We start from the raw sequence: 57671 nt of genomic DNA on the forward strand, positions 1-57671 counted from the left end.
GGTCAGGGGCATCAACTTCGAACTGCCGATCCAGCGTGTTATCCGCGACAACCGATGGCTTGCCACCATATCGCCCAGGTCGACGTTTGTATCCGATCTGCGCTGCAATGCCTGCCAAGCTGGCCAAACGTGCCACACGGTTCTCTGAACAGGTCTCGCCAGCATCGCGCAGGTCGTCCGCCAATTTGCGATATCCATAGACCTTACCGCTATCGGCCCGTGCCTGCTGGATCAGCACCGTCTGACGTGCATCCTCAAGGGCACGCTGGCTTAACGGTTCTTTAAGCCATGCATAGAACCCGCTGAAATGAACCATCAGCACGCGGCACATGGACCGCACAGAAAACTCTGCGCGGTGAGCCTCGATAAACGCGTACCTCACTGAGATTCTCGCGCGAAGTACGCGGTCGCCTTTTTTAGAATGGTACGTTCCTCGGTCACTCGCGCCAGTTCGCGCTTCAGCCTTTTTTTATCTCAGCAGCCTGTTCTGCAACTTCAGATCGGACACGGGGCGACTTCGCAAATTGTGCCTTCCAAGTGTACAGCGATTTGGTGCTGATCCCTAGGCGCTCAGCAACTTCGCTGACCGCATATCCACGCTCAACAACCTGTGCCACAGCGTCCTGTTTGAACTCGTCCGTAAACCGTATTCCCTTGTTCATATCCGTCTCTCCTTGGTTCCAAAATTACCAGGCAAACCGTCTACAAATCTAGGGGCACCTCAAACCGCGTACATGATGAGGGTATAATTAAACTTATTGAATGAGCGCTGCTTCCGGCCCGTTGCTGCCATTCATTGACTGGCCAAGGTGCTGCGGTCGCAGCCCGCTTTGCTGTCATTCGCTGCAGGCGCGAACTCCGGGCTTCCAGGAACTCACGAAACGCAGGACAATTTTCCCATTTAGTTCTGCGCCATCGATGACCGCAATGTATCGTGACAATAAAACTGAGTAGCTTGCAGGCGCTGCTCAAACGGCGATGCGGAGCTTCACGTGAACAACAATCTGACACTCAGTTTTTTCCTAAAGGTCGTAGGTTTTTTCTTTTCTGATCGGACCTTTGATTGCCCTAATTGCGGGGAACGCACTTGCAGATTGGCCACGGGTTCTCTTGAGCGGCGTTAGCGGCGCGATGATTGGCACAGGCTGCCTCTTGCTTGAGGCGCTTGTGCTGTCGAACCGATCCATACGCTGGCTTCGAAAGATACCCCTGATCACTGTCGTTGCTTTGCGTGCGGTTTCCTACAGCATCATTATCGTTGGCGGGCTGGTTTTGCCTTCGCTGATATTCTTGGGGACAAAACAATGGCTTGATCCTGATTTTTCCTTCGGATTTTGGGTGTCGATTGCCGTCGCAACGGGGTTGTCCATGTCAGGAGAGCTCTTCCAGTTGCTAGGTAAGGAGGCGGCGTTGGCAATGTTCACTGGGCGCTATCGCAGGCCCCGCATTGAACAACGCATTGTCATGTTCGCTGATTTGACCGGCTCTACGGCACTTGCAGAGGAATTGGGGGATTTGAGGTTTCATGAGCTGCTGGGCGGCGTTGCCTACGATTTGGAAAGCCCAATAGTTACAAATGGCGGAGAGACGCACCGATACATCGGGGATGCCATCATCATCACCTGGTCAATGGACAAGGCAAAGAACTTCGAGCGCTGCCTTATGTGTGCCGAGGCGATGGTGGAGGCGCTCGAAAGCAAAGCGAACCAGTATGCCACAAAATTCGGCAAGCCAATGCGCATAAGAATTGCGATTCACTGTGGCCCCGTTGCCGCAGGTGAGATTGGCGCATGGAAGAAAGAAATATCACTGCTTGGTGACACTATGAACACCACCGCACGAATTGAAGGTGCCGCAAGGCAATTCGGATCAGACATTGTGGTTTCGGATATGATCCGGAGCCGGTTGCCGGAAGCCTGGCGATCAAAGCTGGTTGGCCTTCCAGACTTCGCAGCACATGGAAAACAGGACGCGCTCAAGCTTTGGGCTCTTTAAAAAGGTTGCCATTGTATTGCCAAACATCTGGGAGGTTCCGCCCACGACGCTGCGCACTCCGGCCCAAAGCTGCCATCGGTCGACCCAATGAACTGATGCACATGCGCTCCGCATTGCAGGCCTTTTCAAGCAGTCAATAGACAGCCGAAAATGGCATCTTTGGGCTATTGATAAGATCGTCGGTTAACTATTGGCACGCAGCGAACCCTGGTCGTGCCGACCATCTGCTGCGGTGCAGTCCGTAAAGCGGGGCGCATGTGGCCTTGGGTCACGCGTCGCGACGACTACCTTAAAGCCATACGCCTTTGATCCCTATGGCCGTCGGGGAGGGGTTACGCTTTTTCTTGACTCAAATGACCTTTTTGACTGAGGCTTCGTCACATGCCATGTGGTATTTTCCAATTGGAATTTTTTGCGACTTCTTTTTTGACCGAGTAATTTGATGTTTGTCCCATGAACCTGCCCGCGTTTTGTCTATGCCTGCCCCGACGATCTCTACCGATACTTTGGGTTTCTGATATGTGTGGCGGAAGCCTTCCGATAGTGACCCATTGTTAAATGCGTCGCGCCCGGTTTGCTTGTCCTAAAGATAGGTTCTTCCATGCCTAGAAATCAAAAACTTGTCGCTGCCGACGCGGCTGAAATTTCTGCTTCTGAGCTGGCCCTCAAAGAGCAGGAAATGCGGCAAGACTTTATGTCTGACAATAACCTCGACGATTTCGAAAAGAAGACACTGGACCGCGTGCTGAAAAAAATCGATCAGGTGAAAGCCAAGATCCGTCAACTGCGCGATGAGGTTGCGGCCAGCAAGGCCATTTGGGAGGCGCGCGCAGGTGATCTGACTCTGATGGAAAGTCAGTTGGCTGAATTGCAGTCATTTGGCGTTCCCGAAGCCGCAGCAATCGAAGGCGAATTTGCTCTCATCCGCGAAGCCATCCAGGACGAACGTTGGACCGATGCGACGGCGGCGCTGGACCAGCTGATGGTGGGGATGGAGCCGGTTTATGGCAATTACATTGAGCAGAAGGCCGCCATGGACCGCTATCTGCTCGCACGGGCTGATTTTGACACCCGCCTTGCCGCGGCGCGCAGCACCGAACCGAAGACTGAGACCGTTGTAAGTGGCTTGGCCGATATCGACGCGTCCATCAGCGCGATTGATGCCGCCGCCGACGAGCGCGCTTATGTCGATGCCGAAATCCTCCTTGCCGGGGCAAACACGCGTCTTGAGCAGGTCGAGTCAGAGTTGATCGACTTCCAGAAAAAAGTAGCTGATTTAGAGGCCGGGCTCGGCGCGATCAGCGGCAAGCTGGACGATCTTTCGGTTTGTGAATTCACCTCGTTGGCAGAGGCGCAAAGCGAGATCTTGAACCTCCAAACCGAAATCGAGGCCGCCGTTGCGGTGCATGACTACGTTACTGCGCTCGCGCTGCTCGCGACGCTTACACCTTTGGTCGAAGACACGCATCGGCGTCTCGAAGAGCTGCAGATCAAACACGCCGATTTCCACGCAACCTACGATCCTCTCAAGGTCCGCGCGGAGCTGCTCAATTCTTCTGAATCACCGGCCACAGTTGAACCGACGCGGCGCATGCTTGCCACTCTGGACCAGATTGACGCCGCCGTCGCGGTCGAGGACTTTGATACCGCAATCTCGCTGTGCCCAGCCCTCGAAGAGGCGATCGTCGAAATCGAGGCTCTGCAGGACGACAGAGCGCTTCGCGAGGCGCGTGCCGCCGAGATCATGAAGCAACACTCCAAGCAGTTGCGCGAGATTGCACGCCTGCTCTCGCTGCCCGGCAATACCTCCAAGGGCGAGGAACTGCAGCGGCGGCTCGAATTCCAATCAGAAGAGATCGAACGTCTGTGCGCCGAGCTTAAGCCAACCGACGCGACGCTTGTTTTTGCCCAGATTATCGGCACCATCGCTGCCCTTCAGGCAGAAGAGGCCGCTATGGTCGCCGCAGACATACTGCGCACGGAGGCCGAAAGCGCATATGCCGCGCTCAAGCCCAAGATCGACAAGGCCAAATTGTTCTATCCCATCGACGAAGAGTTCAAGGCGATGGTTGAAGAATTCCGTGAGGAAGACGAAGCCGTCACATCTCTGATCCACCAGAACCATTTCGGGAATGCTCTGGTCGCGGTCGACTCCCTTGAGCGATCCATCGACCGGCTGCTTGGACGTCAGGCTGACTTCGATGCCCGCGTTGCCGTGCGCGAAACTTTCGTGGTCGACTGGGAAAAATACGAGGCCGTGCGCAGTCAGGTCTTCGCGATGAGGATAACGCTGCCAGACGTGCGAACGCTTTATGATACATTTGGTACCGCCGACAATGTGGTGCTAGAGGCCAAAGAAGCATTTGACTATCCGGCCGCGGGCGCAGCCATACCTGCGGCCACGAAAGCCGCCGAGACGGTACTCAAACGCAAGAAGGACTGCGACGTTCACGCAGCTAAATACGACGAGGCCATGACGCGGTTCAAAACCGCCGAAGCGCTCTTCAAGCCAATGAACGCAATCCGCGACGTTCATACCGAAGCATTGTGGAACAAACTCGTCGAAGGCGGCAATAAGAAGACTGCGTTCTGGGAAGTCGTGCGCGACAAGCCCGACATGACCAAAGCGCTCAAGATCGTGGGCGAGTTTGAAAAGGTCGTCAAAGAGCTCGGGCCCATCATCGAAGCAGAAAAAGTTGCCGTGGCCGAACGTGACCGGCTCCTGGCGTTGAAAAAAGCGGCCCAGGCGAAGTTTGACGCAGCCGATGCCGTCAAGCCCAATACCGAAGAGATACTGACAATTTTCAAGGTTTATCGGACCGCACAAGCCGAGTTCTTCGGCTCTCTGAATGGGGCCGAGCCTGATACTGAAGCCAAACTCAACGCCTACATCGCTGCAGCCGAAGCCGTGACCAACGCAGCCGCGGCCCACGCAGGCCACGATGCCGAAGCCAACGCCGCCTGCGACACGCGAGAGACAGCCGTTAAACCCAAGTTTGACGCCGCCAAAACCGATGGTGAGACCTATCCGACGGAGTTGGGGGACATGCTCTGGTCACTCGAAGACGCGTGGAAATACTATCAGAAACTGTACGGCGAACAGCGGTACCTCGAAGCCCGCGATCGTCTCGACCATGTCGAAAAAGCAGCCGAAGAACTACAAAAAGGCGTCGTTGCCGCCAAGGCCCTTGTTGATCAGCGCGAGGTCGAACTGACAGGCAAGTATACCGCGGCCTTCATCGCGCGCCTCACTACTGTGACCGGGTACGTCGACAGTTCCAAGGAAATGAAGGAAAAGCGCACGTCCGCTATGGATCTGCGCACCAGTCTCGAAACGGCCCAAAGCGACCGTCGTTTCAAGGAAGCGTTGGAGCACTTCGCGGCACTTGACCCACACGTCACCGATCTCGAAACGCTTAAGGCGGCTGAAGGTCCCTTGCTAGCCGATCGCACGTGGGTCGAGGCGCAGGTGACTGCAAAACAACCTCAGATCAATACCGCGCGCGCAATTGAAGGTGTCGACCGCGCCACGCAAGCCAAGGTCGATGCCTTTCAAGACGCGCGAAAGGGCTTTCGAACGCCGTACAATGACGCGGATTTCACCGCTGCGCGCGCGGCGTGGCCGCGGTTTGACAAGGCGATTGATGAACTCAACGCAATGCAGGGCGCATATGACACGCTTCGGGCCAAAAAAGACGCCGCTGATGCTGCATGGGCACCGCTCCAGCCAAACTACGACATCGCCGTTGAAATGCGCGGCTTAACTGAAGAACTCGAAAAACTTGTCAAGGATTTCGACACCGCAAACACGCTCTATAACAAGGCCTATAACCGGCACGATTGGGATCAGGTCTTGATCGAAACGCCACCGCTTGAGAGCGCCATCAACGCGCTTGTCGCCAAAAAGGCCGATCATGACGCCGCCGACGCCGCCGCTACAGAAACCGCTGATGCCGCCCTCGTTGAGTTGCAGACAATGTTCGAAGCCGACCTCAAAGCCAAGACCACAGAGGAAAAACTCGAACTGCTCGAAAAGCTTCGCAGCCAAAAACAGGAACTCACGGCGGAGCAGAAGGCCATGCAGCGCAAGGTCTACATGTCGATGGACCTCGATGCTGAATTCGTCCACCAGGACGACGAACGCCGTGCAGAGTTGAACGAGGCGATCAAGAACGACCCCGAACTTCAGGCCGCCCGTGCCGATTGGGCCAGCACTCATCCCGACACGGCAATCTCACCGGATGAAAAGATCAGGCTGTTGATGAAAACGGTGAAAAAGGAATGCGAAATCTACGGCATGCCTGTCCCCGAGATTAAGACCTTTTCCGATCCCAATGGAGACGCAGGTTTTCACAATCCAAGCGATAACACCGTCAATATCAACATTCACGAAGAAGTAGGTTTCGATGACTTCTTCGAAACCGTTGACACCATGACCCATGAAGTTGCGCATCACTACCAAGCCACGTTGGTCAAAAAGCTCGAAGAGGGCCTTTTGACCCCGGACGATCCCGAATTCAAACAGGCTTTGATGTTTGCTGCAAATAGTGGGCCTTACGATTTTATTGACCCCGAAGACGACCATGAAGGGTACAAGAAACAACCGCTTGAGGATCACGCCTGGAAAACTGGCGGTGGGGTTCAGGATGCTCTGAGAGAAGTGCCTACCTTCTAACTTGCGGTATGTTCGGGAAAGGACAGAACACAGATGGCCAAAACTGACATTGAAATAATCTATCACCTCCGTGATGGTCGCCGTGAACCGCTCGGTACTGGCACCATTGACGAGACAGGGCATATCGATATCACGTCACCGCGCGAAGGTCAGGAAAACTATGTCAAAAAGCAAATGGATGAGCTGAACGGGCGCGACTACGTCGTGCTCAAACTCCCCCCCTCTCCGGGTGGATCAAGCCGAGGTGTAACCAAACAGAAGGTGTATCGCACGAACCCCAACTTCCTTCCGGCATTGAAGGACTACGGTCGGCGTGTGTTTTCCATGGAGTTTATTTTTCACGATTTCATACTCGCGCCGCATCTGGCGATACCGGACGAGGAAACGTCGGTGCCGGATCGAACCGGGCAGCGCCCTCCCATCGGCGACAGCTAGGGTTATGACCTTTCAATTCTACACCATTGATCGCAGACTTTTACAGGTGATGTCGGCAAACCGGTGCGCGCTATGGACTTCGTTGCCAGAACCCGGACTTTGGCAAGGTGATAGGGCAAACCGCCTTCCCTACATATTGGTTGCACCTGCGGCAGGAGGGGTGTTCAGTCGTGAGGTTGGCATGCCCCCATCAGGTGGTCCGGTTTGATTGTTAGTGCATCGTGGGCCACTGGTCCATTGGGACGACGCTTTTTGGTACAGGCGGGCGATAGCCCAGAGCGCTGTGCGGCCTGACCGTGTTGTAGTGTAGCCTCCAAAAAAGTTTGGGTCTATTAACTCCCATGAACTTGCACATTAATAAGTTAGCCCGTTTCCGCTCAAAGGGGCTCCAAAATGAACGTTTCGATCTCGCTAGGGCATGAACGTCCGCTATCGAAATACCTTGAAGGTGCATTAGCATCCGCAGCGAAGTTCCGTTTTCCGCCGCTTCTGCCGAAATCAGTGCGTGCTTCCATCGCAAAGGCATATAGTTTGCCCACGTCTAAGCTATCTTTCTGGGTATGTGTTTACGTGACGAGAAATACACTATGACGCACCGATTAACCCGGCTTGATTTTGGCACTGACACGGGACCGCGACTCGGAGCTTCTGAGTAGGCGTTGAGCACTTCAGAAACATACCCTTAGTTATGTCTGGGCGGGCTACTGTCTAGAGAAACGGTCGGTGGTTAGAGGCCTGTGAATGATACAAGACAGGAAAGCCTACTGACACGTCTATTGTCCGTAAGCGCAGCCACGATTTGCTAGACAAGCAAGGAGCCCCGAGAGGGTGGCGTGACGTCTAGTATGGGAAATTTTAACACTACCAAGGTCAGGCGCGGCCTTTCGGGACGCCTAAGTATTCGATTTATATGGATACTGGTGCTGCTGGAGAGAATCGAACTCTCGACCTCTCCCTTACCAAGGGAGTGCTCTACCTCTGAGCTACAGCAGCGCCGAATGCCGCGCTGATTAGCGGCAAAGCGAATTCACTGCAAGCGCAATCTGGACGCTGATCAAGCCCTGCGCTAGACAAAGGTCATGGCACAAGGCAAGACGCCCCCGACACAGAAAACAGAAGCGCAGCTGCGCGAGGACCGTTTGAAGGCGGCGCTCAAGTCGAACATGGCGCGGCGCAAGGCTCAAAGCCGGGTCCGAAGCGCGCAGGTAGACGATAAAAACAAGGGGCAGAACAGCTCCGACGAGGAAAGCAGATAACATGGATTCCATTCTGGTCAGAGGCGGCAAGGAGCTTGCCGGACAAATCCCGATTGCAGGGGCCAAGAACGCCTGTCTGACATTGATGCCCGCCACATTGTTAAGCGAAGAACCTTTGACGCTGACCAATGCGCCGCGGCTAAGCGACATTCGCACCATGACAGAACTCTTGCGTTCGCTGGGGGCCGAAGTGTCCTCATTGCAGGACGGCAAGGTACTGACCATGTCCAGTCACGGCACCATCAACACCCATGCGGATTACGACATTGTGCGTAAGATGCGCGCCTCCAACCTCGTGCTTGGCCCGCTTCTGGCGCGGGAAGGCTATGCCGAAGTGTCGCTGCCCGGCGGATGTGCTATTGGCGCACGGCCGATGGACATCCATACCGACGGTCTGGCGCTGATGGGGGCCGAGATTGAGCTCAAGGACGGCTACCTGCACGCCCGCGCTCAAGGCGGAAAGCTGAAGGGCGCGGTGATCGACTTCCCCTTCGCCTCTGTGGGCGCGACCGAGAATATCATGATGGCGGCGACCCTAGCTCGCGGCACCACAGTCATCAACAACGCCGCGCGCGAACCGGAAATTGTTGATCTGGCCGACTGCCTCAGGGCGATGGGGGCCCAGATCGAAGGCGATGGCAGCCCTTCGATCACCATTCAGGGCGTTGATGCCCTACACGGTGCCACCCACCGGGTCGTGACAGACCGGATCGAGCTGGGCACCTATATGCTCGCTCCTGCGGTCTGCGGCGGCGAGGTGGAGCTGTTGGGTGGGCGGATTAACCTGCTTGCGGCCTTTTGCGAGAAACTCGATGCGGCCGGGGTTTCCGTGACCGAAACGGCGAAAGGTCTGAAAGTTGCACGCAAGAACGGGCGCATTCAGGCTGTGGATGTCACGACTGAACCTTTCCCCGGTTTCCCGACGGACTTGCAGGCGCAGATGATGGCGCTGCTTTGCACCGCTGTCGGGACGTCCGTACTGCATGAAAAGATCTTCGAGAACCGCTTTATGCATGCGCCCGAACTCATTAGGATGGGAGCGGATATCGACGTGCAGGGCGGAACCGCTACCGTCACAGGTGTGGAGAAACTCAAAGGTGCGCCGGTGATGGCAACGGACCTGCGGGCCTCCGTTTCGCTGATCCTCGCGGGGCTTGCTGCCGAAGGGGAAACCAAGGTTGCCCGCGTGTATCACCTTGATCGTGGCTATGAACATGTGGTCGCCAAATTCCGCGGCGTGGGTGCAGATATCGAACGGATCAAGGAAGAATGACACAGGATGCACGTTTTGAGGATGGCCGCGAAGCGCCGTTGAACCTTGGTGCGATGGATGCCGATGACCTGCAGGTGATCTCGTCACTGGTGCAGGATGCGGTTTTCCCGGCGTCCGAGATGCGCTGGGACCGCGGCGCACAACGGTTTGCCCTGCTGATCAACCGCGTTCGCTGGGAGGACGCAGGCAAGACGCGTCATGCGCCCGAGCGTGTGCAGTCGCTTCTGATGTTCCAGACGGTTCAGGGTGTTGCTAGTCAGGATGTGCCGAAAGGCGACGCCGATACGATCCTGTCGCTATTGACGCTCAGCTTTGAGGAAACCGATGCGCCATCCGGGCATATCACGCTCATGCTCGCGGGGGACGGCGCTGTACGATTGGCTGTCGAGGCAATTGACGTGACGCTGAAAGATGTGACCAGACCCTATGTGGCCCCGTCGAAAAAGTTGCCGAGGCATGACGTTTGAAATTCGTCGCCTGTCCCGCGATGATGCCGCGCTGTGGCGGACGCTCAGGCTTGAGGCGCTCGAACTGCATCCGGAAAACTTTCTGACGACCTATGATGAGGAAGCTCAGCGCACCGATAACGAACGCGCCGCAATGCTGGACGCACGTATGGTGTTCGGGGTTTTTGCCGCAGGAGATCCTCTTGGCACAGCTGCACTCGATCCGGAACCGGTACCGGTCGAGGCCCATCGCGCCAGTCTGAATGCATTTTATGTCCGCAAGGTCGCGCGGGGACGTGGGGCGGCACAGGCTCTACTGGGTCACGTCATTGCTACTGCACGTGCTGAGAGCATTGTCCAACTGGAACTGTGTGTCGCACAAGAGAACGCGCCCGCCATCGCGTTTTACCGGCGGAATTATTTTAAACAATGGGGGTGTCTGCCCCGCGCGGTCAAGCTACCTGACCGCCTCCAGACCGACCTCTATTTCTACCGTCCGTTGGATGATCCTGCGATTCCCTGAGCCTTGCGCGCGATACCGACAATCAAAGCAGCCTCGGCTATATCCTGTCGAACGGCTCTGGCGGATCCTAGGGACGAGCCCCTCTTGCCCTTTGACAAACAGCTCAGGATGGGCTCGACGCTGAAACCACATGATCACCATCAATCCCGCCCATGGAGTGGAAAAGACCGCTGGTGTTGTTCACCCCAAACTTCCGCAGCAACTTCGCGCGATAGACCTCGACCGTGCGGTGGGAAATCTCCAGTTGCAGTGCTATTTCCTTGCTGGTCAGCCCGTCGCTCAAGTAACTCAAGATCTCGCGCTCGCGCCGGGTCAGGGGAGAATACGGCCGCTCCGCGCTAAGATCGGCAAAGCTCCAGATGGCGCGCGCAAGGGGATCGTGAGGCGTGAAGGAATGGCCCCGCACCCGGCACCAGAAAAGGGTGCCGTCTTTACGCGCCATGATGCGTTCATCCCAATACCGGTTTGTTTCGCGCAGTTGCTTTACGCCCCTATCGCGGATGTTCACAAATTCCTCGTCCGAAGGGTAAAGCACGGCAAAAAGTTGCTGGCGCAAGTCGTCTTGTTGATAGCCGAACATGCTCGCAAAAGCGGCATTGCAGTCCCGGATTACCCGGTTCTCGGTTACCACCAACCCGACCGGTGCAAAGGCGAAGGCAAGCTCGGCAAACTGCCCGTTCTCAAAGGCGTCGTCGATACGTATTTCCACGCTCTTGCCCCGCTTAATTAAGTTCCCGATGCTAAGAATACACGTAATCGACCGGCACAGCCCGCGCAACAGTGGGCACTGCCGATTTGGGAGGATACCATGATTATAGTAAAGCGGTTCGCCGCAGCCATTGCCACATCCGTCGTCCTTGCTGGCGCGGCATGGGCACAGGACCCTATCAAAATTGCGCTTGTGCACGGCCTGTCAGGTTCAAGTTTTGAAGCATTCTCGAAGCAGGCACAGACCGGTTTTGAACTGGGACTGGAATACGCGACCAAAGGCACCAACGAAATCAAAGGCCGCCCGATTGAGGTCATCATCAAGGACACGCAGTTCAAACCCGATGTTGCGCGTGCCGTTCTGGCCGAGGCCTATGGCGACGACGAAGTGCTTCTTGCCGTGGGGGCCACATCTTCTGGTGTGACCAAGGGCATGTTGCCGATCGCCGAGGAATACGAAAAGATCCTGATCGTTGAACCTGCCGTTGCCGACAGCCTGACCGGCCCCGACAGCAACCGGTATGTCTTCAAAACATCGCGAAACTCATCGATGGACATGCAAGCGCAAGCATTGGCGCTTCAGCCAGATGAAAACCTGTTCGTCGCCACGCTGGCCGAGGACTACGCGTTTGGTCGAGACGGCATCATCGCCTTCAAAGCTGCTCTTGAAGGCTCTGGTGCAACTGTTGTGACAGAAGAGTACGTGCCACAAGGCACCGCCGATTTCACAGCTGCAACCGAGCGTATGTTCAATGCGCTGAAGGACCACGAAGGCCGCAAAGTCATTCTGGTCTATGTGGCCGGTGGTGGTGATGCACCCGGCAAAATTCAGGCGCTGGACCCGGATCGGTATGGCATCGAAATTTCGATGGGCGGTCACATTCTGCCAGTTCTGCCGACATACAAGCGGTTCCCCGGCATGGAAGGCGCTGTCTATTACTACTACGAAGCTTACGACAACCCGGTGAACAACTGGCTGGTAGAAACCCATCAGGAGCGTTTTGATGGCCCGCCGGACTTCTTCACCGCGGGTGGCATGTCCGCAGCGCTCGCAGTCGTCAAAGCGCTGGAAACAGCTGAAAGTTACGAGACCGAAGATCTGATCGCCGCAATGGAAGGCATGTCATGGGACACACCAAAGGGTGAAATGACATTCCGCCCCGAAGATCATCAGGCCTTGCAGTCCATGGTTCACTTCAAGATCCGTGTTGAGGATGACGTCGATTGGGCGATCCCCGATCTGGTGCGCATCATCGAAGCGGACGAGATGGACATCCCGGTCGGTCGCGACAACAGCAAGTAATGACTGGTCCGGCCCGTTGCCACGCACGGGCCGGATACCCCTCATGTCTCAGGCGATTTTCATGCTCCAGCCTTCTCTTACGACCACTGATCTGACGATCCGCTTTGGTGGGCACGTCGCAGTGAACAAAGTTTCCTGCAATTTTCATCCGGGTGAAACCACGGTCATCGTTGGGCCAAACGGCGCAGGTAAAACGACGTATTTCAATCTGATTTCCGGCCAGCTCGCGGCAAGCGCAGGCAGCATCCACAAGGGTGACCTCGACCTTACAAGGATGTCCCCGTCGACCCGTGCAAAGAACGGGATAGGCCGCGCCTTCCAGCTCACCAACCTGTTTCCACAGTTGACTGTGCTAGAGAACATCCGCCTTGCTGTGCAGGCGCGCTCGGGTGCCGGTTGGGGTCTTTTCCGCCCGGTCGATAGCCTGACCGCCCTGAAGACAGGCGCCCAGAAATATCTGGAAGCCGCACAACTGACTGACAAGGGGTCAATGACCGCCGCAGCATTGCCGCACGGCGACCAGCGCAAGCTGGAAGTCGCCCTGCTTATGGCGATGGAGCCGGATATTTACATGTTTGATGAACCGACTGCTGGCATGTCGCTCGATCAGGCCCCTGCCGTTCTTGAACTGATTGCGCAGATCAAATCCGACCCCACAAAGACTGTGCTGCTGGTGGAGCACAAGATGGATGTGGTGCGGGCTCTGGCCGACCGGATCATCGTTTTGCACAACGGCGAACTCCTCGCCGACGGTGCCCCAGACGAAGTTATGTCCAGCCAGATCGTGCGGGACGTGTATCTGGGTGCCGCAACGGAGGAAACCGCATGACGCTCCTTTCCGTGCGCAACATGAAAACCGATATCGGACAGTATGCTGTCCTAAACGGGGTCAGCTTCGATGTACCCGAAGGCGGCGTGTTCGTGTTGTTGGGTCGCAATGGCGCCGGCAAAACGACAACGTTGCGCTCAATTATGGGACTATGGCAGCCTTCGCCTGGTTCGGTCCATTTTCAGGGGCAGGATATCTCAGGGCTCGCAACGGCTGACATTGCGCGTTTGGGAATTGCTTTCGTGCCCGAAAATATGGGCATCTTCGGCGGGCTAACCGTTGAAGAGAACCTCATTCTGGCTACAGCGAAGGGCAAGTTTGACCAAACCCGCCTGCGCAGGATATTCGACCTTTTTCCCGCACTTGAACAGTTTTGGTCCAAACAGGCATGGAGCCTGTCAGGCGGTCAGAAACAAATGCTGTCAGTCGCCCGCGCCATTATCGAACCGCGCGCACTGATCTTGATTGACGAGCCGACGAAAGGTCTGGCCCCCTCCATCGTCGCGGCGATGGGCGAAGCATTTCGCGAAATCGCGCAAAACGCCACGATCTTGCTGGTTGAACAGAACTTCAACTTCGCGCGCAACCTGAGCCGCGACATGGCCGTGATCGACGACGGTCGCGTGGTGCATAGCGGGACGATGGCGGATTTTGCCGCCGACACCGACCTACAGGGCCAACTGTTGGGATTATCTGCATGAGGGGCTTCATGGACAAACTTTCCGACACTCTAGGCCGCTTTGGTGGAGTCTATTTGCTGCCCGTGGCGCTTGGGGCGATCGCCTTTGTGCTGATCGGCGCGCCTTCTTCATGGGTGACGCTGACTGTTGCTGGCCTCGCAATGGGCATGATGCTGTTTCTGATGGCCTCCGGGTTGTCGCTTGTTTTCGGCCTGATGGACGTGCTTAACTTTGGCCATTCTGCTTTCGTGAGCTTTGGCGCGTTTGTTGCCGCATCCGTGCTGGCGGGCCTGAGCGGCTGGCTGGACAGCAGTTCTGCGTTACTGGCTTCGGCTGCTCTCGCGCTGGCGCTTCTGGCGGCCATTGCTTTCGGGCTCGCGGTTGGACTGTTCTTTGAAACCGTGATCATCCGACCGGTATACCAAGATCACCTGCGCCAGATCCTGATCACCATGGGTGCATTGATCGTCTCGGAACAGGTCATCCTTGCCGTCTGGGGCGGCACCCCGATCACGGTGCACCGTCCCAGCTTTCTGGAAGGCGCATGGATCATCGGCGATGTCAGTATCGAGATCTACCGCCTGTTCGCATTCACCCTTGGGGCCTGCGTGTTCGTCGGCCTGATGATCCTGCTCAACCGCACCCGCATCGGGCTCTTGATCCGCGCAGGTGTCGAAAACCGCGAGATGGTCGAGGCATTGGGTTTCAAGATTAACCGCTTGTTCATCGGCGTATTCATGTTGGGCAGCGCCCTGGCTGCGCTCGGCGGTGCGATGTGGGCAGGATATGAAACGCTCATCACACCTGCGCTGGGTGGCGAGATGATGATCGTGGTGTTCATCGTCGTGATCATCGGCGGCTTGGGTTCGATCGAGGGCACTTTGCTGGGCGCAATCATCGTCGGCCTAACCGCCAACTATGTGGGCTATCTGACGCCAAAGCTCGCGCTGGCATCGAACATGATCCTGATGATGGCAATTCTGATGTGGCGGCCCAGCGGCCTGAAACCTGCGGTGAAGTGAGACAGATATGAAGCAAACATTCGGGACCATCGCCGTAAAAACAACCATGCTGATCATCGCGGCATTGCTGTTGTTCGCCCCTTTTCTGTTCCAGGACATCCGCGCTCTGGAAGTGGCGGCACGGATCTGCATCTTTATCGTTCTGGTCGCCAGCTACGACTTGCTGATCGGCTATACCGGCATCGTCAGCTTTGCTCATACAATGTTCTTCGGCTTTGGTGCTTACGGTGCGGCAATCGCGCTGAAACAGATGGGGCCGGGTTGGGACGCCTTGGCGCTGGGCACAGTCGCAGGCGTTTTGGTGTCGCTGGTCGTCGCCGCCGCGATCGGGCTGATAAGCTTGCGGGTAAAGGCAATTTTCTTTGCAATGATCACCTTGGCTACAGCTTCGGTGGCACTGGTGCTTGCCTCCCAGCTAAGCCAGCTGACGGGGGGCGAGGATGGCATCACATACCGCACGCCCGATATATTCAAAACCGCGACCAAGCTGATGGTGGATGATGACGGCAAGGTTGTGCGCTGGTTCGGTGTAAAGCTGAACGGCAAACTCGCCGCCTACTACTTTGTTTTCGCAACCTCACTGACCCTGTTTCTGGTCCTGCTACGGATCACTGTGTCGCCGTTAGGAACCGTGCTTAAAGCAATTCGCGAAAACGAGATGCGTGCAGAGGCGATGGGCTACCGTGTGGTGGCCTACCGGACATTTGTATTCTGCCTCGCGGCTGTGGTGGCCTCGCTGGCAGGGTCTGTCTATGCCGTCTGGCTGAAATACACCGGGCCGGACACAGCACTCTCTTTCAACATTATGATCGACATCTTGCTGATGGTGGTCATTGGCGGCATGGGCACGATGTGGGGTGCCGTCGTCGGAGCAGTGCTGATGGTGATGGCCCAGTATTATCTGCGTGATTTGATGGGCGCTGCGTCCGAGGCGCTCCACGGTATTCCGCTGCTGCCCGAGCTTTTGGCACCGGATCGTTGGCTGTTCTGGCTTGGTATCATCTTTATCTTGTTGGTTTACTTCTTTCCGAAAGGGATTGTTGGCACACTGATGCTGAAAGGCGCACGCACGTGAAGGCCCCTCGCTTCGCCTTCGTGCCGGTGATGGACCACGAAATCCATGTCACTGAATGGGGCACACCGGGTGCCCCTGCGCTCATCATGATGCACGGTTTGGCACGCACGGGCCGCGATTTCGACGAGATAGCCGGGGCACTATCAGATGCGTATCACGTGTTATGCCCTGACATGATCGGGCGTGGGCGTTCAAGCTGGGCCACTACACCCGATGCGGAATACACAATTGAATACTACGCTGGTATCGCCACTGACCTTCTGGATTACTACACCCTCGACACCGCAGCATGGCTTGGGACCTCGATGGGCGGACAGATCGGAATGCGTCTGGCTTCGGGCAGTCAGGGTGACAGGCTGAACTGCTTGTTGATCAATGATATCGGGCCCGAAGTGCCGCAATCGGCGATCGAGCGGATCATGTCATACATTGGCAATCCTCCTCATTTCGAAAGCCACCGCGAAGCCGAAGTCTGGCTGCGCAGCGCGTATGCCCCCTTTGGTCCTGCGTCAGATGCGTTCTGGCAACGTATGGCGCGCGCATCACTGCGTCGTTGCGCTGATGGTCGCCTGACGTTGCACTACGACCCACGTATTATCAAACAACTGAACGCCAAAGCAGAAGACCTGGCGACCTGGGACCAATGGGCACGTATTACGGCCCCGACATATGTGATCGGCGGTGCCAAGTCCGACCTGCTTACACCTGATATTTTGCAACGCATGATTACATCCGGCCCGAAACCGGACCACATGTTGTTGGACGATTGTGGTCACGCGCCGACGTTGTCACGCCCTGCTGATATCGGGCACGTTGCCCGGATCCTCGAGGGTCTTATGTGAGTTCTTGATGACTGGAGGGTGTTTGCTACTCGGTGACAGACACCTGCGACGGGTCATGTCAGGCATTGCTGAATTCTTTAGCCGGATGTCTTGAGTACAGATCGAATCGATCACCGCACGATTTCACGCAGCCAGTCATTCGGAACCTCTGCATCGAAACCGGGCTATCACCATCAACCCACGACCCCACTGAATCAAGCATACTGCATTCAAAGCCTGCGCTTTTTTCAGCGCGATATATTTACTTACTAAAACAGTCAGGTTAAAGGCTGCGCACTAAGCGAGCGAACCTCTCCATGAGTAGCCAGCATAAAAGTTGTAGATTCATCGCGAGGGACCCATGCGAAAAATATCATCAAAATCCGACTGCTCGGACAGGCTTGACCGGAAATCCACCTTTGTCGTAGGCGGCTTTGGCGCTTCGCTGGCGATGGCGTGTATGACAACGGGAGCGGCCGCGCAGACGGCCGAGCCGATCATCTTGCCCACGGTTGAAGTCGAGACGACAGAAGAACCGGCACAGCCGCGGCAGACCGCGCGCGCGCCAGCCAAGGCCAAGCCCGCCCCCCGTCGTGCGGCCAAGCCCCGTGTGGCAGCCCCGACAGTCTGTACACCTGCTTTGGCAGGAACACCCGTTTGCGCCGCCGAAGAAGCAGCAGAACGCGAAGCGCAGCGTGTGGCCGCAGCACAAGCGGCAGCAGAGGCCAAAGCCGCAGCGGGCGGCAGCAGCTATGTCGACCCGGACGCACCTTTCAAGGCAAATACACTGGCAAACAGCCGGATGCCCGGTCCGCTCAAAGACAATCCGCGCACCGTTACGGCGATTACCCAAGAGGTTCTCGAGACCACAGGCACGACAAGCGTGCGTGAACTTGCCCGCTCCACACCGGGGATCTCGCTTGGTTTCGGCGAAGGCGGTAATTCATTCGGGGACAACATCTATATCCGTGGTTTCAAAGCTAACAATGACACCTATACCGATGGTGTGCGCAGCCCCGGCACAGGGGTGGCTGAGACGTTCAACACAGAACAGGTCGAGGTCGTCAAAGGCCCTGCCGGTACAGTGGGTGGGCGCGGCACCACGGGCGGCGCAGTTGATGTGATCTCAAAGAGCCCGCAGGATATCGATTTCACCCGCACCGTGACCACGCTGAGCGATGCCTCTACCGTGCGCCAGACCATTGACACCAACAAAGTCATCAACGACCGCCTGCAACTGCGCTTTAACGGCATGCTGCAGGACGGCAACGTTGCCGGTCGTGACAATGCACAAGATGACCGCAAAGGTGCTGCTCTGGCCCTGAAATATCAGGCAACGGATGCGCTGACACTCGAAGGCAATTTGAGCTACACCAAGATCGAGCAGACGCCGGATTGGGGCGTGCCTTTTGTGAACAACGAAGACTTGGGTCTGATTGGTCCGGTCACGGAATTCGGCATTGACCGGAGCACATTCTATGGTGTGCCGGGGCGCGATTTTCAGGTCTACGAAGAGACTGTTGCCACTGTCAAAGGGCAGTACGAATTTGACAATGGTCTGACGCTGACAAACACGTTCAGGGCGTCGCATTCCCTGAATGACTACGTTCTTACCGCACCGAGCAGCCTGAACGACAACGGGTCGACAAACCCTGAAGACTGGCAGGTCGGACTCAGTTTCAAGAGCTGGTATCAGGAGACAGATGTTCTTGCCAACGTGCTTGAGCTTTCCGGCGAAGGCCAGTTGGGCGGCGCGACCCACTCCTATGTCTTTGGTCTTGCGGCCTCACGCGAAGAGATCGAAAAGCTGAGCTACTCCAACCTTAGCAGCGAAGACTATTTGCCGCCCGCAGGGCAGCGCGGCTGTACGGTGAGCGTGATCAATCCTGATCCCATCGCCGAAGGTTGCTGGACAGGGGAGCAACCGCAGCTTGGCACGGATGTGACCGCCACCACGGTAAAGACTGTCTCTCTCTACGCTCTCGACACTCTTACCCTGTCCGAGCGCTGGAAGATAAACGGCGGCCTTCGCGTAGATATGTATGACATCGAACGCTCGGGCGTCAGCGGCGGAGAGGCTTATGAGCTGTCACGTGATGATGTGATGCTGAACTGGAACCTCGGCACGACCTATGCCGTGACAGATCGTCTGAATGTCTACGCAGCGGCGGCGACCTCGACCAATCCGGCGGGTCAAGAGCTTGAAGCCGGTGGCGGTTTCTATGGCGGGCTTGATGTCAACGGATCCGGTCTGGCCCCCGAAGAAAACACCTCGTTCGAGGTCGGAACGAAGTTCAGTGTCACGCCGGACCTTTTGCTGACCGCAGCGCTGTACCAGACGACCAAGGATCAGGCGCGCGAAGATGTTGGCCCCCGTGGTGCCACTGTGACATCCGATACGTTGAAATATCGCATTCAGGGTCTGGAACTGGGCGTCGCAGGCAGAGTGTCCGAGCGGTTGAGCCTGTTCGGCGGGGCAAACTTCATGAGCAGCAAGGTGCTCGAAAGTGCGGACAGCGATAACATCGGGCTTTCGGTGGCGAATGTGGCGCATGAACAGCTGAACATTCTGGCGACCTACCAACTGACAGACAAGCTGATGATCGGTGGCCGGGTCAACTACCAAGGCTCGATCGATCTGGGCAGCGTCGCCGCCAATGGCAGATCCATCCCGGATGCCTTCACCTTCGACCTTCTGGGCGAATACGAGGTGGCCGAAAATGCAACCCTGAAAATGGGTATCACTAACGTGGCAGACAAGACGGTGTACGACGCGGCCTACCGTTCGGGTACGCCTTTCACCTATGTCGCACCGGGTCGCGAAATCTCCGTCTCACTGGACATGAAATTCTGAACCAGACGCAAAACCTGCGGGCAGCCTGACGGCTGCCCGTGCACTTCCAAGGAAAACCTATGCTGATCACAATCCCCTCCGTTCTAAGCAAAGATGACGTCGCCCAAGTGCGCGCGCATCTGGATGCCGCGCAATGGGAAGACGGATCGGCAACCGCTGGCCCGCAATCTGCCGAGGTCAAGCGCAACCAGCAGCTGTCGCCCACGTCCGAAGCGGCGCAAACGCTTGGAAAATTCATCCTTCAAAAACTGACCACAGACCCATTTTTCCTGTCTGCCGCCCTGCCATCGCGGATTTTGCCGCCGATGTTTAACAAATACGAGACCGAAGAGACCTTTGGTGCCCATATCGACAACGCTATCCGGGTAAATCCGTTGACGCAGGAACGCCTGCGCACGGACCTGTCAATGACCTTGTTTCTAAGCGAACCCGAGGATTATGACGGCGGCGAACTTGTCGTCGAAGACCATTATGGCACACAAACGGTCAAACTCCCTGCGGGCGATATGATCCTTTATCCCGCGACCAGCCTGCACGAGGTGACACCGGTCACCCGCGGCGCAAGGGTCTCCTCGTTCTTCTGGCTGCAAAGCATGATCCGTTCCGATGCGAACCGCAGGATCCTGTTTGATTTGGACCAGACCATCCAGTCCCTGACGACAACCATCGGGGCCAACGCCGCCGAGACGGTGCGTCTGACCGGCATCTACCACAACCTTATCCGCACATGGGCAGAGACCTGAATAATGAAGTCATCTACATTTATCTGCGCCGCAGTGGCGGGCATCGTGGCAACCGGCCCCGTGGCCGCGCTTGATCTGGAATCGGTCCGTACGCTGCTTGATCCAGAGACATTCACCGCCCTGTTGGAACAGGCAGAGCACGATGAAATGTCACCCCTTGGCATGTTCATGGCGGCAGACTGGGTTGTGAAATCCGTAATGCTGAGCCTGCTGCTGGCCTCCATCCTGGTCTGGGTGATCTTTCTGGCAAAAGTCATGATCCTGAGATGGGAGCGCGGCGTGCTGCGCCGGCGCTACCGTGCTTTGGACCGCGCAGGTTCGCTGAATGCCGCCAAGGATCTGTTTGCCAAGAAAAAGGGTGTTGTCAGCCAAATGGTCCAGGCTGCCCTGCGTGAGCGCGCAGCGACTGGCGATCAGCCAGAGCTGAAATCCGGCATCAAGGAGCGGGCAGGATCGGAAATCGCCCGTATCGAAGCGGGCGCGGCACGACGCATGGGCTTTGGTGCTGGTGTGCTGGCGAACGTCGGGTCGGTTGCACCCTTTGTCGGCCTTTTCGGCACCGTCTGGGGCATCATGAACAGCTTCATCTCCATCTCCGAGAGCAACACCACCAATCTGGCAATTGTCGCACCCGGCATTGCCGAAGCCCTGTTGGCGACAGCCATCGGGCTGGTCGCGGCGATCCCCGCAGTGATATTCTATAACATCCTCGCAAGAGGCATGGGCGGCTACAAGGTCATGCTGGCCGATGCCGGTGCTCTTGTGGAACGGACGCTCTCGCGTGATCTTGATCTCGCGCCGATCAAGGACGCGACTTTCGATGAGGCACCCGTCGACAAGCCTGTCTTTCGACTGGGGTCCGTTTCAACCTCTGCGGCGGAGTAGGCAACATGGGGGCAAGGCTTCGCGGTGATGACGATGGTGATTTCAGCGAAAACAGCGAAATCAACGTCACCCCTTTCATTGATGTCATGCTGGTTCTGCTGATCATCTTTATGATCGCGGCACCTCTCTCGACTGTCGATATTCCCGTCGAATTGCCTGTGGCCGTGGCAGATGCGCCCGAACGGACAAGCGATCCGGTCTTTATCACCATCACCGAAGACCTTGATCTGGCTGTCGGAGAGACCGAAACAACGCATGACCGGCTCTATATCGATGTCGGGATTGCCACTCTGCAGAAGCGCGACACGAGGATCTACATCCGGGCCGATAAATCAGTGCCTTACGGCGAATTTATCCGCGTGATGAACATCTTGCGGGCTGATGGCTTTCTGAAGGTCGGATTGGTCGGGTTGGACGAGAATGCTGTCGAAGCCGCCGATCCTACCGCCGCAGACGCGACAGTCGAGCCATGAGCCTGACCTACACATCGCGCGGTGCAAAGCCGCTCTTCTGGTGTACCGGCCTCGCGCTCAGCGCCGCGCTTCACATCGGGCTGCCCACGCAAATCCTGAGCAGTCCATCGGCCGAGCCGGAAGCTGTTGACCCGCAGCCCGACGGGATCACCGGTGCCATCATGTTTGACCTGTCGGATATCATCGCGGCCCCTTCTGCGCTGCAAGAAGACAACATCGCGCAGGAAGAAGCCGTCAAAGCGCCCACGGTCACCGAAAGCCCCGAAGCTGTTGAAGCTGCAAAAGCCGCGGAGCAACCACTGCTGAGCCAGATCCCCTATGACGTTGAGGATGAAAGCCTGAAGTTTGGCGTCGCGGCACCAGAGCCGGAAGCAGAGACCGAAGAGGTGGCCGAGGAAGTCGCCACCGAACACGAGCCGGAGCAGATCGAGGCAGAAAGCCAGGTTGGTGCCGAGGACCGTGAGGCGTCACAACAGTCTGTCGCCGGCGTAGAAGCGGAAACCGAAGCGGAAACCGCAAAGGCCGAGAGCGAGGGCCTGACCGCTGAACAGACCGAGGAAATCCGCGAATGGCAGAAGAGCATCGTTCTGTTGATCAGCGGAGCCAAAACCTATCCGGCGAAAGCACGCAGCGACAGGATCGAAGGTGAAGTTCAAATCAAGTTCACCCTCGACCGGTACGGTGCATTACTGTCGACGGAAGTGGCGCAATCTTCGGGATCGTCCATTCTGGACGATGCTGCCATTCAGACTGTTGAACAGTTGGACAAGATGCCGACGCCGCCCAACTATCTAAGCGGCAATGAGTTCACGTTGATCATTCCGCTGCGCTACAGTTTCAGGTGAACCATATCCCGCGTGATCGCATCAATGTTGCGGCACCCGCTTAGCAGCATGGCAATTTCAAGCTCGTCTCTGAGCAAGCGTAGCACGTGGCTCACGCCAAGCTCGCCAGCGACCGCGAGACCGGAGACCACGGGACGACCGATCAAGACCGCCTTCGCTCCCAATGCGAGCGCCACAAGAATATCGACACCGCGCCGGATGCCTCCATCCATCAGCACAGGATAGTCGGGCCCGACCTCCTCGACCACCTTTGGAAGCTGATGGAGTGGTGCTGGTGCCCGGTCCAACACACGCCCGCCATGGTTTGAAACGATCACACCCGCCGCTCCGGCGGCGACGGCCATCGCCGCATCCTGCGGATGAAGGATCCCTTTCAGCAATAGTGGCACTTGCACCGCCTCAACCAGCCAGGCGACATCTTCCCACGTCGGCAGAGCATGCGCGATACGATCAAAGACCATGGACTCCGTACCTTCCAGCGGCGCAAAGCGCGGTCCGGCAAACTGCTGCAAATTGACGGCACTTACGTCCTGAGGCAGTTGAAACCCCGCCTCGATCTCGCGGTCCCGAACCCCTTGCACCGGCGCATCGACGGTCAGTACAAGAACCGCAAACCCGGCCGCCATCGCCATTTTTGCGAGCGCGAGGGTGGTCTCTCTGCTACCCATCCAGTGCAACTGGAACCAGTCGCTGCCCGGCCCTGCAGCGCGCACGTCATTCATGTCCATGCTGCTCTGAGCGCTCAGAACCATTTTGACGGTCTGTGCTTCGGCCCCTTGCGCGGTCGCAACCTCGCCCGCCGGATGCAGCAGCCGATGGTAGGCAAATGGCGCGATCAGGCACGGGGCTGCGAGGGTTTGTCCAAGAAGTTTGACCTCAGTCGAGCCACCGCCCAACGGACGTAGAACGCGTGGCGTTAGAATCGCATTATGAAAGACAGCCTCATTCGCCGACAGCGTTTTCTCATCACCGGCACCGGCCAGGAAATACGCTTGGTGTTCCGGGGTCATTCGTTCCCGAGCAAGCTGGTAGTAGCCATTCAACGTGCGCGGAAGTTGGTCAGGTTCGGGCACTGTGCAATTCAATCCAGTATATCGGTAGCAACTGTCGGATGGCTTCTGCAGACGCTGGGTGCGCGCTGTGGCTTAGCTGAGCCTCCCAAGGGTATAGCATCCAATCGACCGGGCCAAGCCGCAGCCCGCAGAGTCCGCGAACGCAGTGGTGCGGACAAAAGCAACCCTGCAAGCACCGATGGGCTTACCCCAACGACCGTAACAACTCTTGCGAAGGATCACCCGTGGCTGCCGCACCGATGCTGGACTGATAGGCGGCAACCGCTTTGCGACTGTTCGGACCGATCACCCCGTCACTGCCGCCGGTGTCGAAACCGCGTGCCGTCAGGCGCTCTTGCAGGCGGATGCGGTCATCTTTGGTCAGCCCGAACTTATCCGGTGGGAAGCTGGCCCGGATCGGGCCACCGCCCGCGATACGGTCCGCCAGATGGCCGACACCAACCGCATAGCTGTCAGAATTGTTGTAGCGCTTGATTGCATTGAAATTGCCTGTCACGGCAAAGCGCGGGCCACCGGGCTGTGGCTGGATCGTGCGGCCCTGAGGTGCGCCATTGCCAATCTCTCCGCCCCATTTCACTCCCCGGCTCCAACCGTTGCGCGACAGATAGGCCGCGGTAGAGGCCAGTGAATCCGAAGGGTCTTCGGACCAGATATCGCGTCGCCCATCGCCGGTGAAATCAACGGCGAAGGCCTGATAGGAAGTCGGAATGAACTGCGTGTGCCCCATCGCACCGGCCCACGACCCTTTCAGCATGGAGGCAGAGGTATCGCCGCGTTGCAGGATCTTGAGCGCCGCGATCAACTGTTTCTCGAAAAAAACGCCCCGGCGTCCGTCGAAGGCCAGCGTCGACGTCGAAGATATGACCGGCACCGAACCACGTCGTTCGCCATAAAAGCTTTCCAGCCCCCAGATGGCCGCGACGATCTCGGCGTCCACGCCGTAGCGGGCTTCCACTGCGGCAAGCGTGTTGCGATGGCGTGCAAAGGCTGCACGCCCCTTGGCCACACGTTCGTCCGAGGCCGCAATGGCGAGGTAATCCTCCAACGTTCTGGTGAATTCGGTCTGATTGCGGTCGCGTTTGACCACGCCAGGCAGGTATCCCGCGCCGCGAAAGCCCGCGTTCAATACCTCGGTAGATATCCCCTGCCCTGCCGCTCTGCTGCGAAAGCTGTTGACCCATGAGTCATAGCCCGCGTTTGGCACCGGACGCAGGTCTGCGGGCAGGCTGCCCCCTGTGGCATTCGCGACGGACGTCACAGAGCCACCGCCGCAAGCGGTAAGCCCCAAGGCACCAAGGCCCAAAAGTGTTGTTCTGCGTGTAAGGTTCATCTGCTCGATCCCTTGTATGTTTGCCGCAGCCTAGCGCATGAAAAACCCCGCGCAAAGCGGGGTTTTCGGTCCATCAGGTTATCGGCGGAAAGCCGAACATCAGCTACAGGGTCGCAATCATGGCTGGTACAAGGGCACCGTCGACATCGACATCTTGGCAGAGCCATTCTGCACATCACGTGCATGGCTAATATAGATCAGCGTGTTGTTCGCTTCATCGAAAATACGCTTCACCCGCAGGGTCTTGAAGATGATGGAACGGCGTTCGCTGAACACATCTTCGCCTTCGTCGCCGCGTTCAATATCGCCAATGACAATCGGCCCGGTCTGGCGGCAGGAGATCGACGAATTTGATGGGTCTTCGAACCAGTTACCCTTCTGTAGTCTGTCAATGATCCCCCGCTCGAAATAGGCGAGGTGGCAGGTGACACCCTGAACCTCGGGGTCAGATACCGCTTCAACAACGATATCATTTCCCAACCAATCGACATCGACATTGCCAACCTCTTCGGCAGACAGAGGAAGTGCAGCAAAGCTGAGCAAAAACGGGGCGATCAAATGCGCGCGGGATAATTTCATGCGTTCAAACGTCGCAGCGGCGCAAATGGTTCCCTTCCATAGGCGGAATATTGTCGCAGGCTCATAGCTTAGGATTGCCATTCTCCGTCGTAGAACGTAACAAGAACACATGGCTAAATTAACACTTCAGGAAAAGCTCGCGCTGCTGAGCGACGCGGCCAAATATGATGCCTCTTGCGCGTCTTCTGGCACCAGCAAACGCAGCAGCGCGGATGGCAAGGGATTGGGCAGCACCGAAGGCTCTGGCATTTGTCATGCCTATGCGCCCGACGGCCGTTGCATCAGCTTACTGAAAATTTTGATGACGAACTTCTGTATTTACGATTGCGCCTACTGCATCAACCGCGTGTCGTCGAACGTGGAACGTGCGCGGTTTTCTGTAGAAGAAGTCGTGCATCTGACCACCGAATTCTACCGGCGCAACTATATTGAAGGGTTGTTTTTGTCGTCGGGCATCATCCGGTCTCCCGATGATACGATGGCCGATATGGTCCGCATTGCACGCGAACTGCGGCAGGTGCATCATTTTCGCGGCTACATCCACCTTAAAACGATTCCCGACGCCGATCCTGCGTTGATCGAAGAAGCTGGCATGCTGGCTGACCGTTTGTCGATGAACATCGAATTGCCCACGGATGCAGGGATCAAAACCTACGCGCCCGAAAAAAGCCCCGAAGGCATCAGACAGGCGATGAGCAATGTGCGCCTGCGCAAAGAGGAGCTGAAAAAGCCCACGCATACAGGACGCAAAGCGCCGAAATTTGCACCCGCCGGTCAGTCGACACAGCTGATCGTGGGTGCAGACGGGGCCAACGACCGGACGATTTTGCAAAGCTCCACAAGGCTTTATGCTTCCTACAAACTGAAGCGGGTATATTACTCCGCCTTTTCGCCCATCCCGGACAGCACCGCCGCCCTGCCCCTGATCAAACCGCCTTTGATGCGCGAACATCGTCTTTACCAAGCCGATTGGCTGTTGCGCTTTTATGGTTTCGAGGCGGGAGAGATCGCCCCGGAACAGGGTGCCGGCATGCTCGACCTTGAGGTGGATCCCAAGCTGGCATGGGCGCTGGCGAACCGGCATGTGTTCCCGGTAGATATCAACCGGGCCAGCCGCGACATGCTGCTGCGGGTGCCCGGCTTTGGCACGAAATCGGTGTCGCGCATACTGGCGGCGCGGCGTAACGGGGCATTGGGATACGGTGATCTGCGCCGCATCGGGGCTCTGGTGAACAAGGCGAAACCCTTCATCATCGCACGCGATTGGCAGCCCGGCTCGATGACAGATGCGGCGAACCTCAGAGCAAGGTTTGCGCCCCCTGCGGAACAATTGCAGTTGATCTGATGCATACGGTCACCCTGCCCCGGCTCGGCACTTTCGAGGTCTGGCGCGACGCCGCGCGGGCGTTGGCGGCAGCCGGTACCCCCCCGGAACAGTGCAGCTGGCAGATGGAGGGGGCAGCCGCTTCGCTTTTTGATACACCCGACGCGCCTTTGCCGCCCGCAAAACGTAGCGTGAATGTACCAAAGGCCTTTCCGCAATTGGCCAAACAGCTTTGTGCCAGCCGCGCGGCGGGGGCCTTCGATCTGGCCTACCGCTTGCTGGTGCGGCTGTCAGACGCGCCGCGTCTTTTGTCCAACCGTGCGGACCCGGATGTGGCGCAGGCCGAAGCACTGGCCAAGAACATCCGCCGCGACATGCACAAGATGAAAGCCTTCGTCCGTTTCCGCGATGTTACGCCCGAGGGGGCCAACCGGCGGCAATTCCTGTCCTGGTTCGAACCCGATCACCGGATCGAACAGCTGATCGGTGGCTTTTTCATGCGCCGCTTTGGCGATATGGATTGGGTGATTGTGACGCCTGAAATCACCACGCGGTTTGAAGGCGGCAAACTGAGCTTTGAGGCCGTAGAAAGCGCGCGGCTGGACCTCAGTGACGAGACCGAGGAACTGTGGAAGACCTATTACGCGAATATCTTCAATCCCGCCCGTCTGAAGATCAAGGCAATGCAATCGGAAATGCCCAAAAAGTATTGGAAGAACCTGCCCGAAGCCACATTGATCCCCGGTCTGATCGCGCAGGCCGAGGCGAAAGTCGCGGCGATGCAGGAGGCCGCGCCCACATTGCCGCCGATCCGTGCAGGACGTGTGCTTGACCGGCTTCACACAGAATCGGGCGATATTGATGCAGATCTTCAAGGCTGCGCCCGCTGTCCGCTGGCGGGGCCTGCCACACAGGCCGTGCCGGGCGAAGGGCCGATGGATGCCCGCTTGATGATTGTGGGCGAGCAACCGGGCGATCAGGAAGATCTTGCGGGGAGGCCTTTTGTCGGACCGGCGGGACAGCTTTTTGACCAGATCGCGGGCGAAGCCGGGCTGGACCGGCACGCCGCCTATGTCACCAACGCGGTCAAACACTTCAAATACACCGTGCGTGGCAAGCGGCGTATTCACCAAAATCCAAATGCGGATGAGGTCAGCCATTGCCGCTGGTGGCTGGACCGCGAAATTGCGCAAGTGCAGCCCGTGATGCTCGTGGCGCTTGGCGCGACAGCTGCGCTGGCGCTGACGGGGAATGGCAAGAATATCACTGCCCGGCGCGGGCGCGTGGAGAAGGGGCTGGCAGGATTGCCCGTATTCATCACCGTGCATCCATCAGCCGTGCTGCGGCAACCGGATGAAACGAGCCGCAAAGCGCTGCGCGGCGCGCTGCATGCAGACTTGGCGGAAGTCTCGAAGATGATGGCGCAGGTTGCGGTTGCGTCTGGCTAGGCCGCCTTGTCTGTTGTTGTTCCCTTTTCTGCGGGGCGGTTGTAGAGGTTCATCAGCGCAGCCGCTTTTGCACTGCACATTCTACTGACATGTCCGAGAGAAAGCTGGCAGACGTGACACCTGAACGACCTGCACAACCCAAAAAGCCTGACCGCACGACAGGCGTCGCGCATGTTTTTGCGGCGGCGGGCTATTCGGCCGGCGGGTTGCGGCGTCTGTGGCAGGAAACGGCTTTTCGTCATATCACGCTCATTTTGCCTGTTTCAGCTTTGCTCTTCGCCTTTGCCGGGGCCGGATTGATGCAATACGTTACCCTGCTGATCCTGTTCCTCGCCCTTGTCGCGGTGGAGGCATTGAACACGGCGATTGAATGCCTCGTTGATCACCTCGCCCCCGACTGGCAATTGTTCGCACGCGATGCCAAAGACCTCGGCTCGCTCGCCACCTTGTGCCTTTTGCTGGCCACCGGCGTTTATGTTTTAGCGGTCCTTGGCCGCGCCCTGTTCCTCAACTGAAAGACGCACCCATGAACATGCTCAAAATCGTAGCGGTGCCCATGCACCCCGAAGGCCGGAAGTTCGTAGCGATCTTTGCAACCATCACGGTTGCGCTTTGGCTTGTCTGGGCCCCGCTGTTCTGGATTGGCGCGGGTGTGACGGTCTGGTGCTACTATTTCTTCCGCGATCCGGTGCGGGTGATCCCGCAGCAACCGGGGCTTGTGGTCTCGCCCGCCGATGGTGTGGTATCGTTGATCGAAGATGTGGTGCCGACCGCGGACTTGGGGCTGGGGGAGGCACCGCTGACGCGCGTGTCGGTCTTTATGAATGTCTTCAATTGCCATGTGAACCGTGCGCCCATTGCAGGCAAAGTGGCTCATATCGTCTATCATCATGGTAAGTTTCTGAATGCATCGCTGGACAAGGCCAGCGAACATAACGAGCGCAATTCGCTGACCATCGAGGCCCCCGACGGCACTCGGATTGGCGTGGTGCAGATTGCAGGCTTGGTGGCGCGGCGCATCGTGTGTTTCGTGCGCGAGGGGGATGCTTTGGGTATCGGGCATCGGTTTGGATTGATCCGCTTTGGCAGCCGTCTGGATATCTACCTGCCCCAAGGGGTGTCACCTTTGGTGAGCGTCGGCCAAACCGCCGTTGCCGGAGAGACGATCCTTGCCGATCTGGCAAATCCCCGGCAAACGCGCCCCGGCATCGCCGAATGACCAATCCGTCGCGCATCAAGCTGCGGCATATGGTGCCCAGCATGGTCACTGTATTTGCGATCTGTGCAGGCTTGACCTCGCTCCGGATGAGCCTTGAGGGGCATCTGGAGATGGCGCTGTATTTCATCCTTCTTGCTGTGTTTCTTGATGCCGCGGATGGCAAGCTGGCACGGTTTCTGGACACCGCTAGCCCCTTTGGCGCCGAACTGGACACCTTGGCCGATTTCTTCAACTTCGGGATCGTACCGGGAGTGTTGCTCTATAATACCCTCTATCTTGGCACCGATCATTCCAGCGCGGGCTGGCTGGCTACACTGGTGCTGGCAGTCTGCTGCGCTTTGCGGCTGGCGCGGTTCAACCTGTCCAGCAAGTCCCCTGACATTGCGTTGAAGAAAGATAACTACTTTGTCGGTGTCCCCGCCCCTGCGCTGGCCTGTTTGGCCTTGATGCCGATTTTCATGCATCTGAATGGCTGGAAAAACACCGATTGGCCGCTTCTGCGGGCAGCATATATCATTTGTGTCGGGCTGCTCGCCGTCAGCACGGTGCCGACCTATTCAATCAAACACGCCAGCATCCGGCGGTCGCATCTGCCCTTTGCGGTGATCGCGGCAGTGGTATTGGTGGTCTGCCTTATGGTCTATCCCTGGCCCACGCTCATCATCGGGAACTGTCTGTATCTGGCGTCCCTGCCGCTGTCTTATCGGGCGCAGCAGAGACGTAACCTGAGCAAGACGGTAGAGTAGCCTCTAGCCGGGTTTGCCTGACAACATTCCTTCCACAAGGATCTGCACGCGCAGCGCTTCCTGCAAAGTGGCAAGCCTGTGCGGCTTGTCTTTCATCATCAGCGACAGATCATCCAGTTGCGCCCCAAGGCTGACGGCGCGGGGATCGTCGTAGTCCGCATGCAGCAATTCAAATGCACCACCGTCCGACCCTGCATTGAGATAGAACTCCGAAATGCGGCGGCTCGCGGCACTGCCCTTTATGGTCAGCTCCTGCCGGTCCGGCTGAGCGCCCCCAACGCTTGCCATCACCATGACTGGCATTCCCGTTGCATTGACCAGCCGTGCGGCCATATGGGTTTCGCATAGGGTATCATCCGCGGGGTAGTCGGGACGCGCCCAGACCAGGTCGAGCGGGCCAAGAATGCGTTCGGAAAAGAACAGAAAATGCGAGATCACCTCGCGGGTCATCCCACCTTCGGCACGAAAGCGGAGCCAGTCAGCCGCTTTCTGCCAATCACGCGGCCAATGGGCATAGGTCACGATGATATCCACGCCTGCCAACGTACCAAGCGCCCCGGATTGAGCGGCCTGCACCACTTCGGTCAGGGCAGGGCCCGCCGCTTGGGTAAAGTTCACCGCGGCGGGGACGCCGGATGCCTCGATCGCAGCAACCAGGGCGCGGCTTTCTTCGATATCCACGCCGAGAGGTTTTTCAAGAAACACGGCCTTCCCTTGCGCGGCGGCGGACAGCGCATAAGCTTTGCGCGGCACCGGCGGGCAGGCAAGATAGATCAGATCGGCGGCGGCAATAGCCTCCTCTGCGCTGCTGGTCACGCGGGCATCCGGCGCAACGGTACGCGCAAGATCGCAACTTTTCGCATCAGGATCCCAGATCGCCGCGACAGTAAAATCTGCATGCCCCGTCATATGTTCGGCCATGCGCCGGCCCATAATGCCAAGGCCGACGATTGCTGTTTTGATGGTCATGGCGCTATCCTGTCTCTGTCGACTGACTCAAAGATCCACCTGGATGAGACGCGGCGATGATGCAGCAAGGCCTGCTTCCATCGCTTCCTCCAACCCTTCGCAATCCTCAACACGGACGGCATCCACACCCATCGACTGCGCCATCTGCACCCAGTCAAGCGCGGGACGGTCCAGCGACAGCATGTCGATGGCACGCGGGCCGGGGTTGCCGACACCTACGTTGGTCAATTCACCGCGCAAGATCTGATAGGTGCGGTTGGCAAAGATCAGGATGGTGATATCGAGGTTTTCACGCGCCATCGTCCACAGCGCCTGTACCGTATACATGGCACTGCCGTCACCGATCAGGCCCAGAACCTTGCGGTCCGGACAGGCCACCGCCGCGCCGATGGCGACGGGCATGCCATAGCCGATCGAGCCGCCGCAGTTGTTCAGCCATGTGTGCTTTGGCGCGCCCGCCGTATCAGGGAAGAACGCGCGTCCGGTGGTGATCGCCTCATCCACGACGATGGCATTTTCCGGGATAGCACGCCCGATCAGTGCCGCGATGGTGCCAGGGTCCAGCTTGCCGCTGGGGCGCTCCGGCAGGCGTGCTTCAGCCACATGAGCGGGTGCTGTGTTAATTGCACCTGTGCTTGTGACCAGCGCGCCCAGCGCAGCGGACAGATCGGTGGTCGCCTCGGCCAGTGTTGTGATCTCGGCACCGTCGCGGGTCAGCACAGCAGGTTTGCCCGGATAGGCGAAAAAGCCGATGGGCGCACGGGCACCGACCAGTACAATACGCTTGAAGGGGGCCAGCGTCTTGAGCGCATAGTCAATCGGATAGGGTACGCGGCCAATGCTGACCCGCCCTGCCCCGCGCTCCAGCTTGGCATTGGACCATTCCGACAGCAGCTTGCAGCCCGTCTGCGCCGCGATCCGGCCTGCGGCCTCAAGATTGCTTTCAGTCAGGGCGTCCCCGCCCAGCAGCAGCAGGCTTTCGGGGCCATCCAGCGCGGCGGTGGCGGTGTCGAGAGCTTCGCGGTTGAACATCGGCAGTTCAGCGGGCGGCAGCGGGGCGGCAACCACGCCGCCGGGGGTCCACGCAGTGTCACTGGGCAGGATCAGCGTAGCCACCTGACCCGGCGCGGTGTTGGCCGCCTTGACCGCTTCTGCCGCATCCGCCGCCACATCTGCGGCAGAGGTCGAGGTATGCACCCAATGAGAAACGGGTCGTGCGATGCCCTGAATGTCAGAGGTCAGTGGCGCATCCAGCTCGATGTGGCTGGGCGCGTGTTCGCCAACGATGTTCAGCACACCGGAACCTGCTTTCTTGGCGTTGTGCAAGTTGGACAGACCATTGGCCAGACCCGGCCCAAGATGCAGCAACGTGCATGCGGGTTTGCCCGCCATGCGGTAGAACCCGTCTGCCGCCCCCGTTGCCACGCCTTCTTGCAGCGTGAGAACGGAGCGCATGCCGGGGATATGATCGAGTGCTGCCACGAAGTGCATCTCGGACGTACCGGGATTGGAGAAACAGGTGTCGACGCCCGCATCCACCAAGGTGTGAACAAGGCTTTCGGCACCATTCATGGCTTCGGGTGTATTAGATTGGTCGGTCATTTCGGCCCCTTTTCATGTTAAAGACCATGCTCTGCCTTGAGGCGGATAAGGTCAACCAATGCAGCGTCACGGCGTTGCACCAATGTATCTTCGTTTTGGGTTTTCAATTCATCTTCAACGCCTTGCACCAAAGCGTTTTTGAGCTCCGGTGTCAGGCTGGCGGTACCAAGCGCCTGCCAGCGGGCTTCCTGCGTTGGTCCGAGATGATCGAGGTAATGCTGGTAGCCACCGGCACCGCCGCCCAGATGATAGGTCAGATGCGGCCCCATGAACGCCCAGCGCATACCGGGGCCATAAGCGATGGCGCGATCCACGGTTTCCACGTCTGCAATTCCTTCAGCCACCAGATAAACCGCCTCGCGGTAAAGCGCGGAGGTCAGCCGGTTGGCCAGATGCCCCGGCACTTCCTTTTTGACGCGCAGGGTGACGCGGCGCATTTGAGCATAGAAGGCTTCCGCAAGTTCAACCGTGGCCTCGGATGTTGCGCGCCCACCGACAAGCTCGACCATAGGCACCAGATGTGGCGGGTTCATTGGATGGGCCACAAGGATGCGGGCTGGGTGCAATGCCCCCTCTTGCAGATCGCTGGCCATCAATGATGACGTGCTGGAGGCGATAGGGATTTCCGAGCCAATTGTCTCTTCAAGCTGGCGCAGAATGTCCCGTTTCAAATCGATCCGGTCTGGGCCGTTTTCCTGCACAAATTCGACATCTGCCAGCGCCGCAATATCGGTCGAGATATGGGCGGTGGGCGGCGTGCCTGTCTGCGCCAACCCCAGGGTGCGCAGGTGCGGCCAGGCGTCCGCGACAAAATCAGTAACCCGCTGCGCAGTGTCAGGGTCGGGGTCCACCACGGTTACATCCAGACCACGCGCCAGAAACAGGCTGGCCCAGCTCATCCCGATCAGGCCGCCGCCCAGCACCCCGACAGAGCGGAAGTCGCTCATTGGCCAGCGGTTTCCCAGTAAGGCGCTTTCAACTCGCGTTTGAGGATTTTGCCGATGGAGCTGCGCGGCAACTCCTGACGTATCTCGATGCCAGACAACCGCTGGCTTTTGCCCAGCGTCGCATTCGCTGCGTCGCAGATTTCCACATCACTGCGCGTGGCTCCTTCGCGCAATACGACCAGCCCCAGCGGAGTTTCACCCCAGGCTTCAGAAGGGACCGCGATCACGGCGGCATCTATGACGTCCGGGTCAGCCAGCAGGACACGTTCCAGGTCATCGGCGTAGATATTCAAACCGCCTGAAATGATCATGTCTTTCTTGCGATCCGACAGGATCAGATAGCCATCTTCGTCGAAACGCCCCATGTCGCCGGAACGGAAATAGGCGTTGCCGTCCGCATCATGCCACAGATAATCGTGGGTCAGGTCATCGCGGCCAAAATAGCCCGCCATCATCGTCGGCCCGCGCCCGCAAATCTCTCCCACTTCGCCTTGTGGCACCTCTTGGTCGTTTGTATCGATCAGGCGTATCTCGGTGTTGGGTGCGGGTTTGCCCACGGTGTGCAGCTTGTCGGGCGTATCGTCCGCGATCAGCACTGTCACACCGCCGCCTTCGGTCAAACCGTAGTATTCGATCAGCTTGCCGGGGAACCGCGCCAGCACATCCGCCTTCACATCCGCCCTAAGCGGCGCGGAGGTAGAGAATTTGACACGCATCGACGACAGATCGAAATCATCGAAATCCGGCACGTCCATGATGCGTTTGTATTGCACCGGCACCAACATGGTGTGGGTAATCGCCTCGGCCTGGACAATTTCCAGATAGCCGCGCGCATCGAACTTGGGCATCAGATATACCGTCGATCCGCCAAAGAGCGTGGGCAGGAAGGACACGATGGTTGTGTTGGAATAGAGCGGCGTGGATAGCAGCGTGCGCGCGTTGTCATCATAACCATTCGGGGTGACGCGATCCATTTGTGCCGCGCGCATCGCGTGGTTGTGCAAGATACCTTTCGGCGTGCCGGTGGTGCCCGATGAATAGATCAGGTTGAACGGATCCTGCATCCCAATCTCGATCTTGGGGTCAGTCGTCTCGGCCGCCGCCAAAGCGGGCGTTAAAGGATCGAACGCAGCATGATCAAAGTCGATGGCATAGCGGGCGAGGTCCATGCCGGCGATGAAACCTGAGACCAGATCAAGATATTGCTCCGCCACAAAAATGGCCGAGGCTCCGCAATCGCTCAGCATCTTTTGCAGCGCGTCGGGGCTGGCCATAGTGGACAGCGGCGTGACACAGCCGCCCGCCCGCAAAATGCCCATGAACAAACAGGCATAGGTGTCCGAGTTGGGTGAAATCACGGCGATGTTGTCGCCTTTGCGCAAACCCAGCGCCAGCAGCAGATTGGCGACCCGGTTGATCTGTTCATCAAACGCACCCCAGCTCAGCCGGGTATCGCCGCAGACAATGGCCTCACGCTCGGGGTGCTCTGCCGCGCGGGCGCGAATGGCTTCAACAAGGGTAACGGTGGGTGTGAACTCTCCGGCAGGCGGATGAAAGAGCGTCATGAGCGATGTCCTGTTCTGGCCGGTCATACCGGGCGTGCAGGCACCATCATAGGAATCGCGCAGGCGGGAACAAGCGCATCCCCAAACGACGCCGCGTCGAACTGTTAGCTGCGGGTGTAAGTCGGCAAGTGCATCAAGGCATTGCGCAGGGCCTCACCCCACCCCTGCGATACAGATTGATAATAGGGCGTGTCAGCCGTGATCCGCTCTTGCTGGGACACATCAAAGCTGTCGCGTTCGTATATCTGCAGGTCGAGCGGCAGGCCGACGGAGAGGTTCGCTTTGATGGTCGAATCGAAAGACACCATCAGCAGCTTGATTGTGTCCTCAAAACTCATGTCTGCATCATAGGCCCGCACGAGGATCGGCTTACCGTATTTCGCCTCACCAATCTGGAAAAACGGTGCGTCTTCGGTGACTTCGATGAAATTGCCTTCGGGATAGATCAGGAACAGGGTCGGCGCGCCGCCTTTGATCTGGCCTCCCAGAATGACCGAAGCCTTGAAGGCCGAACCCGATGACTGCCCCCCCGGCACGCTGTCGCTGATCACTTCCTTCAGCGTGGCACCGACCAGTCGCGCGACCTGGAACATTGTTGGCTGTTCAAGAATTGTCGGGCTGCGATCCGACGGCACTTTGGAGCGTTCTTCAAGCAGGCTGATCAAGGCCTGTGTGGTGGCCAGATTGCCCGCTGTCATCAGCGTGATCACCCGTTCCCCCGGAACATGCCAAGTGAACATTTTCTTCGTAACCGAAAAGTTATCGACCCCGGCGTTGGTGCGGGTATCAGACATGAAAACAAGGCCGTGGTTCAGACGAAGGCCAACACAATAGGTCATTACGGGTCATCCAGGCAGAGGGGTTCAAAGGCTTTCTGCGTCGCGCTTATCTAGGGGTGAACCCACACCAATACAATCGCGGATTTACCGCCTGACATGAAGGCCGCGCGCGTGAGGGTCTCGTGTGCGTTGCCCAGAAGTCTGCAACAACGTGAGATGGGCTGGCGCTCTGGTCCTCGGTGATTTCTGCTCGCTAGGACCGCACACCTTGCCAAGTACTGGCCGCGAGAAATACCAGCGCTGCGACGCAGACGATGGAGGGCCCTGCCGGCGTGTCGAGCGCATAGGCTGCGTGCAGGCCGGTCACAGCTGACAGACTTCCAATCGCCGCAGCGGTAAGGGCCATTTGTTCGGGTGTGCGCGACAGGGGGCGGGCGGCAGCGGCGGGAATGATCAGCATGGCTGCGATAAGCAACACACCGACAACCTTGATCGCGACAGCCACAGTGATGGCGAGCGACAATGTCAGGATCAGTTGTTCACGCTTGGGCTCAATCCCGCTGGCATAAGCCAGCTCCGCGCTGATGGTGGAAGTGAGCAGCGCTGACCAACGCCAGCCGATCAAGCCCACGACAAGCGCGGCACCTCCCCAAATCACCGCCAGATCGCTGCGTGATACGGCCAGAATATCTCCGAAAAGATAGGCCATAAGGTCAATGCGAATGCCGGACAGGAATGAAACTGCCACAAGCCCGAAGGCCAACGCGGAATGCGCCAGTACACCAAGAAGCGTGTCCATCGCATAGCCTCGCCCGGTCAGAACCGTGACGGTCAGCGCCATCGCCAGCGCGACGGCTACCGCCCCGGCGAAGATGGATATCTGAAGGGCCAGCGACAAGGCCACCCCAAGAATGGCAGCATGGGCTGTGGCATCACCGAAATAGGCCATGCGCCGCCAGACCACAAAACTGCCCAAAGGGGCCGCGGCAAGGGCCACACCGACGCCTGCCAGCGCGGCGCGTGTCATAAAATCATCCAGCATTATTCGGCAGCCTCGGTCTGTTTGTCCTGCGGCGCATGGTCGTGCGTACAGGTGGCATCATGGGTGTGGTCATGCTCGTGCCGATACAGCGCCAGCGCACCACCGGTACCGGTACCGAAAAGCGCGCGGTATTCGGGCGCGGCAGAGACAATTTCGGGCGCGCCTTCGCAACAGACATGGCCATTAAGGCAAATCACCCGGTCCGAGGCCGCCATAACGACATGCAATTCATGGCTGATCATCAAAATTGCGCATCCAGTCTTTTGACGCACTTCTTCGATCTGAAGATAAAAAGCGGCGGAGCCGGGTTGGTCCAGCCCCTGTGTCGCTTCGTCCAGCAACAACAGGTCCGGCGTGTCGATCAGCGCACGGGCCAGAAGCACGCGCTGGAACTGACCGCCGGACAAGGCCGACATCTGACGATGGGATAATCCGGGCACGCCAGCTTTTTCCAAAGCCGCTGTGCAGGCCGCGCGCGTGGTGCCACCCGGAAGGCGCAGAAACCGCTCTACCGTAATTGGCAACGTAGGATCGATGTGAAGCTTTTGGGGGACGTATCCGATCCGCAAACCAGGTTTTCGCGTGATCCGTCCTGACTGGGGTCGTTCTGCGCCGATAAGCACCTTCAGCAACGTGGTTTTCCCCGAGCCATTGGGTCCGACGACCGTCAAGATCTCACCGGGTTCAACTGCAAGGGACACATTGTGCAAAACGTTGTTCGCGCCATAGCTGACGCTGACATTCTCCGTGGCGATCAGGCTCATGTGTCAGCTTTCTCCACACAAACGGGACAGATGCCCTCAGCCTCGAGCACCGTACGTTCTATCTCGAATCCCGTGGCGCGAGCGGCCTCCCCCAGAGCGCCGCGTGCCGGCGAAGATTGCGCCTCTGCCACCGAGTCGCATAGTCGGCAGATCATGAATGCAGGGGAGTGATCGACCCCGGGGTGTGCACAGGCAATAAAAGCGTTGAGGCGTTCAATCTTATGCGCAAAACCGTTTGCGACAAGAAATTCCAATGCCCGGTAGGCGACGGGTGGTTGGGAGCCGAAACCCGCATCGCGCAGCCTGTCGAGCATTTCGTAAGCCCCAATGGCGCGATGCTCTTGCAAGAGTATCTCCAGTGTCTTGCGTCGCACCGGCGTGAAACGCAGACCTTCTGCCGAACAATGTGCTTCGGCAGCAGCGAGGCCAACACTGATGCAGGACCCATGATCGTGTTTCTGGAAACCGATGGATTCCCTGGACACAGACTTTCCTGCCCGGGCGGCACTTGTCATGTTATTTCATTTCCTATACCCAAAATGTAACGTTATATAATCACACGGAGCGGAACATGTCCAGAAACCTCGTTACCCTATCTGTTGCGGCAACCCTGCTTGGGGGTGCCGCGATGGCCGATGTCCCCAAGGTGGCTGCTGATATCGCGCCAGTACATTCGCTGGTAGCGCGCGTGATGCAGGGGGTCGGAGAGCCATCCTTGATCGTAGCTTCTGGAGCAAGCCCGCACGAATACAGCCTTCGTCCGTCCGAGGCTGCCGCTCTGCAGGAGGCAGATCTGGTCTTCTGGGTCGGCCCCGACCTGACGCCTTGGTTGGCTGATGCGATTGAAACACTGGCCAGCGATGCGAAGGCCACAGAACTGCTTGAGGTCGACGGAACGACGGAACTTCTGTTCCGGGAAGGCGCGCTGTTTGAAGCACATGGTCATGGAAATGATGCTGATGGCGAAGGTCACGAGAAGCATGACCATGAGGAGCATGCTAAGGACGAAGATCATGACGCGCATGACCATGAGGAGCATGCTGAAGCCGACGGACATGATGGGCACGATCATGGGAAGCACGACCCGCACGCCTGGCTGTCGCCCGACAATGGCGCTGTCTGGCTGAATGCCATTGCAGCGCAACTTTCTGCGGCTGATCCTGCCAACGCGGGGGCTTACTTTGCCAATGCAGCCGCAGGCCGCGAAGATCTGGCCACACTCACCGCCGAGATCAGTACAATCCTCGACCCGGTAAGGGGCCGCAACTTTGTCGTTTTCCATGACGCCTATCAGTATTTCGAGACAGCGTTCGATTTCCCTGCCTCAGGCGCCATTTCTGTCTCGGATGCCTCCGATCCCAGTCCGGTCCGCATCGCCGAGATTCAGGCACGGGTGGCAGAGCAAGGTGTTAGCTGCGTGCTTTCAGAACCGCAATTCAATCCCGGCATCGTGGCTGCGGTGATGGAGGGATCCGCCGCAAACACCGGGGTGCTTGATCCCTTGGGCTCTGATCTGGAACCGGGGCAAGACCTCTACGCCAACGTCTTGCGCAACCTCGCCACAGCGTTTGCGAACTGCCTCTAAACCTTATTGACCGCGTGCTGCCAATTTTCTTTGGTGGCGCGCGGTACGCCTCTTCGCCTCTTTGGGTTCTCGTAGGTCACAGCTGCGAATAACGGCGTTGGGGTGCGCATTGCTCAGACCGTACAGATACGGCGCGCTACGGTGATACGAATCCACAAGAAATCCCTAAATCATAGTCTAACCGGACATCTCGGATTCTGAACTCATCTCAACAATATTAAACAATTTCACGGGCGGTCCTTCTCGGTGGTGTCCAAACAACCGATAAGTTCTGCGTGATTGATTGCGCGGACAAGTTTTCCCGCTGGTTTGACTGCGACTCTGTCCTCCGCAGCGATCATCGCATTCAGAATCGCTTCTTCGATTGCCTGAACGCAAGCCTCGTAAAAGAGGTCCAGATGAATGTCATTCAATACATCCAGATTCATCAGGTCTGGCGCGCGCCACGGATTGTCCTGACCATTTGCGGTACTGAATGCGAGGAAGATATCGCCGCTGTTGTGTCCCCCCTTGCTGCCGTTGCGTCCGATACCGATCGAGCCGCGCCGCGCGAGACGGTTCAATTGGTGCGGCAAAAGCGGCGCGTCCGTTGCAACGATGATGATGATCGAACCTTGCTCTTTCTCGAAAACCAGATTTTCGCGCATGTGCTGTCCGACTGGCACACCGCCAACTTCGAACCAGTCGCGCGTGCCGTGGTTGGCCTGCACGAGGACGCCCAGCGTGTAGTCGGCACCTGCGACGGGGATTTTGCGGGATGCCGTGCCAGTGCCCCCTTTGAACTCATAGGCGATCATGCCGGTGCCACCGCCGACGTTGCCTTCGGCCACAGAGCCATCCGTTGCAGTGTTTAACGCCTCCAGGACGTGATGTTCTTGAACGCCCCGGGCATTGATGTCGTTCAGCACACCGTCATAAGTCTCTCCTACAACGGGTAGGCACCACATATGGTCGGTCTCAAAAACATCCTTGTAGCGATCCACCATCCATCCAACGGTGGCATAGCTGGTCATTCCGACACCGTGAGAATTGGTAATCATGACCGGGCCAAGGAACCATCCCAGATCATTGATCAAGTGCCCTCCTGTCAGTTCACCATTCCCATTGAACGAGTTTATGCCTGCCCACACAGGCTGAATGCTGCCTGATCCGCCACGCGGGATGATGGCCGTCACGCCAGTGCAGAGGCCCTTGTGAACACCCTCGACAGCATCTTCAATTATCGTGCTGAACCCCACAGTCACCCCGGGCACATCCGTGATCGTATTGTGCGGTCCGGGCTTTCCGGAGAAGTGCAGACCAATATCACGTGCACGGGGTTTGTCTGTCATGACAGTTTTTTCCTTTTGGCGTCTTGCACCGGGCGGTTCTGCGCACCGGGCTCAAAGGTGTAGGCAGCAAAGTGTCGCCCCAGCGTACTCATGTCTTTCACCCGTTCGTGTGCGGCGACACCTGCGCGGGCGGTGATGCCGTTCAACAGCAGGTTCAAAAGAGCGGAGAGGCCAGCGGTGCTGTCGAGAAAGGTCTTTGTGACCGTGCTGACGGAAAGCGCATGGGGCGTGTACTGTCGCGGCCAGGGATCATAGCGGTCCGTGACGGTGATCAGGGGGATTGAACGGCGCAGGCAAAGTTCGGCGATTTTCAGCGAGGTCTGGGCATAAGGCACTGTGTCCACCAGAACGACACAGCTGTCTTCCACATCATCTTCGAATATTTCGGACCAATTGCCGCTGGTGCCAGAGACGAAGCGGACACCGGATCGGGCGTATTTCAGGCGGGTCGCAAAATCCATTGCAAGCCCCATGGATCCCTGGAACCCGCAAACCTTGATGTACCGCGCGGCCGTAGCGGCATCGAGGGCATGCTCCCATTGCTCGGTACCAGCGAGACGATAAACTTCCACGATTGCTTCGATCTCAAGTTCCAACTGGCGCGCAAGCTCGTCGCGCGTGGTCACGGGAATTGCGACCCGCGACTGGCGAAGGGCACTGTCAAAGCCACGGCTCTGCCTGAGATCGGCATTCACGGCGCTCATGAACGCCTTGAAGTTCTTATACCCCAACCTGCGTACAAAACGGGTCACGGTCATCTCGCTGACGCCCGCATGTTTGGCTAGCTCACCCGCGGTGTCGATCGGCACTTGCATCAGGTCCGTTTCGACCCATCGGGCGACCGTGCTCTCGGCTTTTGACAGGTTACTGGCCTGTGCGACCCGCTCCAATACCGTCCCGGAGGGTGATGGCCCATCCCCGGTCATAAGGCGGCTTCCTGAAGGTGGGGAATCGCATCAATTAAGGTTCGCGTATATTCCTGTGTCGGATGGTCAAAGACGTCTGCGGTCGGGCCTGCTTCGACAATTTCGCCGTGGCGCATTACGATGACCGCATTACAAAGTCTGCGGATCACTGCCAGATCGTGACTTATGAAAATCATCGTCAGCCCGCGTTCCTTTTGCAGCCTTATCAATAGATCCATCACCTGCGCCTGCAAAGTAACGTCCAGCGCCGAAGTCACTTCGTCCGCAATAAGAACCTGAGGGTCCATGGCCAATGCGCGCGCGATGGCGACGCGCTGGCATTGCCCGCCCGACAGTTGCGCTGGCAGGCGTTCGCCCAACATGGGTTCCAGATCGACCTGCTTCATCAAATCGGCAACACGGGCTGGCACTTCATTTGTAGGGCACAGCCGGTGGCGGCGCAGGGGTTCGGCAATGGCATCGCGGATCCGCATACGCGGCGACAGCGCCTCGTAGGGATGTTGGTACACAAGCTGGACATCGCGAAGATAGAGGGCACGGTTACGACCCGAAGGTTGTGCGGGTTTGCCCTTATACAGGATCTCTCCCTGCGCAGGTTTCACGAGACCCACGAGCGCGCGCGCCAGCGTACTTTTGCCGGAACCGCTTTCCCCGACAATCCCCAATGTCTGCCCGGCTTGCACGGTGAAATCCGCGCCTTTCACAGCAGGAAATCCGCCATCGCGCTTGGAAATAATGTCGATCAAACTACGCCCACCGTATCTGACCTGCACGCCGCGCGCCTCGATCAACGGGGGGGCATGTGCGGCAGCCTGGGGCGTGTGAAGCGTCAACCGATCAGGGTGCGAGGCAATCAGCATCTGGGTATATTCATGCTGCGGCGCGTCAATCACCCTGCGGGTTTTTCCGGCCTCGACCACCTTTGATTTGCGCATGACGATGACGTCTTCGCAGACCCGCGCCACCGCCCCCAGATCGTGACTGACAAAAATCATCGACAGGCCCTGCGTGCGCCGCAGATCCACCAGCAGGTCCAGCACGCTTTTCTGCACAGTGGCATCCAATGCGGTTGTCGGCTCATCCGCCAGCAACAGGTCAGGCTTGCAGGCAAGCGCGCCCGCAATCATCGCCCGTTGTTTCATGCCACCAGACAGCTGATGGGGATAAGCCTTTGCCCATCGATCAGGTTCGGGGATGCGCACAACCTCCAGTAATCGCCGGACTTCTTTCAGCACCTCACGACCCTTGAGATCGGTGTGTTTGCGCAGGGTTTCTGCAACCTGATCCCCGATCCGCATCAACGGATCGAGATGCGACGCCGGGCTCTGAAAAATCATCGCGATGCGTTTGCCGCGCAATGTATTGAGCGTTGTTTCGGAGGCTTCAAGGATGTTCTGGCCATCAAATTCGACACTACCGTCGATCATCGCCGTCTGCGGCAGCAGCTTCATCAGGGCACGGCAGGTGACCGATTTGCCTGACCCGCTTTCCCCCACGATGCCCAATGCCCCACCGCGCGGCAGATCGAACGAAACATCATCGACGGCCAGTGTGTCGCCAAAACGGACATTCAGATTCCGGACGCACAGCAACGCACTCATCGCTCGATCCTCAGCATTTTTGCCAACCCGTCACCCATCAAAGCAAAGCCGACACCGATCAGAACCATGGCCAGCCCGGGAAAAAAACTGATCCACCAGGCGGTCGAGATGTAAATCTGGCCCTCAGCGATCATCACGCCCCATTCAGCCGCTGGCGGAGAGACCCCCATGCCAAGAAAACCGAGCGCCGCACCGAACAGGATAACCAATGTGACATCGGTCATCATATAAACAACAACCGGCGACATGGCATTGGGCAGCACGTGGCGAAACAGGATGTAGGGGTGAGAGAAGCCCATAGTCCGCGCCGCCAATACGAACTCAGAGCTACGCAAGACGATGGCTTCGGCCCGCGCCAGCCGCGCGTAGCCTACCCAGCCCACAAGCGCCAAGGCGATAAAATAGTTCTCGATCCCGGGTCCAAGCACGGCGACAATGGACAGCACCAAAACGAAAAACGGAAATGGCACTGTGATGTCCAGAATGCGCATCGCAATGGTGTCCACCCAGCCGCCAAAGTAACCGGCGAGCAATCCGATCGTCATGCCGATCACCATTGGCGCGATCACTCCGAGGAGGCCGATATAGAGCGCCAGTCGCGAGCCATAGATCACTCGGCTATAGGTGTCGCGCCCTACGTTATCCGCGCCAAACCAATGGTCCGCACTTGGTGGTGCCAACAAGGCCTCGAAATCAATTGCATAAGGATCATGGGTTGCCAGCAGCGGGGCAGAAAGGGCGATCAGTATCCAGAACATGACCAGCGCAGCGCCCCAGACAAACATCGGCGAGAGCTTCATGAGTTCACCCTCGGATCGATAAAGGCGGACAGGATATCAACGGATAGCATCACCACAATCGTTGTCAGAGCAAAGACCAGTGTGGCACCCTGAACCACGAAATAGTCCCGGGCCAGAATGCTGTCGACCATCAGCTTACCCATCCCCGGCACCGCATAAACGGTTTCCACAATGACGGAACCGCCCAGCAGGTAGGCAACAATAACGGCAAATAAGTTCAGCGTGGGCAAGACCGAATTGGGAAAGACATGCGTGCGAAATACCTGCGATGCGCCAAGTCCTTTGGACATCCCCGCAAGCACGTAATCGCGGTTCATTTCATCTAGCAGGGCCGAGCGCAGATTGCGCGTCAAGATCGGGACGACCCAGATGGCTGTTGTCAGTGAAGGCAAGAACAAATGACGGAAGTGTTCGGGGATCGTGGTGCCAAAGCCGCTGACTGGAAACCAGCCCAGTGTGACACCAAAGAAACGGGCAAAAAGCAGACCAACCCAGAACACCGGCATCGCCAGCCCGACCACACCCAATATGCGGATGATCTGGTCTGCCACCCCGTTGGGCCGCTTTGCAGACCAGACGGAAAGAGCAATCACTGGCGGAAGGATCAAGACGATGGAGTAGATTACGAGAAAGAGCGTGACAGGATAAAATTGCGCGATCAACTCGGAAACGGGCACCTTAAACCGTAGCGACGCCCCCAGATCACCCTGCAGCAGATTGCCAAGATAGGTGAAATACTGCGACAGGATCGGATCATCCAGCCCGTAACGATCGCGGATGATTGCGATGGTCTCATCCGAGGCCCGGATGCCCACCAGCAGGCGGATTGGATCCCCCGGCGTATTGACCATCAGCAGGAAGGTCACAATGCTGACGCCCAGCAGAACAGGAACAGACTGAACCAGTCTGGAGACAATAAATCTGAGGGTCTTCAAAACAGCACTCCGCCCGTGTTAGCCGGTCCAACCTTGGGCTGGACCGGCAAGGAGATCAGTTAACGATCTCTGTTTCCTCAAGCGTCCATTGCAGTGAGGGCGTCAGGGTCAGCCCCGTGATCCGTGTGGAATAGGCATTGGCGAAAGGCGGATAGTAGAGCGGGATCTGCGCCAGTTCTTCGGTCGAGATACGCTGGATCTCCCGATAAAGATCGCCACGCTTGGTGTCGTCCCGTTCGCGCAGGGCATCTTCGACCATCTGGTTCACTTCATCGTTGTTGTAGTTTGTGTAGTAAGAGTTGTTGCCACAGCTGCCGCATACAGCCCAACGAACCGCCAGATCAGGGTCTTCGGTTTCATTGTACCACCAGTTGATCGTGACCTGATATTCACCCTTGGTCAGGCGGTCCCACCACAGGCCCCCGTCCACACGCTCCACCGTGGTCTTGAAACCTGCGGCATCCCACTGCGCTTTGAGCAGTGTCGCGGCCTGTTCGAACGAAGGCGTAATCATCAGCGTGATCTCGGCACCAAGTGCACCTTCAGCCTCAAGCAATGCGCGCGCGCCAGCAGGGTCGTAGGCGGGTGGCGCAACATCGGCGTTATGATATGTCAACGCATTGGGCAGCGTGCTGTTTGCAACAACCGCTTTACCCAGTGTCATCGCCTTGGTTGTGGCTTCACGGTTCAGCGCCATCGCAGCGGCCTTGCGAACGTTCAGATTGTCGAATGGCGCTTTCGTATGGTTTGGCATGACACCATAGATCAGAGTTGAAGGGGCCAGCGGTACGGCCACATTCTCGCTCGCGTCCATCTCGTCCACCTGCGCAAAGGGAACGCCACGGTTGGCGTCGATCTCACCGGCCAGCATCATCGAGCTGCGCGTATTGTCGTCCTGAACTTCAATCAGGTCTGCCCCCGCGACCTTGGGATAGCCTTCTCGCCAGTAGTTCGGATTGGCCTTGAGTGTGAGACGATCATTGGGCTTCCACACATCGACCATGAAGGGGCCTGACGTCACGGGATCAGCCGCAAAGGCGTCATCCCCGCGTGCCTCGACATCGCCCTTGCTGGTAATCCCTGCGTTGAAGATTTCCATGTAGGACAGCATCGGTGCGCTGGGATATTCCAGCTTGAGTTCGACTGTATCCTCATCCACTGCCGTGAATGCTTCGACCGGGGCGTAAGCCGCAGGATAGGCCGAGGCTTCATCTTTGGCGACGCGGTTGAGGCTGAACGCCACATCATCTGCCGTGATATCCGACCCGTCAGAAAATTTCGCCGCGCGCAATTCAAACGTGTAGGTCAGCCCGTCCTCGGAGATGGTCCAGCTTTCGGCAAGACCTGGCTGCAACGTGCCATCAGCATCCTTGCGCAAAAGCCGCGCATAGAGTTGGCCGAATGCTTCAATATTGCCAGCCGCTGCAGAAGCGATCGGATCAAGTGTCGTGACTTTATTTGGCGAAGCGATGCGTACAATGTCCTGCGCAACAGCTCCCCCGGCGATGCTGGCAGTTGCAATGGTTACCAAAGCCAGTCCTTTGACATTGATCATATCATATCTCTCTCTGCGGTTAGAATCAGGGGTATGGTGGCAGATTAACATCAAAAGGCAATATTGGTAGAAAAATAACTTGGAGACGCGTTTGGGTGTTCGTGGTAGTCACCCTCCCGCCACCTTCCTGTCCTTGGTTGATGCGCCACTTGCCAATTCGAAGTCTCCTGACTTCGTCCTCGGGCAACGGCTACCTCACTTCCAACTTTGATCTGAGCCCCTAAAACTCCTCCAAATTTGTGTAGAGTCCGCCCGACCAAAGGACGGAGAAATGAAGGCACGATTGCCGGACGAACAGACCATAGCGATGATCAAAGAACAGGACGCTGGTGAGAAGACCGCTGATGTATGTCGGCGGCACGGCATCAGCTCAGCAACGTTCTACAAATAGAAATCGAAGTCTGGCGACATGCAGCCATCTGACGCGAAGCAGTTGAGGGCATTGGAAGATGAGAACGTCAAGCTGAAGAAGTTGCTGGCTGAGCAGATGCTCGACAACGCTATGCTGCGAGACATCAACTAAAAAAATGGTGACGCTCGTGGCAAAGCGGAATGCTGTGGTCCACTTGTGCGAGGCGCATGGTGTGAGCCACCGACGGGCGTGTGATGTTTTGCGAGTTGATCGATCTTCGGTCCGATATCTGTCGCGTCGAGGTGATGATGCTGAACTGAGAGATGCAATCAAGCGAGTTTCGAAAAAAAGGCGACGGTTTGGGTGCCGCCGCATCCACGTGATGATAGTGCGAGAGAGCTTCACAGTGAACGACAAGAAGGTGAGGCGCATATGCCGCGAAGAGAAGCTGCAGGTACGGCGCAGAGGTGGCAAGAAGCGTGCTTTGGGCACACGGAAGCCAATGGTGCTGCCGGACGGCCCGAACCAACGCTGGAACTCGGATTTCGTATCCGATGCGCTGACAGACGGGCGTCGCTTCCGTAGCTTTAAACGCGAAAACCTGCGGCGCAGAAGCGAACGAGATGGTCGATCCGTGTGCTATCCAAGTCCACCTGCGCGCCCAACGCACCCATCCGGTTCTGTGAGGTGAGCAACGCCAGCATGGCAGAGACGGAATAGACAAACCCTTCCACAATCTGCTTTCGCGACGCCTTTGGGAGAAGATTGGAGATTTCCTCTATGAAGACTTCTGCCACGGGATCGAAACACTCGGCCGAGATGTTTTTCCAACGGCTGTCAACCGACACAAAGGCCACGAGGCGAGCATAGTCGCGCCAGCGTGGATCTTTCGATGACAAATCAAAAAACGGACGAATAAAGGCAGCAAGGACGCGTTCGAGTGTCTGATCACCATCGGATCGAACCTGCTGAAGTGCATTCAGGCGATCGCACGACAAGGTTTCGGCCCGGCGCGCGACCGTTTTATGAAACAATGCGTTCTTGCCGCCTCCATGATGATGGATTGTCCCCACGGGTTCACCAGCCTCCGCTGCAATTTCGCGGATCGTTGCGCCATCGAATCCCCGGTCAGCAAACACTTTCTCCGCCGCATCTAATACGCGCAGTTTCGTGGCAAGCGCCCGTTTCGACGGGGCTCTCTTTCGTTCTGTTTCAGGTGGTTGCATCTCAGACATGGAAATATCTTGCCTTAACTTGAACATTTGTTCAAGTTAAGCGCCAACAAGGGAGTACGCGATGGGAGACGCGCATAAACGGCTGGCCCTGATCGGGGCGGGTCCGATGGGTTTGGCTGCGGCCAAGTTGCTGGTCGAACATGGAGTCGATTTTCAGGGGTTTGAGCTTAATTCGGGTGTCGGTGGTCTTTGGGACATCGACGCCCCACGCTCGACCATGTACGAGACAGCACACCTGATTTCGTCAAAGAAGATGACCGAGTTTTCGGATTTCCCGATGCTTGAAGAGGTGGCTGAATATCCTTCCCACCGCGAAATGAGGCGGTATTTCCAAGACTTCGCGGAGCATTTCGACCTTATCAAGTACTATCACTTCGGTGCTGAAGTGCTGTCTTGCTCGCCTTTGGGAGGTCCCGATGAGGGGTGGCGCATCACTTGGCGCAATGATGCGGGCGAGCATATCGAGGAGTTTTCAGGACTGCTCATTGCAAATGGCACGCTGAGCGAACCGAATATGCCAACGTTCAAAGGCGACTTCAGCGGCGAGTTGGTCCATTCTTCCGAGTACCGCTCCGCAAGTCAGTTTGACGGCAAACGGGTCCTTATTATCGGAGCGGGTAATTCAGGGTGTGATATTGCGGTGGATGCGATCCATCACGGAACGGCCTGCGATCTATCGATGCGGCGTGGATACTACTTCGTACCGAAATATGTTTTCGGCAAACCGGCCGACACCATGGGCGGGGCGATCAAACTGCCTATGCCGCTCAAGCGGATCATAGATGGCACAATCCTAAAATGGTTCGTGGGCAATCCGCAGAAATACGGTTTCCCCAAGCCGGATTATAAACTTTACGAAAGCCATCCCGTAGTGAATTCGCTCGTGCTCTATCATGCGGGGCACGGAGACTTGCGAATACGCCCCGACGTTGACCGCTTTGAAGGCAAGACTGTGCATTTCAAAGACGGAACAAGCGAGGACTACGACATGGTCCTTGCCGCCACGGGCTACAAGCTGGACTACCCGTTTATCGATGACGCACTTCTCAATTGGCAAGGCGACGCACCGCAACTCTATCTCAACTGCATGCATCCTGAACGGGACGATTTATTCGTGCTGGGAATGGTCGAAGCTTCAGGCCTTGGCTGGCAAGGACGGCATGAACAAGCTGAAATGGTTGTGCGCTATATCAAGAGACTGCGCGAGAATGGGGACGACGCGCGCGCATTGCAGCAAACCAAAGCGCAAGGTTTTGTGCGCGCGACAGGCGGCGTGGATTATATCGACGTACCACGCATGGCCTATTACGTTGACAAGGCGACATACCGCAAAGCCGTAACGCAGTGGATCGGCAAACTGGGAGGGCAACGGGCGTGATAGACGAGGCCGTACTCGACTTCTCTGCTGGGTCATTGACCCTTCTCAATTCAATCCTCGCCATTGTGATGTTTTCCATCGCCATTGATCTTAAACCACATGATTTCAAGATATTGGCGAAAGCACCCAAGCCGCTGATAGTTGGCTTGCTCTCACAGTTCGTAGTGCTTCCGGTGCTGACCTTTCTGCTCGTGCTCGTCGCCCAGCCTCAGGCCTCTATTGCCTTGGGACTGATCCTCGTGGCGGCCTGTCCGGGCGGCAACATCTCCAACTTCATCACGCACCGTGCAGGCGGAAATTCAGCGCTTTCAGTGTCGATGACAGCCTTTGCCACTGTCGGCGCAATCGTACTGACACCGCTCAATATCGCGTTCTGGGGGGGGCTTTATGGGCCGTCCGCCGAAATCCTGCGCGCAACCGCGATTGATCCGGTCAGCATTGCCATCACAATCAGCCTCATGTTGATCTTGCCGCTTATTCTTGGCGTGATGCTAAACATTCGTCGCCCCGATATTACCGCCAAGCTGCGTGGACCATTGCAATGGGTATCCATGGCGGTTTTCATCGGTTTCGTCGCGATAGCACTTGCCACGAACTGGACACTGTTTCTGGCTTTCGCGGGTGGCATTGCAGGATTGGTGATTGTCCACAATGCCCTCGGGCTTGTTGGCGGTTATGCAACGGCAAGTCTTGCGGGATTGTCCCCTTTTGACCGCAGAGCGGTGACCATCGAGACAGGCATCCAGAATTCCGGCCTCGGGTTGGTTCTTATCTTTGGTTTCTTTGGCGGACTTGGCGGCATGGCGATCGTCGCGGCATTTTGGGGCGTCTGGCATGCAATCTCGGGATTGATCCTTGCGGGTATCATGTCACGCAAGGTGGCTACATCATGACGCGCATCCTGATCACAGGTGGCGCAGGTATGATTGGTTGCGCGCTGGCAGAGGCACTTCCGGCCAAGGATATCATAGTTACAGATCTCGCGCGCGGAAACGTGCCAGAGCAGGTGCAGTTCCAGCGAATGGACGTCACCGGGAGCGATCCCGATATCGTCATCGGGCAACTGCGCCCTGATGTCGTCGTTCATCTTGCGTCGATTGTGACACCGCCGCCGGGCATGACCCGCGACACTGCATTTGCGGTTGACGTCACAGGCACGCGCAACGTTCTAAATGCCTGCGTAAAGCACAAGGTGAAACGGCTGGTGGTCACCAGCTCTGGTGCTGCCTACGGATACCACGCTGACAACCCGATCCCGCTGACCGAAGAGGCCGCCTGTCGGGGGAATCCCGAATTCGCATATGCCGACCACAAGCGTCAGGTCGAAGAAATGCTTGCGGTCGCACGACAACAACACCCTGAACTTGAACAAGTCGTCTTGCGCATCGGTACTGTTCTGGGTGCGGGAACGGACAACCAGATTACTGCGCTTTTCCGGCGGAAGCGTCTTCTTGCCATCAAAGGCAGCGATAGCCCATTCGTGTTCATCTGGACGCGCGACCTCGCCCGTATCGTCAAGCGCGCTGCGACTGATGGGCCGACGGGCATCTACAACGTCGCCGGGGATGGTTGGCTCTCTGTTGACGAGTTGGCAGCGGCACTGGGTAAACCGGTTCTGCGCCTACCCGCATTGGCTGTGAAGGCTGCACTTGCAGTGGCGCATCCATTGGGCCTGTCACAATACGGGCCCGAACAGGTGCGGTTCTTGCAATATCGCCCGGTGCTGGACAACAGCCGACTAAAGCGGGTTTTCGGCTATACGCCAGAGCTGAATTCCGCTGAAGTATTCGATCTTTGGCGGCGCGAGGCATGTGCATGAAGACAGCGGTAATTTCAGGCGGAAACGGCGGCCTGGGGCGAGCGATGGCCGATCAGCTTGAAGCCCAAGGATGGCATTGCGTGCTGTTGGACGTGAACATTGCGGGCCTTGCGAAATCCGGTAGCCGCACGCCAATAGCTGTGGATCTTACGGATCAAATTGCGCTGAAACATGCTGCGTCCGAAGTTATCACTGCGCGCCCGTCAATCGACATGGTGATCTATAACGCGGGAGTGACGCAAGTCGCTCCGTTTTATGAGACGGATGCAGATAGTCATCGGCGGCTCTTTGAGATCAACTATTTCGCCGCTGTTGAAATGGCTCGAATTTTTCTGCATCCGATCCGTGAAAGCCGCGGCACACATTTGGCGATCTCCTCGGTCGCTGGCTTTTCACCGCTATATGGTCGCACGGCTTATGCTGCATCGAAACATGCGATGCAGGGCTTCTTCTCCACTCTACGTTCGGAAGAAATGCCTTTCGGCGTGCGCTGCTCTATCGCGGCCCCAAGCTTCGTCGCAACCAACATCGGTAATGCCGAGCGCGGCGACGACGCAATCATGCGTCCCGGCGCAGCGGCGGATGGCTTAGATTACATGACCCCAGAGATGGCCGCGAAAGTCATTCTGAATGGAGTAAAGAGAAGGCGGGAATTCATACCTGTCGGCCGTGTTGCCCGTCTGGCAACGCTGCTGGTTCGCTTGTCGCCCGCACTTTATCAGTGCGCCATGCGCCGCAATATCCGCGCAGACATATCCAAGAAGTAAGCGCCTTCAGTCCGACGCCTCGAAAGCGTTCTTTCGAGTGGTAAAGCGGTTATATTTATTGAAGCAGCGACGGCAACAAGCACTCAACTCCCGCTGCAGTTTGCTTCGAACTGCGTGCAGCAGCCGAATTCTACAGCAGAAAAACAGTGATTCTCTTTGACTTTACGCTGCAATCATTTGGATTTGTTAAAATCGTCCGTGGCTAACTGGGCCTGCGACCTAACTGTCTGATGGTTTGTTGTTAAAAATTGACGCCGTCAGCCAAAGCCCGAGGCGGCTCATGTAGGACTGAAATAAGTCCGATGAGCGCGCGACGGCGTCCATAAAAATCCTTACTTACAAAAACGCATTTAAAAGCTGTCCGTTCTCAAAATCTGTCCAAGACTTTGCGTGCACTCCGCTCGCGGTCAAACTCTTACAGCTTGTAAGGCACGGCAAAGCAGCCAAAATTCAGCTTTTTCTAAAGGTTTAGGGCCGCTATACCCCAATTTAGGTATGCGCCCCAACGAAGCGGTCACTCCTAACGATCGAGGTTTTGTCCAGATGTCCGACGGAAAAACGGAAACGCATACTCAGGATGGTGCCGAAGCATCGAAGCAGCAATCACAACTCGTTGAGAGCATTTATAGAATTGCTCTTGAGCCGCAGACCTACGACGCTTTCATGGGCCGGTGGGACGCCTTTATCCAAGACCGCCTCAGCGCCCTTGATACATTGCGAAGCGAGACTGGCACCCTCGAAACACCGGAGGTCGCAACCCATTTCGAGATTGCAGAGCGCCTTCTGGAACAAACCCGCAGCGTGGTGGAAGCGCAATCAGCGGCACCAGAAAACGGGGCCGGTTTAGCCCCTGACCCACAGTTTCTGATCGACCGCTCGGGCACGATCGTGTGGTCCAATGCAGCTGCTACCAGAGCATTCAGACTAAAGCGTACAACACGTTTTGACGATCTGGGGTTGCCAGACCGCTACCGCGCAGCCTTGGCAGAACGCATTGAAACTCTGAACACGGCGTCGGAACATGGTGCCCCACCGCTCATCTTCCAAATGCCAGTCCTGGACGCCTCTGATGGGCTGGCCAAAGGAGACGTGGTTCATCTTCAAGCGCAACGGCTACATGAAAAGCTGGACAGCGATCTGCTGCTGATCGGGCCATTGGCCGCGCACTGGCCGCCTTCTATGCCCAACCTACTGGCAACGACATACGGGCTAAGCCAGTCTGAATGCGAGATTTGCGAACTGTTGAGCCGCGCCCACCGCCCTAAGGATGTGGCAGACTATCGAAACAGCTCGATTGCGACTGTGCGCACCCAGATCAAGTCTCTGTTGGTGAAAACGGGGTGTGGCTCGCAGACAGAACTCGTCCGGTTGTTGCATTTGCTGATGCGTGTGGCGGAAAGCCATGGCCCCGCGCGGCCAGCGGCACCTATTTCTCAGGGGAAGATGACCACTGTTCTGCTGGAGAGCGGCATCTTGATGCCTGTGGAGGTTCACGGGCCTGCAAATGGAAAGCCTGTGATCTTTCTCCACGGCATGCTGGACGGCGCAAGCCTTACCTCGCAGTTACGAGAAGCCCTCAGCGTCCGTGGTTTCCGTTTCATCTGCCCGACGCGGCCCTGGTTCGGCGATGCTGAACCCGACTACGGCCCGATGGAAACGGCCCCTGCCCGCGTCGGCGGCTACGTACGCGAGATGTGCGAACAAATGGGCATAAAGGACGCAGTTGTTTTGGGCCACATGGCGGGCGCGGTATATGCCTTTGCCAGTGCGGCACAAGCACCCGACCACATCCGTGCCATCGTGAATGTCTCAGGCGGCGTGCCCATCATTTCCAGATCGCAATTCGCCGACATGTCCCACCGTCAGCGTGTTGTGGCCTATACCGCGCGCTATACGCCAAGCCTGCTGCCCTTTGTGGTGCGTGCGGGCATCAGCCAGATCAATAGTGGCGGCACTGAACGTTTTATGCAGTCGCTATATGCTAATGCATCGATTGACATGAAGACACTGGCAGACCCCGAAGTATGCCGTGTTGTCCTTGAAGGATATAAATTCGCAACACGTCAGGGGCATTCGGCCTTCGAGATCGACAGCTACCAAGTTGTGCGCGACTGGTCGCATCTGGTGGCGGGATCAGACGTACCGGTCAGCCTCATACACGGCGCACATGACCCTGTCGTAAGCCCAAAATCCGTACGGGACTTTGCAGAACGCTTGGGCAACCGCGCATCATTGGAGATCCATGAGTATGCTGGCCAGTTGCTGCTGCATCAATTCCCAGACCGTGTCCTGCGCACCCTAGCCGAGATGAGCGCTGAACCGCGCTGATAGCATCATTCCATCTAGACCGGTCCAGAAATGTCACCGCAGGTGGCATCGGCAGACTGGGTTTTATTGGACGGTTTACTGCTCCGGATTCATGCGACTGGTGTTGCGAGCCGCACCGCAGCATTAGAGCGGTCTGATCGATGGCAGCTAAGAGTGACCTGCTCCCCATTGTGTCCGCTAATTTAGGTTAGCTCTGTTCAGGTTTTGGTCCTCTTCTGACCGGTTATCATATTCAGCTGGCGTCAAGCCAGTGAGGCTTGTGTGTGGGCGGTGGTTGTTGAAGTCATTACGCCACGCTGAGATCAGTCTGCGGGCATGGCGCAGGTTGTCGAACAGATGTTCGTTCAGGCATTCATCCCGCATTCTGCCGTTGAAGCTTTCCACAAAGCCGTTCTGCATTGGTTTGCCGGGGGCAATATAATGCCAGTCGACCTTGCGGTCTTCCTGCCATTTCAGGATCGCATTCGAAGTTAGTTCTGTGCCGTTGTCGCTGACCACCATGCAGGGGTAGCCACGCATCTCAGCAATGCGGTCCAGTTCACGAACCACACGGTTGCCTGAGAGCGATGTGTCGACCACGGCAGCAAGACATTCGCGGCTGAAGTCGTCTATCACGTTCAGAATGCGGAACCTGCGGCCACATGACAGGCTGTCAGACACAAAGTCCGAGGACCACCGCTGGTTCGGCCCCTGCGGGATCGCCCCTTTCGGCAGATTGCGTTGCAATCGCCTGGCGGGCAGTGATCGGTGCTCTGGTGCCGACTGCGCGCTTGCGTCCGCCCCGTTTACGGACTGTTAACCCTTCTTCGCGGTAGATCCGGTACAGCTTCTTCCAGTTCACATGCCAGCCTTCGCGCCTCAGCAGAATGTGCAACCGACGATAGCCAAAGCGTCGCCGTTCAGATGACAGCTCTTTCAAACGCCCACGCAGTTCCGTATCTGCTGGCTGTTTCGAAACACGTCGATAGACCCGTGGATCAATACCAGCCAAGGCACAGGCGCGCTTTTGATTGTATCGCTTCTCTTTCATGGCCCGGGTCACGGCGTTTCTGCGTGAGCCGGGCCTCAAAAGTTTTTTCCCAGCATTTCCTTGAGCGTCGACACGTCCATCATCTGCTCAGCCAGCAACTTCTTCAGCTTGCCGTTCTCAACTTCCAGTGCCTTTAGCTTCTTCGCATCCGACACCTCCATGCCGCCATACTTGGAACGCCATTTGTAATTCGTCGCATCGCTGACACCGTGTTTGCGGCAAAGCTCCTTCGCACCAAGCCCAGCCTGATGCTCTTTCAATATCCCAATGATCTGTTCGTCGCTGAAACGGCTTCTCTTCATCGTCTGTCTCCTCAGTTGGAGAACAGGCTAACTCAAAACACCGGACTTTTCAGGGGAGCAGGTCAGGGGCTATGTAAGTTGAACTTAGTTTGAGAGTGGTGTTATCGCCTTTGTCAATTTCGGGCAAACATTCTATTCCCGATACCCGACATTCGCCACGATGCGGAAGTTCGTAGCCCGCGCAGCGAAGGCCCGGATTGAGTCCACAGGAGACCAACAGAATTTTTTGCTGCGTGCGCTCGCAGCGCGCAGATTGCTGAAACAGCGTAAAGCTTTATGCCTCCGCGCACCAGGAAATTCAAGCATTCCGGCAAAGTGCAACAAGGATCAGGTAACGAATTCAAGGGTTGCGAACAAACCTGATCTAATCAACCTCACCCCGCAGCTTACAGGCAGCTCTGGGCAAAGTGAAAACGTACGATCGTGAGGTGTTTCTACCGAAAACGTGTGTCTTGTAGTGATGTTATGTTCGCAATCTCTGACAAACCTGATGTCGGCTCGAATAACTTTACGCCAAAAGGTGACGCACTTGACGTTGGAGAGGTGAGCGAATTTTAGCAGTGAAACTTCCAGCTGTCGCGTTCCGTGCTTCAATAAACCGAACACATCACGCATCCCCAAAGGATTCCACGAAATGCCGTATCATCGCTTGCTCGCATTCTTTTTCGTTTCAATCAGCCTTGATGCTGCACAAGCGCATGAAGTCTGGATCGAGCCATTATTTTGGCAGGTACCGGTGGAGGAGAGCTTTGAGGCGCACCGCATCAATGGGGAAAACTTCAAGGGCAATAAGCTGTCCTGGAACGAGCGCGTCACGGTCCTCGCCGAACGGCGCATTGGTGATAAGACTGTGCCCCTTACAGGTCGGGCCGGAGATATTCCGGCATTCCAACTCCCAGGAGCTGCCAGTGGCCTGATGGCACTTATTTTTCAGTCGACCCACAATACGATCACCTACCGCAACTACGATAAGTTCGCTCGTTTCGTGACATCAAAGGGGTATGAGGAAACGCTTGATGCCCACGCGGCCCGGGATTTGCCAGAAACGCCGATTAAGGAAGCCTATGTGCGCTTTGCTAAGGCGCTTGTCGCCGTTGGCGATGGTGCCGGAGAGGACAAGCCAAGGGGATTGGAGCTGGAGCTGGTGGCACTGGACAACCCCTACACATCCAAAGGGGGACAGTTGCGCTTTCAGGTGCTCTACCGGGACGTGCCGTTAGCTGACAATAAAGTTACCGTGTTCATGCGGGACGCAGAAGGTGTGGTCAACGAGTTGTCCCAGACGACAACCGCAGACGGAATCGCAATCTTCGATGCAGTGCCTGGGCGGGAATACCTGGTGGACACAGTTGTGCTGCGCGAACCGGCGCGAGCTTTGGTAGTGGAAACCAAGGGGGCTGTCTGGGAATCGCTCTGGGCATCACTCACGTTCAAAGTGCCGGACGCTCAATAAAGACCGTTAATTTCCAGCGGAAGTCGGTTCACTTTGCGCTCTTTCA

Annotated in this window: 51 protein-coding genes, 1 tRNA gene and 4 pseudogenes (1 of these 56 running past the window's edge); 32 read left to right on the plus strand and 24 right to left on the minus strand. The window is 57.3% G+C overall.

Features of this window, described 5'->3' with window-relative positions; genetic code table 11:
* A pseudogene (locus Z945_RS20800) lies at positions 1-662 on the minus strand (IS3 family transposase); the annotation flags it as partial.
* A gap of 490 nt (positions 663-1152) precedes the next feature.
* On the opposite strand from Z945_RS20800, the gene Z945_RS19925 reads away from it, so the two are divergent.
* From Z945_RS19925 to Z945_RS0101170, 3 genes are all read left to right on the plus strand, one after another.
* Positions 1153-1995 (plus strand): adenylate/guanylate cyclase domain-containing protein, encoded by an 843-nt coding sequence (locus Z945_RS19925; RefSeq protein ID WP_161634064.1) that lies wholly within the window; start codon positions 1153-1155, stop codon positions 1993-1995.
* A 601-nt stretch (positions 1996-2596) separates the two neighbouring features.
* Positions 2597-6670: a GumC domain-containing protein gene (locus Z945_RS0101165; RefSeq protein WP_025050294.1), complete on the plus strand. Its 4074-nt coding sequence runs from the start codon at positions 2597-2599 to the stop codon at positions 6668-6670.
* Positions 6671-6703: 33 nt separating this feature from the next.
* Positions 6704-7105 (plus strand): hypothetical protein, encoded by a 402-nt coding sequence (locus Z945_RS0101170; RefSeq protein WP_025050295.1) that lies wholly within the window; start codon positions 6704-6706, stop codon positions 7103-7105.
* A 211-nt stretch (positions 7106-7316) separates the two neighbouring features.
* Here Z945_RS0101170 and Z945_RS21000 read toward each other — a convergent pair.
* Positions 7317-7421 (minus strand): annotated as a pseudogene (locus Z945_RS21000) (integrase core domain-containing protein); the annotation flags it as partial.
* A 602-nt stretch (positions 7422-8023) separates the two neighbouring features.
* Positions 8024-8098 (minus strand) — tRNA-Thr (locus tag Z945_RS0101175).
* Positions 8099-8184: 86 nt separating this feature from the next.
* Here Z945_RS0101175 and Z945_RS20660 point away from each other — a divergent pair.
* From Z945_RS20660 to Z945_RS0101195, 4 genes are read left to right on the plus strand one after another with little or no spacing between them, the layout of a single operon-like run.
* Positions 8185-8361 (plus strand): hypothetical protein, encoded by a 177-nt coding sequence (locus Z945_RS20660; protein ID WP_169736943.1) that lies wholly within the window; start codon positions 8185-8187, stop codon positions 8359-8361.
* Position 8362: 1 nt separating this feature from the next.
* On the plus strand, positions 8363-9634 hold the full coding sequence (murA, locus tag Z945_RS0101185) for a UDP-N-acetylglucosamine 1-carboxyvinyltransferase (RefSeq protein WP_025050296.1): 1272 nt from the start codon (positions 8363-8365) through the stop codon (positions 9632-9634).
* Complete coding sequence (locus Z945_RS0101190; RefSeq protein ID WP_025050297.1) at positions 9631-10101, plus strand: DUF2948 family protein; 471 nt, start codon at positions 9631-9633, stop codon at positions 10099-10101. Before murA ends, Z945_RS0101190 begins: the two co-directional genes overlap by 4 nt.
* On the plus strand, positions 10091-10603 hold the full coding sequence (locus Z945_RS0101195) for a GNAT family N-acetyltransferase (RefSeq protein ID WP_025050298.1): 513 nt from the start codon (positions 10091-10093) through the stop codon (positions 10601-10603). The genes Z945_RS0101190 and Z945_RS0101195 overlap by 11 nt, the downstream gene beginning before the upstream one ends.
* A 103-nt stretch (positions 10604-10706) precedes the next feature.
* Here the strand turns inward: Z945_RS0101195 and Z945_RS0101200 are convergent, their stop codons facing one another.
* The gene (locus tag Z945_RS0101200; protein WP_025050299.1) at positions 10707-11312 is read right to left on the minus strand and encodes a helix-turn-helix transcriptional regulator; all 606 of its coding nucleotides are present in this window, start codon (positions 11310-11312) and stop codon (positions 10707-10709) included.
* A gap of 99 nt (positions 11313-11411) precedes the next feature.
* Between Z945_RS0101200 and Z945_RS0101205 the strand changes: the two genes are divergently transcribed.
* From Z945_RS0101205 to Z945_RS0101255, 11 genes are all read left to right on the plus strand, one after another.
* The gene (locus Z945_RS0101205; RefSeq protein WP_025050300.1) at positions 11412-12614 is read left to right on the plus strand and encodes a substrate-binding domain-containing protein; all 1203 of its coding nucleotides are present in this window, start codon (positions 11412-11414) and stop codon (positions 12612-12614) included.
* A gap of 61 nt (positions 12615-12675) precedes the next feature.
* Complete coding sequence (locus Z945_RS0101210) at positions 12676-13443, plus strand: ABC transporter ATP-binding protein (protein ID WP_025050301.1); 768 nt, start codon at positions 12676-12678, stop codon at positions 13441-13443.
* Positions 13440-14144, plus strand: a complete 705-nt coding sequence (locus tag Z945_RS0101215) for an ABC transporter ATP-binding protein (RefSeq protein WP_025050302.1) — start codon at positions 13440-13442, stop codon at positions 14142-14144. The genes Z945_RS0101210 and Z945_RS0101215 overlap by 4 nt, the downstream gene beginning before the upstream one ends.
* Before the next feature lie 8 nt (positions 14145-14152).
* Positions 14153-15145, plus strand: coding sequence for a branched-chain amino acid ABC transporter permease (locus tag Z945_RS0101220; protein WP_025050303.1), 993 nt, complete (start codon positions 14153-14155; stop codon positions 15143-15145).
* Positions 15146-15152: 7 nt separating this feature from the next.
* Positions 15153-16220, plus strand: coding sequence for a branched-chain amino acid ABC transporter permease (locus tag Z945_RS0101225; protein ID WP_025050304.1), 1068 nt, complete (start codon positions 15153-15155; stop codon positions 16218-16220).
* Positions 16217-17062, plus strand: coding sequence for an alpha/beta fold hydrolase (locus tag Z945_RS0101230; protein WP_025050305.1), 846 nt, complete (start codon positions 16217-16219; stop codon positions 17060-17062). Before Z945_RS0101225 ends, Z945_RS0101230 begins: the two co-directional genes overlap by 4 nt.
* Positions 17063-17402: 340 nt before the next feature.
* Entirely contained in the window at positions 17403-19895 is a 2493-nt protein-coding gene (locus Z945_RS0101235) for a TonB-dependent receptor (protein ID WP_025050306.1), read from the plus strand.
* Positions 19896-19954: 59 nt separating this feature from the next.
* Positions 19955-20638 carry a Fe2+-dependent dioxygenase gene (locus Z945_RS0101240; RefSeq protein WP_025050307.1) on the plus strand — a complete coding sequence of 228 codons (684 nt, stop codon included), beginning with the start codon at positions 19955-19957 and terminating at the stop codon, positions 20636-20638.
* Between the two features lie 3 nt (positions 20639-20641).
* Complete coding sequence (gene exbB, locus Z945_RS19210; RefSeq protein WP_025050308.1) at positions 20642-21523, plus strand: tonB-system energizer ExbB; 882 nt, start codon at positions 20642-20644, stop codon at positions 21521-21523.
* Positions 21524-21528: 5 nt separating this feature from the next.
* Entirely contained in the window at positions 21529-21996 is a 468-nt protein-coding gene (locus Z945_RS0101250) for a biopolymer transporter ExbD (protein WP_025050309.1), read from the plus strand.
* Entirely contained in the window at positions 21993-22841 is an 849-nt protein-coding gene (locus tag Z945_RS0101255; protein WP_025050310.1) for an energy transducer TonB, read from the plus strand. Before Z945_RS0101250 ends, Z945_RS0101255 begins: the two co-directional genes overlap by 4 nt.
* Here Z945_RS0101255 and Z945_RS0101260 read toward each other — a convergent pair.
* From Z945_RS0101260 to Z945_RS0101270, 3 genes are all read right to left on the minus strand, one after another.
* Positions 22826-23914, minus strand: a complete 1089-nt coding sequence (locus Z945_RS0101260; RefSeq protein ID WP_037970261.1) for an alpha-hydroxy acid oxidase — start codon at positions 23912-23914, stop codon at positions 22826-22828. The two genes, Z945_RS0101255 and Z945_RS0101260, sit on opposite strands and share 16 nt — an antisense overlap.
* A 184-nt stretch (positions 23915-24098) precedes the next feature.
* On the minus strand, positions 24099-25244 hold the full coding sequence (locus Z945_RS0101265) for a lytic murein transglycosylase (protein WP_025050312.1): 1146 nt from the start codon (positions 25242-25244) through the stop codon (positions 24099-24101).
* 117 nt (positions 25245-25361) lie between these two features.
* Entirely contained in the window at positions 25362-25823 is a 462-nt protein-coding gene (locus Z945_RS0101270; protein WP_025050313.1) for a CreA family protein, read from the minus strand.
* A 109-nt stretch (positions 25824-25932) separates the two neighbouring features.
* Here Z945_RS0101270 and Z945_RS0101275 point away from each other — a divergent pair, with 109 nt between their 5' ends.
* The 5 genes from Z945_RS0101275 to Z945_RS0101300 all read left to right on the plus strand — a co-directional run bounded on the left by Z945_RS0101275 (position 25933) and on the right by Z945_RS0101300 (position 30560).
* A complete protein-coding gene (locus Z945_RS0101275) occupies positions 25933-27168 on the plus strand; it encodes a putative DNA modification/repair radical SAM protein (protein ID WP_025050314.1) in 1236 nt (411 codons plus the stop codon).
* Positions 27168-28595 (plus strand): UdgX family uracil-DNA binding protein, encoded by a 1428-nt coding sequence (locus tag Z945_RS0101280; protein WP_025050315.1) that lies wholly within the window; start codon positions 27168-27170, stop codon positions 28593-28595. Before Z945_RS0101275 ends, Z945_RS0101280 begins: the two co-directional genes overlap by 1 nt.
* An 89-nt stretch (positions 28596-28684) precedes the next feature.
* Positions 28685-29110: a diacylglycerol kinase gene (locus Z945_RS0101290; RefSeq protein ID WP_025050316.1), complete on the plus strand. Its 426-nt coding sequence runs from the start codon at positions 28685-28687 to the stop codon at positions 29108-29110.
* 11 nt (positions 29111-29121) lie between these two features.
* Positions 29122-29814, plus strand: coding sequence for a phosphatidylserine decarboxylase (locus Z945_RS0101295; RefSeq protein ID WP_025050317.1), 693 nt, complete (start codon positions 29122-29124; stop codon positions 29812-29814).
* A complete protein-coding gene (locus tag Z945_RS0101300) occupies positions 29811-30560 on the plus strand; it encodes a CDP-alcohol phosphatidyltransferase family protein (RefSeq protein WP_025050318.1) in 750 nt (249 codons plus the stop codon). The genes Z945_RS0101295 and Z945_RS0101300 overlap by 4 nt, the downstream gene beginning before the upstream one ends.
* Before the next feature lie 3 nt (positions 30561-30563).
* Here Z945_RS0101300 and Z945_RS0101305 read toward each other — a convergent pair whose 3' ends face one another.
* The 8 genes from Z945_RS0101305 to Z945_RS0101340 all read right to left on the minus strand — a co-directional run bounded on the left by Z945_RS0101305 (position 30564) and on the right by Z945_RS0101340 (position 38743).
* A complete protein-coding gene (locus Z945_RS0101305) occupies positions 30564-31529 on the minus strand; it encodes a Gfo/Idh/MocA family protein (protein WP_025050319.1) in 966 nt (321 codons plus the stop codon).
* A gap of 27 nt (positions 31530-31556) precedes the next feature.
* Entirely contained in the window at positions 31557-33131 is a 1575-nt protein-coding gene (locus Z945_RS0101310; RefSeq protein WP_241434447.1) for an acetolactate synthase large subunit, read from the minus strand.
* Between the two features lie 17 nt (positions 33132-33148).
* On the minus strand, positions 33149-34078 hold the full coding sequence (locus Z945_RS0101315; protein WP_025050321.1) for a 3-hydroxyacyl-CoA dehydrogenase NAD-binding domain-containing protein: 930 nt from the start codon (positions 34076-34078) through the stop codon (positions 33149-33151).
* Positions 34075-35643: a class I adenylate-forming enzyme family protein gene (locus Z945_RS0101320; RefSeq protein WP_025050322.1), complete on the minus strand. Its 1569-nt coding sequence runs from the start codon at positions 35641-35643 to the stop codon at positions 34075-34077. Before Z945_RS0101320 ends, Z945_RS0101315 begins: the two co-directional genes overlap by 4 nt.
* Before the next feature lie 104 nt (positions 35644-35747).
* Positions 35748-36482 carry a proteasome-type protease gene (locus tag Z945_RS0101325; protein ID WP_025050323.1) on the minus strand — a complete coding sequence of 245 codons (735 nt, stop codon included), beginning with the start codon at positions 36480-36482 and terminating at the stop codon, positions 35748-35750.
* A gap of 193 nt (positions 36483-36675) precedes the next feature.
* Positions 36676-37464 carry a metal ABC transporter permease gene (locus Z945_RS0101330; protein WP_025050324.1) on the minus strand — a complete coding sequence of 263 codons (789 nt, stop codon included), beginning with the start codon at positions 37462-37464 and terminating at the stop codon, positions 36676-36678.
* Complete coding sequence (locus Z945_RS0101335) at positions 37464-38228, minus strand: ATP-binding cassette domain-containing protein (protein ID WP_025050325.1); 765 nt, start codon at positions 38226-38228, stop codon at positions 37464-37466. The genes Z945_RS0101330 and Z945_RS0101335 overlap by 1 nt, the downstream gene beginning before the upstream one ends.
* Entirely contained in the window at positions 38225-38743 is a 519-nt protein-coding gene (locus Z945_RS0101340; protein ID WP_025050326.1) for a helix-turn-helix domain-containing protein, read from the minus strand. The genes Z945_RS0101335 and Z945_RS0101340 overlap by 4 nt, the downstream gene beginning before the upstream one ends.
* A 56-nt stretch (positions 38744-38799) precedes the next feature.
* Here Z945_RS0101340 and Z945_RS0101345 point away from each other — a divergent pair, with 56 nt between their 5' ends.
* Positions 38800-39813: a zinc ABC transporter substrate-binding protein gene (locus Z945_RS0101345; protein WP_025050327.1), complete on the plus strand. Its 1014-nt coding sequence runs from the start codon at positions 38800-38802 to the stop codon at positions 39811-39813.
* A 227-nt stretch (positions 39814-40040) separates the two neighbouring features.
* Here Z945_RS0101345 and Z945_RS0101350 read toward each other — a convergent pair whose 3' ends face one another.
* Genes Z945_RS0101350 through Z945_RS0101375 form a run of 6 tightly spaced genes read right to left on the minus strand, consistent with a single transcriptional unit; the run spans position 40041 to position 46961 of the window.
* Entirely contained in the window at positions 40041-41144 is a 1104-nt protein-coding gene (locus Z945_RS0101350; RefSeq protein WP_025050328.1) for a DmpA family aminopeptidase, read from the minus strand.
* Complete coding sequence (locus Z945_RS0101355; protein ID WP_037970266.1) at positions 41141-42070, minus strand: MurR/RpiR family transcriptional regulator; 930 nt, start codon at positions 42068-42070, stop codon at positions 41141-41143. Before Z945_RS0101355 ends, Z945_RS0101350 begins: the two co-directional genes overlap by 4 nt.
* The gene (locus Z945_RS19215) at positions 42067-43671 is read right to left on the minus strand and encodes a dipeptide ABC transporter ATP-binding protein (protein WP_037970269.1); all 1605 of its coding nucleotides are present in this window, start codon (positions 43669-43671) and stop codon (positions 42067-42069) included. Before Z945_RS19215 ends, Z945_RS0101355 begins: the two co-directional genes overlap by 4 nt.
* Positions 43668-44471, minus strand: a complete 804-nt coding sequence (locus Z945_RS0101365) for an ABC transporter permease (protein ID WP_025050330.1) — start codon at positions 44469-44471, stop codon at positions 43668-43670. Before Z945_RS0101365 ends, Z945_RS19215 begins: the two co-directional genes overlap by 4 nt.
* Complete coding sequence (locus Z945_RS0101370) at positions 44468-45406, minus strand: ABC transporter permease (RefSeq protein ID WP_025050331.1); 939 nt, start codon at positions 45404-45406, stop codon at positions 44468-44470. The genes Z945_RS0101365 and Z945_RS0101370 overlap by 4 nt, the downstream gene beginning before the upstream one ends.
* 55 nt (positions 45407-45461) lie before the next feature.
* Entirely contained in the window at positions 45462-46961 is a 1500-nt protein-coding gene (locus Z945_RS0101375) for an ABC transporter substrate-binding protein (RefSeq protein ID WP_025050332.1), read from the minus strand.
* 271 nt (positions 46962-47232) lie between these two features.
* Between Z945_RS0101375 and Z945_RS21005 the strand changes: the two genes are divergently transcribed.
* Both Z945_RS21005 and Z945_RS21010 read left to right on the plus strand, forming a co-directional pair.
* Entirely contained in the window at positions 47233-47352 is a 120-nt protein-coding gene (locus Z945_RS21005; RefSeq protein WP_152541014.1) for a transposase, read from the plus strand.
* Positions 47353-47488: 136 nt separating this feature from the next.
* A pseudogene (locus Z945_RS21010) lies at positions 47489-47896 on the plus strand (IS3 family transposase); the annotation flags it as partial.
* A 4-nt stretch (positions 47897-47900) separates the two neighbouring features.
* Here Z945_RS21010 and Z945_RS0101385 read toward each other — a convergent pair.
* Positions 47901-48548 carry a TetR/AcrR family transcriptional regulator gene (locus Z945_RS0101385; RefSeq protein WP_025050333.1) on the minus strand — a complete coding sequence of 216 codons (648 nt, stop codon included), beginning with the start codon at positions 48546-48548 and terminating at the stop codon, positions 47901-47903.
* A gap of 61 nt (positions 48549-48609) precedes the next feature.
* Between Z945_RS0101385 and Z945_RS0101390 the strand changes: the two genes are divergently transcribed.
* The 5 genes from Z945_RS0101390 (at position 48610) to Z945_RS0101410 (ending at position 54840) form a co-directional block, all read left to right on the plus strand.
* Positions 48610-49926 carry a flavin-containing monooxygenase gene (locus Z945_RS0101390; RefSeq protein ID WP_025050334.1) on the plus strand — a complete coding sequence of 439 codons (1317 nt, stop codon included), beginning with the start codon at positions 48610-48612 and terminating at the stop codon, positions 49924-49926.
* Positions 49923-50819: a bile acid:sodium symporter family protein gene (locus Z945_RS0101395; protein ID WP_025050335.1), complete on the plus strand. Its 897-nt coding sequence runs from the start codon at positions 49923-49925 to the stop codon at positions 50817-50819. Before Z945_RS0101390 ends, Z945_RS0101395 begins: the two co-directional genes overlap by 4 nt.
* Positions 50816-51745 carry an SDR family oxidoreductase gene (locus Z945_RS0101400; protein WP_025050336.1) on the plus strand — a complete coding sequence of 310 codons (930 nt, stop codon included), beginning with the start codon at positions 50816-50818 and terminating at the stop codon, positions 51743-51745. The genes Z945_RS0101395 and Z945_RS0101400 overlap by 4 nt, the downstream gene beginning before the upstream one ends.
* A complete protein-coding gene (locus tag Z945_RS0101405; protein ID WP_025050337.1) occupies positions 51742-52512 on the plus strand; it encodes an SDR family NAD(P)-dependent oxidoreductase in 771 nt (256 codons plus the stop codon). The genes Z945_RS0101400 and Z945_RS0101405 overlap by 4 nt, the downstream gene beginning before the upstream one ends.
* A gap of 543 nt (positions 52513-53055) precedes the next feature.
* Complete coding sequence (locus tag Z945_RS0101410) at positions 53056-54840, plus strand: bifunctional helix-turn-helix transcriptional regulator/alpha/beta hydrolase (protein ID WP_161634067.1); 1785 nt, start codon at positions 53056-53058, stop codon at positions 54838-54840.
* Between the two features lie 177 nt (positions 54841-55017).
* Here the strand turns inward: Z945_RS0101410 and Z945_RS19225 are convergent.
* Positions 55018-56172: pseudogene (locus Z945_RS19225) on the minus strand (IS3 family transposase).
* A 634-nt stretch (positions 56173-56806) separates the two neighbouring features.
* Between Z945_RS19225 and Z945_RS0101425 the strand changes: the two are divergent.
* Positions 56807-57625 carry a DUF4198 domain-containing protein gene (locus Z945_RS0101425; RefSeq protein WP_025050340.1) on the plus strand — a complete coding sequence of 273 codons (819 nt, stop codon included), beginning with the start codon at positions 56807-56809 and terminating at the stop codon, positions 57623-57625.
* On the opposite strand, the gene gspD is transcribed toward Z945_RS0101425, so the two are convergent.
* Positions 57619-57671: the 3' end of a type II secretion system secretin GspD gene (gene gspD, locus Z945_RS0101430; RefSeq protein ID WP_025050341.1), read on the minus strand. Its footprint extends 1867 nt past the window's final position; the window shows 53 of its 1920 coding nt (coding positions 1868-1920); its start codon lies beyond the right edge, outside the window; the stop codon is at positions 57619-57621. The genes Z945_RS0101425 and gspD overlap by 7 nt on opposite strands.

The sequence above is a fragment of the Sulfitobacter noctilucae genome (assembly GCF_000622365.1).
GTDB lineage: Bacteria > Pseudomonadota > Alphaproteobacteria > Rhodobacterales > Rhodobacteraceae > Sulfitobacter > Sulfitobacter noctilucae.

Bases quoted from the DNA above. Each gene is read 5' to 3' on its own strand.
- Z945_RS0101240 (WP_025050307.1), top strand. From the start codon at position 19,955: ATGCTGATCACAATCCCCTCCGTTCTAAGCAAAGATGACGTCGCCCAA.
- Z945_RS21005 (WP_152541014.1), top strand. From the start codon at position 47,233: ATGAAGGCACGATTGCCGGACGAACAGACCATAGCGATGATCAAAGAA.
- Z945_RS0101385 (WP_025050333.1), bottom strand. From the start codon at position 48,548: ATGTCTGAGATGCAACCACCTGAAACAGAACGAAAGAGAGCCCCGTCG.
- Z945_RS0101305 (WP_025050319.1), bottom strand. From the start codon at position 31,529: ATGACCATCAAAACAGCAATCGTCGGCCTTGGCATTATGGGCCGGCGC.
- Z945_RS0101170 (WP_025050295.1), top strand. From the start codon at position 6,704: ATGGCCAAAACTGACATTGAAATAATCTATCACCTCCGTGATGGTCGC.
- Z945_RS0101300 (WP_025050318.1), top strand. From the start codon at position 29,811: ATGACCAATCCGTCGCGCATCAAGCTGCGGCATATGGTGCCCAGCATG.
- Z945_RS0101195 (WP_025050298.1), top strand. From the start codon at position 10,091: ATGACGTTTGAAATTCGTCGCCTGTCCCGCGATGATGCCGCGCTGTGG.
- Z945_RS0101265 (WP_025050312.1), bottom strand. From the start codon at position 25,244: ATGAACCTTACACGCAGAACAACACTTTTGGGCCTTGGTGCCTTGGGG.
- Z945_RS0101425 (WP_025050340.1), top strand. From the start codon at position 56,807: ATGCCGTATCATCGCTTGCTCGCATTCTTTTTCGTTTCAATCAGCCTT.
- Z945_RS0101350 (WP_025050328.1), bottom strand. From the start codon at position 41,144: ATGACAGACAAACCCCGTGCACGTGATATTGGTCTGCACTTCTCCGGA.
- Z945_RS0101270 (WP_025050313.1), bottom strand. From the start codon at position 25,823: ATGAAATTATCCCGCGCGCATTTGATCGCCCCGTTTTTGCTCAGCTTT.
- Z945_RS19215 (WP_037970269.1), bottom strand. From the start codon at position 43,671: ATGAGTGCGTTGCTGTGCGTCCGGAATCTGAATGTCCGTTTTGGCGAC.
- murA (WP_025050296.1), top strand. From the start codon at position 8,363: ATGGATTCCATTCTGGTCAGAGGCGGCAAGGAGCTTGCCGGACAAATC.
- Z945_RS0101255 (WP_025050310.1), top strand. From the start codon at position 21,993: ATGAGCCTGACCTACACATCGCGCGGTGCAAAGCCGCTCTTCTGGTGT.
- Z945_RS0101315 (WP_025050321.1), bottom strand. From the start codon at position 34,078: ATGAGCGACTTCCGCTCTGTCGGGGTGCTGGGCGGCGGCCTGATCGGG.
- Z945_RS0101190 (WP_025050297.1), top strand. From the start codon at position 9,631: ATGACACAGGATGCACGTTTTGAGGATGGCCGCGAAGCGCCGTTGAAC.
- Z945_RS0101205 (WP_025050300.1), top strand. From the start codon at position 11,412: ATGATTATAGTAAAGCGGTTCGCCGCAGCCATTGCCACATCCGTCGTC.
- Z945_RS0101250 (WP_025050309.1), top strand. From the start codon at position 21,529: ATGGGGGCAAGGCTTCGCGGTGATGACGATGGTGATTTCAGCGAAAAC.
- Z945_RS0101365 (WP_025050330.1), bottom strand. From the start codon at position 44,471: ATGAAGCTCTCGCCGATGTTTGTCTGGGGCGCTGCGCTGGTCATGTTC.
- Z945_RS0101210 (WP_025050301.1), top strand. From the start codon at position 12,676: ATGCTCCAGCCTTCTCTTACGACCACTGATCTGACGATCCGCTTTGGT.
- Z945_RS0101235 (WP_025050306.1), top strand. From the start codon at position 17,403: ATGCGAAAAATATCATCAAAATCCGACTGCTCGGACAGGCTTGACCGG.
- Z945_RS0101340 (WP_025050326.1), bottom strand. From the start codon at position 38,743: ATGACAAGTGCCGCCCGGGCAGGAAAGTCTGTGTCCAGGGAATCCATC.
- Z945_RS0101400 (WP_025050336.1), top strand. From the start codon at position 50,816: ATGACGCGCATCCTGATCACAGGTGGCGCAGGTATGATTGGTTGCGCG.
- Z945_RS0101335 (WP_025050325.1), bottom strand. From the start codon at position 38,228: ATGAGCCTGATCGCCACGGAGAATGTCAGCGTCAGCTATGGCGCGAAC.
- Z945_RS0101355 (WP_037970266.1), bottom strand. From the start codon at position 42,070: ATGACCGGGGATGGGCCATCACCCTCCGGGACGGTATTGGAGCGGGTC.
- Z945_RS0101275 (WP_025050314.1), top strand. From the start codon at position 25,933: ATGGCTAAATTAACACTTCAGGAAAAGCTCGCGCTGCTGAGCGACGCG.
- Z945_RS0101325 (WP_025050323.1), bottom strand. From the start codon at position 36,482: ATGACCTATTGTGTTGGCCTTCGTCTGAACCACGGCCTTGTTTTCATG.
- Z945_RS0101280 (WP_025050315.1), top strand. From the start codon at position 27,168: ATGCATACGGTCACCCTGCCCCGGCTCGGCACTTTCGAGGTCTGGCGC.
- Z945_RS0101320 (WP_025050322.1), bottom strand. From the start codon at position 35,643: ATGACGCTCTTTCATCCGCCTGCCGGAGAGTTCACACCCACCGTTACC.
- Z945_RS0101390 (WP_025050334.1), top strand. From the start codon at position 48,610: ATGGGAGACGCGCATAAACGGCTGGCCCTGATCGGGGCGGGTCCGATG.
- Z945_RS0101225 (WP_025050304.1), top strand. From the start codon at position 15,153: ATGAAGCAAACATTCGGGACCATCGCCGTAAAAACAACCATGCTGATC.
- Z945_RS0101330 (WP_025050324.1), bottom strand. From the start codon at position 37,464: ATGCTGGATGATTTTATGACACGCGCCGCGCTGGCAGGCGTCGGTGTG.
- Z945_RS0101310 (WP_241434447.1), bottom strand. From the start codon at position 33,131: ATGACCGACCAATCTAATACACCCGAAGCCATGAATGGTGCCGAAAGC.
- exbB (WP_025050308.1), top strand. From the start codon at position 20,642: ATGAAGTCATCTACATTTATCTGCGCCGCAGTGGCGGGCATCGTGGCA.
- Z945_RS0101215 (WP_025050302.1), top strand. From the start codon at position 13,440: ATGACGCTCCTTTCCGTGCGCAACATGAAAACCGATATCGGACAGTAT.
- Z945_RS20660 (WP_169736943.1), top strand. From the start codon at position 8,185: ATGGCACAAGGCAAGACGCCCCCGACACAGAAAACAGAAGCGCAGCTG.
- Z945_RS0101290 (WP_025050316.1), top strand. From the start codon at position 28,685: ATGTCCGAGAGAAAGCTGGCAGACGTGACACCTGAACGACCTGCACAA.
- Z945_RS0101295 (WP_025050317.1), top strand. From the start codon at position 29,122: ATGAACATGCTCAAAATCGTAGCGGTGCCCATGCACCCCGAAGGCCGG.
- Z945_RS0101375 (WP_025050332.1), bottom strand. From the start codon at position 46,961: ATGATCAATGTCAAAGGACTGGCTTTGGTAACCATTGCAACTGCCAGC.
- Z945_RS0101165 (WP_025050294.1), top strand. From the start codon at position 2,597: ATGCCTAGAAATCAAAAACTTGTCGCTGCCGACGCGGCTGAAATTTCT.
- Z945_RS0101220 (WP_025050303.1), top strand. From the start codon at position 14,153: ATGGACAAACTTTCCGACACTCTAGGCCGCTTTGGTGGAGTCTATTTG.
- Z945_RS0101410 (WP_161634067.1), top strand. From the start codon at position 53,056: ATGTCCGACGGAAAAACGGAAACGCATACTCAGGATGGTGCCGAAGCA.
- Z945_RS0101345 (WP_025050327.1), top strand. From the start codon at position 38,800: ATGTCCAGAAACCTCGTTACCCTATCTGTTGCGGCAACCCTGCTTGGG.
- Z945_RS0101405 (WP_025050337.1), top strand. From the start codon at position 51,742: ATGAAGACAGCGGTAATTTCAGGCGGAAACGGCGGCCTGGGGCGAGCG.